The following is a 57,671-nucleotide window of genomic DNA, read 5'->3' as shown; positions in this document are numbered from 1 at the left end:
GCCCGGACCGAGCCGGAACCGCCCCGCCGACGACCGCACCGCCGACAGCCGCCCCGCCGACGACCGCACCGCCGAGAGCGGCCCCGCCGACGACCGTCCCGACGAGAGCCTCCGGCTGCAGTTCCCGAGCGAACGCCGGATCCACACCCAGCGGCCGATGTCGGTGGCCGCCATGAGCCGCCGGCTGCCCCAACTCGTCCGCCGGGCCTTCGCCCTGGCCTGGCGGGTCGACCGCACCTCCACCGTCCTGCTGCTCCTCCTCCAGGCCCTGTCCGGCGTCCTCGGGGCCGTCGCCCTGATCGCCACCACCGCGACCATCGGTCTGGTCGCCACCGGCCGGATCGCCGACCACTTCGGCCGGGCCGTGCCCTCCCTCGCCGTGCTCGGCCTGGCCACCGGCCTGCGGGCGCTGGCCGGGATCGCGATCACCGGACTGTCCGAGCGGCTGGCCCCCCGGATCGGCCGCGAGGGCGAACTGACCCTGCTGGAGGCCGCCACCTCCGCCGAACTGGCCGCCTACGACACCCCCGGCTACAACGACAAGTGGGACGCCGCCGACCGCGGCGCCGACGTCTCCAAGGAACTGATCGGGGACGCCCAGAACCTGATCGCCTCCGCCGTGTCGCTGCTCGCCGCCGCCTCCGTGCTGACCGTGCTGCACCCCCTGCTGCTGCCCTTCCTGGTGGCCGCCTCGGTGCCCTCCGGCCTGGCCGCCGTCCGCTCCGCCCGGGTGCACTACCTCGGCATGCTCGCCACCTTGGAGGACCGCCGGCTGCTCGGACTGCTCCGCTGGTTCCTGGTCGACAAGACCACCGCCGACCAGGTCCGGTCCGACACCGTCGCGGACTTCCTGATCGGCCGCTACCGCGAGGCCGGCGCCCGGATCGACCGGACCACCGACGAGGCCGCCTGGCGGGCCGCCCGGATCACCCTGGTCGGCGCCCTGGCCGCCGGACTCGCCTCGCTGACCGTCTGGGCCGTCCTGGTGTGGCTGCTCACCACCGGCCGGATGGGCGTCGCCGCGGCCGGCACCGCCGTCATCGGCCTGCGCACCGCCGCCACCGGGCTGCAGGGCATCGTCGGCTTCGGCGCCCGGCTCTACCGGCTCGGCCTGTACCTGGACGACTGGGCCGAGTTCGTCGAGCTCGCGGGCGGCCACCGGATCGACCGCGGCACGGTCCGTCCGGACGGCCCCGCGCAGGTCGAGGTCCGGGACGTCTCCTACACCTACCCGGGCGCGGACCGGCCCGCACTGGACGGCGTGTCACTGCGGCTGGCCCGCGGCGAGATCGTCGCCCTGATCGGCGAGAACGGCTCCGGCAAGACCACCCTGATGAAGTGCCTGGCCGCCCTCAACCTGCCGCACGGCGGCGAGGTGCTCTGGGACGGGGTGCCCACCCGCGCGCTGGACGCCCGGGCCGCCTGGCGGCGCACCGCCGTCGTCCCGCAGGAGTTCGCCCGCTGGCCGCTCACCGCACGGGACAACATCCAGCTCGGTCAGTCGCTGCGCGGCGGCGACGAGGCCGTGCTGCGCGCCGCCGCCCTGTGCGGGGCGGACGAGGTGATCGGCGGGCTGCGGTCCGGGCTGGACACCCTGCTGGCCAGGGAGTGGTGGGGCGGCGTCGAGCTGAGCAGCGGTCAGTGGCAGCGGATCGCGGTCGCCCGGGCGCTGCACCGCGAGGCCGGCCTGCTGGTCCTGGACGAGCCCACCTCCGACCTCGACGCCCGGGTCGAGCACCGGATCTTCCACAGCCTGCGCGCCCTCGCCCGGGACCGGGCGATCATCCTGGTCACCCACAACCTGATCAACGCCGCGGTGGCCGACCGGATCGTGGTGATGCGCGCCGGCCGGATCGTCCAGACCGGCAGCTACCCCCAACTCACCTCCGAGCCGGGCCTGTTCCGCGAGCTGTGGCTGCTCCAGCGCGACCGGGGCCGGCTCCCCGTCCAGCGGACCACCGGCGAGGACTGACCCCGCCCCGGGGCCGTCGCCCCGGGACGGTCCGGCCCGGGGCGCCGGCGGCACCGCTCCCACCCCGTCAGACGTTCGAGCGCACTGGCCTAGGCTGTCCCGCATGGTGATGCAATCCGCTAGACGCCGTCGACTGCTGGTCGCCCTCGTCGCCTTCGTCGTTTCCGCGGGCGCGACGATCATGGCTGCCGATTCCTCACCCACGACACCCTCGGACGTGCCGGAGTCCGCACCGCTGGTCGCCGTCTCCAACGCCCCGCAACAGGGCACGGAGAAGCTGCACATCGGCGTCGCCTACGGGGACACCCTCACCTGGAAGTCGGACCTCGGGCTGGCGTCCGGGCTGGACGACGCGGTCGCCCTGGGCGCCAAGTGGGTCCGGGTGGACCTCTCCTGGCGGGACATCCAGCCGGACAACCCGAAGAACTTCAACTGGCCGCGGTTCGACCGGGTCGTCAAGGCCGCCCACGAGCGCGGGCTGGCGGTCCTCCCGACGATCGGCTTCACGCCCGCCTGGGCGCAGCGCAGCGGCTGCGCGCGGGACGACTCCTCCTGCGCCCCGGCCGACGTCGACAAGTTCGCAGCCTTCGCCAAGGACGCGGCCAAGCGGTACGCCCCGCTCGGCATCCACACCTGGGAGATCTGGAACGAGCCGAACATCCCGTTCTGGGCCCCCAAGCCCGACCCCGCCGCGTACACCGAACTGCTGAAGGCCACCAGCAAGGCGATCCGCGGCGCCGACCCGCAGGCGTACCTGCTGATGGGCGGCCTCGCCGCGGTCGGCACCGACCCGGCCAAGGGCTACGTCTCGCACACCGAGTTCCTGACCGAGGTCGCCAAACTGGGCGGCAACCGCCTGGTGGACGCGGTGGCGTACCACCCGTACACGTACCCGTACCTGCCCAGCGCGAAGACCGACTTCGGGACGGCCTTCGAGGACATCAGCAGTGCCAAGGACAACCTGATGGCCGTGCTGGAGAAGTACGGCACCCCCGGCATGCCGATCTGGCTCACCGAGACCGGCGCGGCCACCAACGGCCCGGGCCAGGCCAGCGACGGCAAGACCATCCCGCCGAACACCACCCACGTCACCGAGGGCTTCCAGGCCGAGATCGCCACCGACACGGTGCCGGCCGCGGCGGCCAACCCGCACGTGGCCGCGGTGTTCTGGTTCGAGGACCAGGACAGCGGCACCGACAAGGACAAGGGCCAGCGCTCCAAGTTCTACGGGCTGCGCCGCTACGACGGCACGCCGAAGCCGGCGTTCGCCGCGCTCAGGACCTCCATCGCGGCCTACGCGCGCCAGCAGCAGCACTGAGCCGCGCTCAGCGGCCCGGCAGCGACCTGAGCACCGTGAGGTAGCGCTCCATCAGGCCGTCCCAGGCGTAGCGCTCCTCGACCCGGCGGCGGCCGGCGGCGCCGATCCGGTCGGCCAGTTCACCGTCCGTCAGGACGCTCCGGCAGGCGGCGGCCAGCGCGTCGTGGTCCCCCGGCGGCACCAGCAGGCCCGACTCGCCGTCGGCTCCCAGCACGTACGGGATCCCGCCGACCGCGGAGCCGACCACGGGCGTGCCGCAGGCCATCGCCTCGACCAGCGCCATGCCGAAGGACTCGGCCTCGGTACGGGAAGGCAGCACCAGGAGGGCCGCCGTGCGCACCGCCTCGACCAGCGCGGCGCCGGTCAGTTCGCCGGCCGCCTCGACCCGGTCCGCGATGCCGAGCTCCGTCGCCAGCCCGAGCAGGTCGGGCAGCGCGTCCCCGCCACCCACCAGCCGCAGCCGGGCGCCGGGCAGGTCGGCCAGCCCGGCGAACGCCCGGACCAGGACGTCCACGCCCTTCCAGGCGGAGGAACGGTCCAGCCGCCCGACGTACAGCACGGTCCGCGGGCGCCCGGAGGGCGGTGCGCCGGGGGTGAACCGCGCGGTGTCGACGCCGGGGGTGATCTCCGTCGTGTGCCGGTGGCCGGTGGCCAGCGACACCGGGGAGACCGCGACCAGGGCCCGGGCCCGGGCGAACACCCGGGGCAGGACGTGCCGCTCGTACCCCCCGATCAGCCGGTCGGCCGCACCGCTCCCGGGCGCACCCTTGTGCATCGATCCGGCGTGGTAGGTCAGCACGGCGGGCCGGCGCCCCGAGAACGCGACCGCGAGGTCGGCCAGCCCCGGCACCGGCGCGTGCGCGTTCACCAGCTCCGCCCCGGTCCGGCGCAGCCAGCGGCGCAGCTGGAACGGCCAGAGCGGGCTGAGCGGCGTGTTCGACAACCGCAGCCAGACACCCAGCCGGACGACCTGCACGCCGTCCTCGGTGGTCACCGTGGTGCGCAGGCCGGAGGGGGCCGTGGTGATGACGACCGGTCGCAGGTCGGGGGCGTCGGCCAGCGCCCGCGCCACCCGCGCCGCGTAGTTCTCCACCCCGCCGACCTTCGGCGGGTAGTAGGGCGCGACCACCGCCACGGTGCGCCGCGCCGCGCGGTCCGCACTCATGCCGCCGCCTTCAGCAGTTCGCTGAAGCGCTCGGCGTCCCGGACGTACCCGGGCATCCGGTCGCGGAGCACGGCGCGGTACTCCGGCGGGTCGGCGCGCAGGGCCGACACCAGGTCCCACAGCCGCTCGTCGGTCACCTGATCGATCGGCAGCACCCACCGGGCCAGGCCGAGGTCGGCCATGATGCCGCGGGTCTTGTGCTCGTACTCGATCGCGACGCAGGGCACGCCACTGGTCAGCGAGAAGATCACCGAGTGGAAGCGGGTGCCGATCAGCATCGAGCACTCGTTGTAGAGGCCCTTGAGGTCCCGGTAGTCGACGCGCTCCTCGATCCGCAGCGGCGAGCTCCGGCAGTACCCGGCGATCCGCCGTTCGACGATCCGGTCGTCGTCGCCCAGGTAGTCCGTGGTCACCTGGGGGATCAGCACCACCCGCGCACCGTCCGACCGGAGCCGGTCGATGGTGGCGGCCAGCGCCCGCTCGTAGCGTTCCTGGGCCGCCGGGGCCAGCCAGCGGCGCGCGGTGATCCCGACCAGCGGCTGCTCCGCGCCGACCCCGAGCCGCGCGCGCCAACCCTGCTCGACCACCGGGTCGAAGGCGAAGCCGGCGTCGACGGCCCGCTCCACCCGGCCGGCCGGCACGCCGCACTCCGCCAGCAGCCCGACGCTGACGTCCTCCCGCGCGAGCACCAGGGCCGCCCGGCGCAGCACCCGGCCGACCAGCCATCGCTGGGCCCGGCCGGGGAACGGCCCGAAGGACTGCGGGGCGAACACCACCGGCACCCCGGCCTGCTGGGCGAGCAGCGCGGGCAGCAGGACGAAGAAGACGTTCTGGTAGCCGTCCAGGCCGGGCCTGGCCAGCAGGTAGCCGCCGCCCATCGAGACCACCAGGTCGGCCTGCGCGACCGCCTCGGCCTCCCGGCGCGCCTCGGCCGGCAGCAGCCGCAGCAGCGGCCGGGCGAGCGCCCGGGGCAGCAGCAGGGCGACCACCGTCAGGACGGCGACCACCAGCCGCCGCAGCAGCCGGCGCGGCAGCGGGACGCCGCCGTCGGCGACGTGGCGGCGGATCGAGCCCAGGTTGGCCACGCCCTCGAACGACGGGTGGACGGCCGCGTCCTCCATGCCGGCGATGCTCACCGCGGCATCCGGGAAGGCCTCCCCGACTTGCCGCAGGCAGACCGAGAGCAGGGCGGCGTCGCCCGCGTTCTCGCGCACGTACGCGTTGATGACCACGATCTTCATCAGTGGGGTCCCTCGGCTCGGATCGGTCCTGGTTCACGGTGGACGGGGTACGGCGCCGCACCCGGCGGCGGGGTGCCCCACGGCGGGCCGGGCGGCGCCTGCGCCGGTGGGGCCGTCCGCGGCCCGGGCGGGGTGTGCGTCGCCGGCCAGGCCTGCGGGACGGGTCCGGCCAGTGGGACGGATCCGGCCGGCGGGACCGGCGGGGGCCGGAACGTGGGCGGCGGCGCGGCGGCGGTCCGACGGCCGATCAGGGCCACCGCGGCGTAGAGCCCCGAGGCCAGGTTGCCCGCGCCCCAGGCCCAGCCCAGCCAGACCAGCCCGCGCGGCGCCCACAGCGCCGCCAGGCCGATGGTGACCACCGCGTAGACGACGTTGCTGAGGATCAGGTGCTTCATCCGCCGGGCCAGCTTGAGCGCGAAGCTCGCCCAGGTGTTCAGGGCGACCGCGAGGGCGCCGCAGGCCAGCACCACCAGCAGGCCGTGCGCACGCGTCGCGTACCCGCCGCCGAACATCCGCAGCAGCAGCCCGCTGCCCAGCGCGACCACCACGACGGCCGGCAGCTGCACCGCGGCGATGATCCGGGCCGAGCGCCTGAGCAGCTCCGCGAACCGCGACTCGTCGAAGGAGACCTCGGCGAACAGCGCCTCCCCCACGGCCGTGGAGACGGCGTTGAGCAGCCCGGCTATCTGGAAGGCCACGAAGTAGTAGCCGGCCGAGGCCGCGCCCAGCTCGTGCAGGACGATCAGCGGGGTGGCCATCAGCGGGACCAGGTTGAGCAGGCTGGAGACGTAACTGGCCACCGAGAACCGCAGCTGCTCCCGCAGCCGGGTGCCGCGGGTCCGGAAGTCGAACCGGAAGCCGAGCCTGCGCCGCATCAGGAACAGCGAGGCCAGGACGGCGACCAGGTAGCCGCCGCCGGTGGCGCCCACGATGCCGACCGAACCGAAGGCGACCAGACCGACCGGGAGCGCGAGCTTGACGAGGCCCTGGAGCAGCCCGTCCACGATCACGTTGTACTGCGGCATCCGGGCGCTGATGAAGACCGAGTCGGTCAGCAGGTTGACGGCGGCGCAGGCGCAGCAGAGCACGAAGCCGACCGCCGCCACCGGGTGGTCCCGGACGAAGAGCAGCTTCTCCCCGTAGAGCGGCAGCCCGAGCAGGTAGACCGTGCCGGCCGCGCAGGCGACGGCGCCCACCAGTGCGATCGACTGGGTGACCTGGGCGTTGCGGGCGAAGGCCGGTGCCGGGAACCGGATCAGGGTGCTGTTCAGCCCGAACAGGCTCAGGTAGGCGAGCAGTGAGGTGGCCGAGATCAGCGAGGTCGCCATGCCGACCTGCTCCGGCGTGTAGAACCGGGCGACGACGACCCAGAAGAGGAAGCCGAGCGCCGCCGTGACCACGGTGGAGGCCAGCAGGAAGAAGGAGCTGCGGTACACCTGGTCCGGCGGGCGGGCGTGCCTGGCGCCACGGGCGTCGGCCTGGGCGGCGGCCGGTCTACCGGTGGCGGGTCTGCCGCCGGGCGCGCCCCGGTGCCTAGCCACGGCGTCGGCGGACGCGAACGCCGGTGCGGGCGGGCGGGTTCATCCCGCCTCCGCCGGCCGCGCCTGACGGTAGTACTCCACCAGCGCGCTCACGTGTTCCTCCCAGGCGAACGCGGTCGTCGCGTGCTCGCGGGCGGTGCGGCCCATCCGCTCGCGCAGCGGCCGGTCCGCCGCCAGGCGGGCCAGCGCCCCGCGCAGGGCGTCGGGCCGCCGCGGCACCAGCATGGCCCGGGAGTCGTCCAGCCGGTAGGGCGCGTAGCCGGGATCGTCGGTGGTGACCACGGGCAGGCCCGAGGCCATCGCCTCCTGGACGGTCAGCGGGAACCCCTCGGCCGTCGACGGGAGGGCGAACACGTCACAGGCACGGTAGAGCTCGGCGACCTCCGCGGCCGGCAGCGCGCCGAGGTGGTGCACGCCCGGCCGTCCGGCGAGGGCCTGCGCGTCGCCGTCCCCCGCGAGGACCAGGTCGTACCCGTCCGCCGGGTCGTGGGCGGCGAGCAGCAGGTCGTAGCCCTTCTTCGGCACCAGCCGACCGACGAACAGCACCAGGTTCCGGTCCGCGGGCAGGCCGAACCGGGCCCGCGCCCTCGCGCGCTCCGCCGCGCCGGCCGGGCGGAACAGCTCGCAGTCCACGCCGTTCGCCAGGTGCACGGCCCGCTCGGGACGCGCGCCGTGACCCCGGACGAAGTCCGCGACCGAGGCGTTCAGGGTGATCACCCGGCGGGCGCGCCGCAGCAGGGCCCGGCCCGCCACCGCATACACGGCCCGCTGCACGCCGCGGACCAGGGCGGACGGGTGCTGCACCATGGCGACGTGCTGCGTCAGCAGGTGCGGGGTGCGGGTCAGCACGGCGGCCAGGCCGGCCGTCCACGAGGTCAGGTAGAGGCAGTCGTGCAGGTGGACCACGTCGGCCCAGCGGGCCCAGCGCAGGGCGGTCGGGAGCACCGTGGGCGCGAGCACCGGGAACGGTACGCCGGCCCGCTCCGCGCCGTTCCAGGCGGCGACCCGCACCACCCGCACGCCGTCCTCCTCGTGCACCCCGCCGCGCTCGCCGCTGGTCAGGACGGTCACCTCGACACCGCGCGCGGCCAGGTGCCGGGCCTCCTCGCGGACGACGTTCTCGATCCCCCCGACGTGCGGCGGGTAGTAGTGGCTGACGAGCAGGACCCTCAGGCGTCGCTCGGGTGCGCTCATCGGTAGATCCCCGCTCCCTCGCTGCTGTAGATCTGGTTCTTGGTGGCGTCCAGCAGCGGTACCGGATAACGGTAGGTGACCAGGTCGCCGCGGTAGAAGATGGTCACCTGGTCCTTCTGCACGGTGGTGGTGCCGAGCAGGACGTAGGAGTTGCTGCGGACGAGCGTCGGGAAGATGTCGCCCTGCGCCGGACCGGTGATCAGGGTCTGGAGCCGGCTGAAACTGTAGCGGTCGGTCTGCAGCAGCTGGCTCTTGTCGGAGGCGATCTGCCGTTCGAGCCAGAGCGTCGCCTGCCGCTCCTCCGGGTGCGGGTAGTAGATGTCGTAGTACTGGCCCGAGTTGCTGAGCTGCAGCTGCGCCGGATAGCCGCCGAGCACCTTCGGCACGACACCGGTGAGGTCGAGGAAGAGCGACGTCGTCAGGACGCAGGCGAGCGGCACCGTCCGGCGCCCGGCCCAGCGCAGCGCCCAGAGGGTGCCGGCGGCGACGAACGGGGCGAAGAAGAACAGCCCCTGCTGGAAGGCCCGGAGCACGCTGTAGTCCACCGACAGCTGCGGCAGGAGGGTGAAGAGGCCGATCATGCCGAGTGCGCCGACGGTCAGGGTGACCTGGTCGCGCAGCGGCCGGAAGGCCTTGCGGCGTCCGCGGACCACCACCACGAAGCCGACCAGCACGAGCAGTTGGAGCAGCAGCGCGGCGCCCTGCCGCAGCATCCCGTTCAGGCCCGGCACGCTCAGCCCGGTGGCGTCCAGCGCCCGGCCGGCCGCGGTGAGCGGCAGGTTCTGCTGGGTCGTCACCGGCGTCTTGTACGGGTCGACCGACTTCAGCGGGAGGTAGTCCCCCGCCGCCCGGCGCTCCGCGGTGTGGTCCACGCTCTCCCGGCGGTACTCGTCCAGCCGCTCGGACGGGCTCGCCTTCGCCCCGCCGAAGAGGCTGTACGAGGTGTCCGAGGAGCCGCCCTTGGCCTGCCCGGGGTGGAGCAGGTTCTGCGCCACCGTGCCCAGCGTGCTGCGCAGCTGCCCGCCGGTGTGCGTCACCGGACCGGCCCACACCAGGGCCACCACCGCCGGCACGACCACCATCCACCAGGTCAGGAAGGTCGGCGCGGAGGCCTGGTGGCTGCGCCGGCGGGCGCCGCGGCGACCGGTGCGCGAGACCAGCCGCCAGACCAGGTCGGTGGCGAACGCCAGCCCGAGCGTGCCCACCACCACGTACGTGGTCGAGTAGTGCGAGAGCACGCAGCCGAGCAGCAGGACGCAGAACGCCAGCCGCCGGCCGAGCCGGGGCCGGCCGGAGTCGGTCAGCACCACCATCGCGCAGCCGAGCAGCAGGAACGCGATCTCCTGCCGGCCGAGGAAGGTCATGTCCGTGAAGAAGGTCGGGAAGACCATGAAGAAGACCGCCGACAGCAGCGCCACGAACTGCGGCGCGACGTTGCGCACCGCCCGGTGCACCAGCACCGGCGTGAGCGCGAAGAGCAGCGGCAGCACCAGCTTGAACACGTAGATGTCGGGGATCGCGGTCAGCCGGACCACGCTGACGGGCAGCAGGGTGATGCTCAGACAGGCGTTGTAGGCGTCGGTGTAGGTCGACACGTCCCACAGCGAGCCGCCCAGCGTCAGCCGGAAGTACTCGTACTCGCGCTGGACGTCGTGGCCGTTGATGTACCAGCCGCGCAGCGAGTTCAGCAGCAGCAGCGCGGCGGACGCGACGTACAGCCCGGTCTCCAGGACCGGCACCGGGAACCGTCGCCGGCGCAGGACCAGCAGGGCCAGCAGGGCCGCGACGGCGATCAGCGCGAGCGTGCTGACCGTCCCGCCCAGGCCGTTGTTGAGCCGGACGGGCCCGGCCACCGACAGCACCAGGGCGAGCACCCCGAGGGCGGCCGCCGGCCCGACCCCGGGCGGCATCCGCCGGGGGCGGGGAGCCTCCCGTTCCTCCTCGGGGACGAACGCACCGATCACGAGGAGCGTCATGGCGGTGGCCCCCGCGAGCACCGTCCGGACGAGCGGGTGCGCGACCCCGAGCAGCGGCAGCACCGTGTTGACGGCGAGCGCCACCACGATGTCGGTGATGACCGCCAGGCCCACCGCGAGCATCAGGCTGCCGTCCCGGGTCGAGACCACCCGGGAGGCCACCCCGCGCCAGATCGCGACCGGCGCGCCGAACAGCAGCCACAGGCCGGCCGCGGTGGACACCACCCCGGGCAGGCCCGGGACCGCCTCCACCACGCAGGCGAGCGCGATGCTCAGCAGGATGCCGGGACGGCCCCGGAACACCTCCGGCAGGTTCATGCCCCGACCTCCGCGTAGACGCGCTCGACCCGTTCGCACACGGCTTCCCAGGAGTAGCCGGGCGCCGCCTCGGCGCTGCGCCGGGCGAGCCGGAGCCGCAGCGCGGGATCGCCGGCCAGGTCGTCGATCGCGGCGGCCAGCCGGGCCGGGTCGGGCTCGGCCAGCAGGCCGACCCCGTCGAGCAGTTCGATGTTGCCGGGCACGGCGGTGGCGACCACCGGCAGCGCCGCCGCCATCGCCTCCAACGCCGCCAGCGGCATGCCCTCCTTGTCCGAGGGCAGCACGAAGGCGTCGGCCTCGGCGTAGGCGCGCACCAGGTCGTCCCCGAGCAGTCCCCCGGAGAACTCCACGTCGGTGAGGCCCAGTCGGACGGCCGTCGCCTCCAGTTCCGCGCGCAGCTCGCCGTCGCCGACCACCCGCAGGTGCACCGGCTGCCGCAGCAGGCTCATCGCCGCCAACAGCCGCCCGACGTTCTTCTGCGGGCTGAGCCGGCCCACGAACAGCAGCCGCAGCGGGTGGTCCGCGCTCGCCCGGACCGGCATGAAGTAGCGCTCGCCGACACCGTTGGGCACGACGAACAGCCGCTCCGGACGGACCCGGTAGGTGTCCCGGACGAAGTCCGCCTGGGCCCGGGTCAGCACGATGACCGCGGCGGCCCGGCGCAGCACCCGGCCGAGGACGTGCTTCTTGTAGGCGGGCAGCAGCCGTCCGAGGCGGCCGGAGGCGTCCACGTCGAGATGGAAGTGCAGGACGTACGGCTGTCGCCGCAGCCCGGCCGTGAGGGCGACCAGCTCGGGCATCAGGGCGTGCGCGCAGTGCAGGTGGAGCACGGCGTCGCGCGGCGCGCGCAGCAGCGAGAGCGGCAGCCCCGGGGCGATCGCGGTGTGCGCCACCTCCACGGCCCGGTGGCGGCGGACCGACACGGAGCCCTCGACGGAGTGCCGGGGTGCGCCGCCGGCGCCGAGACCGGTCGTGACGACCCTGACCCGGTGCCGCCGTCCGAGCTGGTGCGAGAGCTGTTCCACGACGCGTTCGAGCCCGCCCAGATGGGGCGGGTAGTACGGGGTGACCTGCAGGACGGTGCGCATCAGACTTCCAGGGCGGTGGCTTCGCGGTCGGAACTCATTCGTGTGCCCCGGTGCCCGGGGCCTGCGGCTTTCCGAAGCGGAAGTGCAGCTTCTGCGGATGACCGACCAGCGACACCCGCACCATGCCGACCTCGGCCTTGGTCTGCACCCGGGCGACGGCCGGCACCGGCGCGCCCTCGTGGGGCTCCAGGGTCAGCACCGTGCTGGCGACGGCCTCGCCGCGCGGCGACTCCAGCACCACCCGGACCTGGTAGCTCTTGGTCCCGGTGCCCCGGTCGTTGAGGGCGACGGGCACGATCACGGTGCCCCCGTCGAAGCTGGGCGCGCTGGTGAAGTACAGCTCGGCGAAGCCGCTCGGCTGCTCGGTGAACGACTGCAGCAGCACCTCGCGGGTGGACGGCACCGACCAGAGGCCGGCCCCCAGGACGGCCGTCGCCGCGACCACCGCGGCGACGATCCGGGCACGCCGATCGGGCCCCCTTCGCCGCCTGCTGCGCTGCGCGGAGCCCGACCGGGCCGGAGCGGCCGGAGGCGTCCCGGAGCCCGGGTCGGCCTCGTCGAGCACCTCGCTCATGCGACCTCGTACTGGCCGGTGCGCGCGCCCTGCGTCGGCTGCTGCGACGCCGCGGGCGCCGCGGGCGGCGCGTACTGGCCGGGGATCGCCGTGCCGGCACCGCCCGCCGGGGCCTTGCGGAACCGGTGCTCGAAGAGCTGGCGCAGGTTGCCCATGCCGTCGGGCAGCGCCCGCAGCTTCACCTCGCCGCCGCGCTGCCGGTACTCGATGGGGACCTCCAGGAACCTGAAGCCCGCCAGCGTCGCCGCGTTCTTGATCTCCTGGGAGAAGGCCATCCCGGCGGACCGGACGTCCAGGCCGTGCCAGACGTAGCGCCGGAAGATCCACATTCCGGACTGGGAGTCGCGCAGACCGTTGCGGAAGAGCGTCCGGCTCAGGGTGGAGAGCGCGTGGTTCGCGACGAAGTGCGAGGGCTTCATCGCCGAGCGGTTCTCCCGGTGGAGTCGATCGGTCGTCATGAACTCGACGTCCCGGTCCACCAGGGTTCCGATCAGCTCCGGCAGCGCGTCGAACGGGTAGGTGCAGTCCGCGTCACCGGTGGCGATGACGTCACCGGTCGCCGCGTCGAACCCGGCCTGGTAGGCGTTGCCGTACCCGCGCTCCGGCTGGGACACCACCCGCGCTCCCAGGCTGCGCGCGACCTCCGCGGTGTCGTCCGTCGATGCGTTGTCGACCACCACCACCTCGGTGCGCCAGCCCGCCGCGGCGAGTTCGGCCACCGGCACCGAGTCCATCACCGCCGGCAGGTTTGATGCCTCGTTGAGCGCGGGAATGACGATCGACAGAGTATTCACGTGATTCCCCCAGGAGTGTGGCGGCTGCGGTTGGAGCCTGAGCTCTTCCCGCCCCCACCCGATCGGCGAGCGCGCGCCGAACGGCAAGACAGCCACAGCCCAAGGGGGGGCTGCGGCTCGGCGGGCAGAGCTCGGGCGGCGATTGTCAGCCGCTCACCCGTCAGATGATTGATCTGCGCGTTCGATTATGACGTATGGCGTGAGGTATCGCTGCAACATCACCCGCGACCCTAGTCGACCCCCGCGCCGCGCCACGGCGGCCGTAATCATCTCGTGACCACGGCCGCCGGGGCCTCAGCCGACCAGCCAGGAACCGGTCGGCTTGGCGTCCTGACCCGTGCCGCCACCCTTCAGGCTGGCCACCTGAGCGGGGGTCAGCGCCTGGTCCCAGACCAGGATGTGACCCAGCACACCGGCCCACGGATTGCCCCAGATGCCGTGGTGGCGGCTCCGGCCGAGCTGCAGCGGACCGGGCCCGGCCCAGATCGGCGCCGTCTTCGCGGTGGCGGCCAGCGTCTCGTTGACGTACAGCGAGATGGTCTGCTGGTCCTTGTCGTAGACACCGGTGAGCAGAGCCCACTGACGGACCGTGTTGGCGTTCTCCGCGAACACCTGGACGGTGGTGGCATCGGCGCCGCCGTCCGCGGTCTGCACCCGGAAGACCCACGACTTCTTGCCGTTGGAGTCGTCCCGGCCCAGCTCGAACGAGTGCGAGATGCCGTCACCCTCGCTCATCGCGACCCGGGAACCGTCCGGCGCCTCGTTGTACACCCACGCCGAGACGGTGAAGCTCTTGGTCACGTCGACGACCCGGTCCGCGGACTGCGCGAAGGAGTTGCCGTTGCTCCGCAGCCGGAGCACGTAACCGTCCTGCACCTTGCTCACCAGCGCGTCCGGGCCCAGCGCCAGGTGCGCCTGGCCGGAACGGTCGGCGAGCAGGTTCGGCTGGCCCGCCACCGTGGGCGAGTTCTGGTCGCCCGGTGCCCCGGAGCCCGACGCGGACACCGGAGCACTCGGCGACTCGGAGGCCACCGGCTTCGCCCCGCCGTCGCGCCGCTCGATGATCACCGTCCCGGCCACGACGCCGAGCACGCAGGCGACCACAACGATCCCGATCGTCAGCATCCGGCGCCGGCGACGGGTCTGGGCCTCACCGCGGTCCGCGAGCGCCTCCCAGTCCGGCGCGGCGACCGGCGGCGCGAACTGCTGCTGCGGGCCGGGCGGGAACGCCCCCTGCTGCGGGAACGGCGCCGCCGGCTGCTGGAACTGGGGCGGGAACTGACCCTGCGGCTGCGGATAGCCGTACCCGCTCTGCGGGTGCGGGTAGCCGTAACCCTCCTGCGGCTGCGGCTGCGGCTGCGGCTGCGGGTACCCGTACCCACCGCCCTGCCCGGCGGCACCCGCGGGCGCCGCCGCCCCCGGAGCCGCGTCCTGGCCCGGAACCTGACCCGCAACCCTCGGGTCGGGCATCGTGGGCTGGGTGTGCCGAGAGTCCTGCTCGGGGGCTGGGGCCCCGCCCGGGTGTTCCGTGCCGTCAGTCATAGACGGGATGCTAGAACATCGCACCCCGCACCCCCAGGGCGGATTCCGATAACGACATCAGATCGGAAGAATCCCAGCCGCGTTCTCCCGGACCGCCACCGACCAGCGCACTCCCTGACGCCCCGGCACCACCGACCACCCCCGCGCCCCACCCCGCCGCAGCCACCGGCCGCATTCCCACCACCGGCGCCCACCGGCCGGACGGAATTCCCGGTCAGGAAATACCGGCGGAATTCAGACCGCCACCCCGGGAACGTTCCGCAACCACCCTCAGGCACCGCGCACCGACCCACCCCACCCCACCGGCACCACCCGCCCCCCCGGGCGCCCGGCACACTTCCCCGCAGACCACCCACGACGCCCCCACCCGGCCCGCCCGGAACGCCAGCCCGACCACCATCGCGCTCCACCCGGTGAGCCCGGCCTGCTCCAGCCGACCGGTGCCACGGCCGCCCGCGACCGGCGCGGCGCCGTTCATCACCCAGGAACCCACCGAAGCCCGGACCGCCAAACACAAAGAACCCAGACCGGATGCCATCCAGCCTGGGTTCCACGCTGAGCCGCCTGCGGGATTCGAACCCGCGACCTACGCATTACGAGTGCGTTGCTCTGGCCAACTGAGCTAAGGCGGCACCGTCACCGGTCCTGTTCCCAGCCCCGGGGGGATGAGCGTCGCACCAACAACGCGGGTCAGTCTACACAGTTTCCGACGGTGATCCGTACCGGCCCCGGGTGCCCCGGCCTGGGCGGCCGGGGCCGTGGCCTCAGGCGGAGGCGACCGCGAGCTTGGCGGCGAACCCGGCGAACAGGACGGCGACGCCGCCGGTCAGCCCGGCGGAGAGCCGCTTGCGGCGGTGGAAGGCGGCGGCGACCTTGGTGCCGGTGAATATCAGCACGGACAGGTAGAGCAGGCTGAAGCCCTGGAGGATCCCGCCCAGCAGGGTGAAGGAGAGCACCGGCTGCCCGTACGAGGGGTCGACGAACTGGGTGAAGAAGGAGAGCAGGAAAATCAGTGCCTTGGGGTTCAGCAGGCTGATCGCCAGCGCCCGGCGGAAGGGCCGCTCGGTGTCGGTTCCGGCCGGGGCCGGTCCGCCGGCCGCCGCGTCGGCGGCCTCGGCCCCGCCGGCGGCGTTCGCCGCCACCGCCCGGCGCTCGCGCCAGAGGTCGCGGGCCGACCGGCACAGGTTGAAGCCGATCCACAGCAGGTAGCCGGCGCCGGCGAACTTCACCACCGCGAAGACCGCGGGGTTGGCCTTCACCAGCGAGGCGGCTCCCAGCGAGGTGAGGGCGATCAGCGTGAAGTCGCCGACGAAGACACCGGCAGCGGCCCGGTAGCCGGTGCGGACGCCCTTGCGGGCGGCCACGGAGAGGACGTACAGGGAGTTCGGGCCGGGCAGCAGGATGATCACCAGGGCGCCGAGGGTGTACGTCGCGAGGTCGTTGACTCCGAGCACGGATGCGCTCCTACGGCAGACGCGAGAACGAGGGGGCGCACCATGCTAACCAGAAGCACCGTCAAGCAGAAACGGTCATGACAGCACCGACCGGCCCCGGTTCCGCGGGCTCACTTGCTGCAGCGGGTCCCGTTCGCCGGGGCCTCGCCACCCAGCAGGTAACGGTTGACCGCCTCGTCGATGCAGTCGCTGCGCCGGCCGTACGCCGTGTGCCCGTCGCCCTCGTAGGTGAGCAGCCGCCCGGACTCCAGCTGCCCGGACAGCGACTGGGCCCACGCGTACGGCGTCGCCGGGTCACGGGTGGTGCCGACCACGACGATCGGGACGGACCCGGCGGCCCGGACGGTGTGCGGCGCACCGGTCGGCCGGACCGGCCAGTACGCGCAGCCCAGCGCCATCCACGCCATGTCCCGGCCGAACCGCGGCGCCACCTTCTCGAAGTCCGGCACCGCGGCCTGCGCCGCCGCCGGGTCGGCGAAGGCGGCCGGCAGGTCGAGGCAGTTGACCGCCATGTTGGCGAACATCAGGTTCGGGTACGAGCCGTCCGGCTCGCGTTCGAAGTAGCTGTCGGAGAGCTTGAGCAGCGCCGTCCCGTCGCCGGCCTCGGCGTCGCTGAGGGCGCTGCGCAGCTGGGACCAGAGGAACTCGGCGTACATGGCCTGGATCGTGCCGGTGGTGGCCTGCGACTCGGTGAGCGGCCGGCCCGAGTCGGTGGGCAGCGGCCGGCCGTCGATCTGCTGGAAGAGGGCCGCGAGCTGCCGGCCGGCCTCCTCCTCGGTGCGGCCGAGCGGGCAGTCCTCCCGCTTGACGCAGTCCTTGGCGAAGGCCGCCCAGGCGGTCTCGAAGCCCGCCGCCTGCCCCTTGTTCCCCCCGACGGCGTCCAGCGACGGGTCCATCGCGCCGTCCAGCACCATCCGGCCGACCCGGGCGGGGTAGAGCCCGGCGTAGGTGGCGCCGAGGAAGGTGCCGTAGGACTTGCCGAGGTAGCTGAGCCGCTCGTCGCCGAGCAGCCCGCGCAGCACGTCCATGTCGCGGGCCGCCTCGACGGTGCTCACGTGGCCGAGCACGGCGCCGGACCGCTGCCGGCAGCCGTCCGCGAACTCCTTGTCGGCGGCGACCAGGGCGTCGATCTCGGCCTGGTCGTCGGGGGTGATGTCGACGGCGGTGAAGGCGTCCATCCGCTCGCCGCTCAGACAGGTGACGGGGCTGGAGCGGCCGACCCCGCGCGGGTCCAGCCCGACCAGGTCGTACCTGGCCCGCAGGCCGGGGTCGAGGCTGCGGGCCGAGCCCTCCATGTACTCGACGGCCGAGCCGCCGGGCCCGCCGGGGTTGACCAGCAGCGAGCCGAGGTGGTCGGCGCCGCCGGTGCTCCGCAGCCGGGCGGCGGTGAGGGTGACGTCGCCGGCGGCCGGGTCCGCGTAGTCGAGCGGGACCTTGAAGGTGGTGCACTCGAACTCGCCGTCGCAGCTCTGCCAGCCGAGCTTCTGGGCGTAGTACCCGGCCAGGTTCTGCGGGATCTGCGCGGGGAGCGGCTCCAGTGGCGTCGCCGTGGTCGCGCCGGGAGCCACCGCGGCGGGGACGCGGCCGTCCGAGGAGGAGCTCGCGCCGTCGGCGGGCCCGGGCACGCCGCCGGTGGTGCATCCGGCCGCGAGCAGCAGGCTCACGGCGGCGGCCACGGGGGCGGACCTTCGCAGGGACGGCCTGGCAGCTCGCATGGTGGTGTCCCTCTCCTCGACCTCGCCGGCCCCGGTCGGCCTGCCGGGATCGCCGTCGGCCCCGGTCGGCCGCTGTCGACCTGACCGCTGTCGACGCCCCGACCGCTGTCGGCCTCATCCGGGCTGGTCACCCGCCGGCTGCCCCGAGCGTAGCGGGCGGGCCGGGTACCCGCCGGGTCACCGGCGGCCGGGCGGGGAACAGCACCCGGTCGCCGCACATCCGGTGGAAGCCCCGTTGGTCACCGGCTCGTACGCGGGCGGCTCAGGTGGGCTTGGACAGGGTCTCCGTCAGGTACTGCACCGCCACCCGCACCAGCCGCAGCCGCTCCCCCGCGGGCGCGAAGTCCTGAACGATGTCGGAGATCCGCACGTCGGCCCGGGCCGCCGGCCCCTTGCCCGCCCGCAGGGCGCTCTGCAGCTTGCGCGCGCTGGCCACGCCGTCGCCGTCGGCCTTGGCGGCGGCCAGCAGCAGGCGGGCGGCGGTGTTCTGCGGGGCCTCGGCCCCGGCCTGGGTGAGGGCGGGGGCGTCGTACCGGCCGGAGACCGCGGCGGCGGCACCGTACAGGTCCGGCCTGGTCAGACCGGCCGCGGCGGCGCACGGGGCGCCGCCGTCGAGGCCGAGCACGGCCCAGCCGGCGGGCCCGGCCGGCAGGGTGCGGAAGGCTCCGGTGACGGCGGTGCGCAGGGGCGCGTCGTCGGCGACCGCCTGCGGCGCGGCGGTGACCAGGTCGCAGGGGTGGCCGGTGCCGTTGGGCGCCTCGGGGGCCACCACCACGAACGGCTTGGCCTTGCCGAGCTGTACCGCGGACGCCACCCCCTCGAACACCTCGGGCCGCTCGACGTCGGCGGTCCGGCCCGCGGTGCCGGAGTGCAGCACGATCACCGGGAACGTCGCCGTCGGCTGCTCCTGGTACTGGGCCGGCAGCCAGACCCGTACCGTGCGGGGACGGCCGTCGGGCGCGGCCACCACCGCCTGGAGGAGTTCCCCGCCGGCCGGGTGGCCGACCGACTCGAAGCGGGTGACCACCGGCGGCAGCTCGGTGGTGGTCGGCCGGGCGCCGTCCGGCGCCGGCGGTGCCGCGGGGCGCGGCCCGGCGTCGGGCCCCGACTCCTCGGCCACGCTCCGGCTCGGCCGCCCGCCGAGGGCCACGGCGACGGCCAGCGCGGTCACGCAGATCACGCAGACCACGGCTGCACCCGCCCGCAGCAGCACCGGCCGCTGTTCGGCGGTGAGCTCGTACGTCTGCGCGGCCCTCAGGTCTCGCCAGCGCAGCAGGGCGGCCCGGGCCAGCCAGCCGGCGGCCAACGCCGAGATCACCAGGGGCACCATGAGGAGCGGACGGGGCATGGGCGCACCACCTCGGAGGGGGACCGGCCGCCGGTACCGCGGCGGACTCAGCCCTCAGGGTGCCCAACGCGCCGCCCCGGCGGGCCCGGGCCGTACGGGCGTCAGGCGACGTTCACTCGAACGAGCGAGCCCGGGAGGCGGGCGGCGGCAGCACCGGCACGGGCACCGCGACCCCCGCAGGAACCGCCGGAACGGCGGGCCGGAGCCGGCTCAGCCCGCCCGGAGCGCCACCGTCATCGCCTCGACGGCGAGCAGCGGGTCGACGTTGCGGTCGAGCGCGCGCCGGCACTGCAGGACGGCCTCGATCCGGCGCAGGGTCTGTTCGGGTGCCCCCGCCGCGGCGATCCTGCCGACGGCCGGGCGCTGGTCCTCGTTGGCCAGCGGCCCGGTGGCGCCGAACTGCACGGCGAGGACGTCGCGGTAGAAGCCGAGCAGGTCGTTCAGGGCGGTGCCGAGGGTCTCCCGGCGGGTCCGGGTGGCCCGGCTCTTCTGCCGCTTCTCCAGGTCCTTGACCGCGCCGGCCATCCCGCGGGGGGCGCGGCTGCCCTCGGCCGCGCCGTACGCGGCCTTGAGGTCACCGGTCTCCTTGGCGTCCTGGGTCTCGGCGAGCGCGTCGGCGTCGGCCTTGGCCGTGTCCACCAGCCGCTGCGCGGCGGTCAGGCATCCGCCCAGGTCGGCGACGTCCAGCGGGATCCGCAGGACGTCCGCGCGCCGGGCTCTGGCCTGGTCGTCCACGGCCAGTCGGCGGGACCGGTCGATGTCGCCCTGACCGGCCAGCGCCGCGATCCGCGCCGTCTCGGGTTCGACGCCGTCGCGGCGGACCAGCATGTCGGCCACCGCCTCGGCCGCCGGGGTGCGCAGCACCAGCAGGCGGCTGCGCGAGCGGATCGTCGGCAGCACGTCCTGGACGGAGGGGGCGCAGAGCATCCAGACCGTCCGGGGCGAGGGCTCCTCGACGCCCTTGAGCAGGGCGTTGGCCGCGGCCTCGGTGAGGCGGTGCGCGGCGTCGATCAGGATCACCGACCAGCGGCCGCCGGTCGGGTAGCTGGAGGCGCGCAGAACCAGGTCGCGCATGTCGCCGACGCCGATCGACAGCCCGTCGGTGCGGACGTACTTCACGTCGGCGTGGCTGCCGGCGAGGACGGTGTGGCAGCCGTCGCAGAACCCGCAGCCGGGAATGCCGCCGAGCTCCAGATCGGGGCTGGTGCACTGGAGCGATGCGGCGAAGGCCCTGGCCGCGGTGGTCTGTCCGGCCCCGGGTGGGCCGGTGAACAGCCAGGCGTGCGTCATCAGCGAGGCGTTCACCGCCGGATCGGCCGCGCCGCCGCGACCGGCCACCACCGTCGCCCGGGCGGCCCGGGCGGCCGCCTGCAACTGCTCCACCACCCGGTCCTGGCCGACCAGGTCGTCCCACACACTCACGCCGCGCTCCCTGCCGCCGACCCCGTCTGCCACCGAGCCTAACGTCCGCCCAGGACACCCCTCCCCCACCGGGCGCCGCCGGGAACGGGTCCGGCCCCGGGGCGGGTGCCCCGGGGCCGGACCTCGGCACTGTCCGTCGGACCGCTCGGCCCCCGGGACGCTCAGTCCTTGCGGCGCTTGCGGAACAGGCCGCGCTGCGCCTCGGGCTCGGACTGCTCGCCCGCGGGCTCCCACTGCGCCCACTCGTCGCGGGAGCCGAGGAGGGTGTCGGTGAGGCTCGGCAGGTCGTCCATCGGCGTCTCCTCGGCCCAGTCCGGGCGCGGGCGGGACTCGACGGCCGGGAGCTCCCGGGTGGTCTCCGGCTCCTCCGCGGGTGTCCGCGCGGGCTCGTCCCGCCACAGGCCCGGCGGCACCCGGTCCGACGCCGGACGGGCACCGGACGAGCCGGACGAAGCGGCCGACGGGCCCGCGGCGGCGGTCGGGGGCACCGGCGGCAGCACGGCCGTCTCGTCGGCGGCGGGCACCTTCGGCAGCACGGCGGTGGCGTCCGCCGCGGGCACCTTCGGCAGCACCGCGGTCTCGGCGACCGCCGGGGCGGACCTGCGGGCGGCCTCGGCGGCGGCCAGGACCGCCGCGCGGCGGGCCTCCTCCGAGATCTCCTGGGTGACGTCGGCCTCGTCGGCGGGCTCGGCCGCGGGCTCGGTCACCGGCTTGGTCACCGGCTTGGTCACCGGCTTGGTCGCGGGCTCGGCCGACACCTGCGGCAGCTCCGCCGTCACGGCCTCCGTCCTGGTCGCGGCGGCACGCTCGGCCTCGGCGACAGCGGCGGCACGCTCGGCGGCGGCTGCCGTGGCGGCTGCGGCCGCGGCCTCGGCCTCCGACTTCAGCCGGGCCTCCTCCGCGCGCTGCAGGGCCTCCTCGGCCCGGCGGCGCTGCTCGGCCCGCTGCAGCTCGCGCTGCCGCTGGATCTCGGCCTGGGCCGCGGCCTCCGCCTCCCGGCGCCTGCGCTCCTCGGCCTCGACGGCCAGCCGGGCCTGCTCGGCGGCCTCGCGCGCGGCCTGGGCCTCGGCGCGCAGCCGGGCCTCCTCCGCCTCCTTGAGCCGGGCCTCCTCGGCGGCCTTGCGGGCGGCCTCGGCGGCGACCCGCTCGGCCTCCAGCTCGGCGAGCCGGTCCTTCTCGGCCTGCTCGGCGCGCAGCTGCTCCAGCAGTTCCTGCCGCTTGCGCTCGGCCTCGGCCAGCTCGGCCTGCTTGCGCGTCTCCTCGGCGGCGCGCCGGGCGGCCTCCTCGCGGGCGAGACGCTCCTGCTCGGCCTTGGCGGCGCGCTCCTGGTCGGAGAGCGGCAGCTCCCGGTCGAGCCGGTGGCGGATCGCGGTGGTCACCAGGGCGGGCTGCTGGCTGCCGTCGACGACCAGGTAGCGGGACGGGTCGGCCGCGGCCAGGGCCAGGAACCCGGCCCGGACCCGCTGGTGGAACTCGGTGGGCTCGGACTCCAGCCGGTCCAGCGCCTCGGTGAAGCGCTCGCGCGCCGCGCCCGGGTCGACGTCCAGCACCACGGTGAGGTCGGGGACGAGTCCGCCGGTCGCCCAGCGCGAGATCCGGGCGACCTCGGTCGCGGCCAGGTCCCGGCCGGCGCCCTGGTAGGCGATCGAGGAGTCCATGTACCGGTCGGTGATCACCACGGCACCGCGGGCGAGCGCCGGGCGGATCACGTTCTCGACGTGCTCGGCGCGGTCGGCGGCGTAGATCAGCGCCTCGGCGCGGTGCGAGAGCCCGGTGTTGCCGACGTCCAGGACGAGCGCGCGCAGCCGCTGGCCGATCGGGCTGCCGCCGGGCTCGCGGGTCAGCACCACCTCGTGGCCCTTGCTGCGGATCCACTCCGCCAGGGCCTGCGACTGGGTGGACTTGCCGGCTCCGTCGCCGCCCTCCAGGGCGATGAAGAAGCCGGTGCCGGTGGTGCGGTGCGGGGCGACCGAGGTGGAGCCGCGCAGTGCCTGCACCAGCTCGCGGCCGAGCGGCACGCTGCCGCGCCGGTCGTCGGTCTTGAGCAGCACCACGGCGGCCAGCACCAGGGTGAGCAGGCCGGCGGTGGAGACGGCGAGCGCGGCGCCGCCGTGGATGAAGGTGAAGCTACCCGGGGTGACCCGGCCGTACTCGACCGCCCCGTAGGCGGCGGCGATCAGCGGCAGGCCGACCAGAGCGGCGGCCACCACGGCCCGCAGCACTGCGTACAGGTGCTCGGTGACCTTGGGCAGCCGCGACTCCTCGATCTCCTGGGCGAGCAGCGTACGGCCGGTGGCGATGACCACCCCGGCCGCCAACCCGGCCACCACGGTGAGCAGCAGCACCAGGACGAAGTCCAGCACCAGCCCGGCCAGGATCAGCGTGACGCCCTCGGTCAGCAGCGCCAGCGCGAGCAGCCGCCGCCGGGAGAGCGCGGGCAGGGTGGCCCGGGTCAGCCGGATGCCGAGGGCGGGCGCGCCGGCCGCGGCGAGCACCAGCAGGCCGTACCCGATCGGGCCGGCCCGGTGGTCGCCGGCGGTGAGCAGACCGAGGGCGCCGACGCCGGCCATCGTGGCGTAGGCGGCCGCGACCGCGAAGGTGAAGTAGGGGGCGGAGCCGGTACGGCCCTTACGCAGCGCGGAGCCGCCGGGGGCGGCGTCGACGGGCGCGCGCAGGCCCTGCAACGGGGAGTGCGGGGCGACCGGGCCGGCGGACGGCAGCTGCTGGAGGTAGATCAGCACGGCGGAGCCGGCGAACAGCAGCGCGGCGCCGAGGGCGGCCGCGGTCAGCTGGTTGGCCCGGAGCCAGTCGGAGCCGACGGCCGCGAAGACGTTGTTGAGCAGCGTGAACGCGACCAGCGCGGTCGCGGCGAGCGGGATGGTGGCCCAGCCGGTGCGGCCGTCCAGGGTCCGCACCGCGTCCAGGCTGGCGGGCGAGGGCCGCCGTTCGGCGGCCGGGGCGTACGGGTCGGCAGCGGGCAGCAGGCCGGGGACGGCCGCGGCCTTGCCGATCGTCCAGACCCGCTCGGCCGCGCCGGTCACGAAGACGGTGGCGAGCAGCGCCCAGACCGCGGAGTCGGCCGTCCAGGTGATCCACCAGGGGGCGAGGCCGATCAGCACGGCCCTCAGTGCATCGGCGCCGAACAGCGTCCAGCGGCCGTCCAGCCGGGCGACCAGCTTGTGCACCGGGCCCAGCAGCGCGGCACCGAAGAGCAGGGTGGCGAGCAACCGGGCGGCGAACACGGCGGCCAGCGCGAGCGCGAGCCGGCGGTAGCCCGTCCCGGAACCGAACTGGCCGCCCAGCGTCGCGGCGATCACCGTCAGCGGCGCCAGCACCAGCAGACCGAGCCGGTCCGCCGTCCCGCCGACCAGCTGCGCCGTCCACAGCCGGCGGTACGGGCGCAGCCGCAGCAGGGCGCGGGCCCGCTCGCCGGGTGTGCCGGCCGGGGCCACGGGTGGCAGGGCGTGCACGCCGGTGCGGTGGGTGGGCTGCTCCTCGCTCGTCATACCGTCAGGGTAGCGGTCGGGGCAGGCGCCAGTAGGGGGAGCGGCCTCCGTGGAACGCCTCATGACAGGGTTGTGACGCACCGCGGGCCCGCACCGTCGGTGCGGGCCCGCGATTCGAACGGGATCAGCTCTCCTCGGACTCCGAGGAGGCCCCGGCGGCAGCGGCTCCGGTGGCCGTGGCGGTCTTCTTGGCCGCCGTCTTCTTCGCGGCGGCGGTCTTGGCCGTCGTGGTCTTGGCGGTGGTCGTCTTCTTCGCCGCGGTCTTCTTCGCGGTGGTCTTCTTGGCCGCCGTCTTGGTGGCCGCCGCCTTCTTCGCGGGGGCCTTCTTGGCGGCCTTCTTCACCGGCCCGCGGGCCCGCTTCTCGGCCAGCAGTTCGTAGCCGCGCTCCGGCGTGATGGTCTCCACCTCGTCGTCCTTGCGGAGCGTCGCGTTGGTCTCGCCGTCCGTCACGTACGGGCCGAAGCGACCGTCCTTGACGACCACCGGCCGCTCGCTGACCGGGTCGTTGCCGAGCTCCTTGAGCGGCGGCGCGGCGGCGGCGCGGCCGCGCTGCTTGGGCTGGGCGTAGATCGCCAGCGCCTCGTCGAGGGTGACGGTGAGCAGCTGGTCCTCGCTGGTCAGCGAGCGGGAGTCGGTGCCGCGCTTGAGGTACGGGCCGTAGCGGCCGTTCTGTGCGGTGATCTCCTGGCCCTCGGCGTCGACGCCGACCACGCGCGGCAGCGAGAGCAGCTTCAGCGCGTCGTCGAGGGTGACGGTGTCCAGCGTCATCGTCTTGAAGAGCGAGGCCGTCCGCGGCTTGACCGCGTTCTTGCCGGTCTTCGGGGTGCCCTCGGGCAGGATCTCGGTCACGTACGGGCCGTAGCGGCCGTCCTTGGCGACCAGCATGTTGCCGCTGACCGGGTCGGCGCCCAGCTCGAAGTCGCCGCTGGGCTTGGCCAGCAGCTCCTCGGCCAGCTCGACGGTGAGCTCGTCCGGTGGCATCTCGTCCGGGATGTCGGCGCGCTGGCCCGGCTCGCCCTCCACCGGGGAGGCCTTCTCCACGTACGGGCCGTAGCGGCCGACCCGCAGGGTGATCTCCTCGCTCAGCGGGAACGAGCTGATCTCCCGGGCGTCGATCGCGCCGAGGTCGGTGACGAGCTCCTTCAGGCCGCCGAGGTGGTCGCCGTCACCGTTGCCGGCGTCGGCGGCGCCGCCGGCCGGCAGCCCCTCGCCCTCGCCGAAGTAGAAGCGCTTCAGCCACGGGACGGACTGGGCCTCGCCCGCCGCGATCCGGTCGAGGTCGTCCTCCATCCGGGCGGTGAAGTCGTAGTCGACCAGCCGGCCGAAGTGCTTCTCCAGCAGGTTCACCACGGCGAACGAGAGGAAGGAGGGGACGAGCGCCGTGCCCTTCTTGAAGACGTACTTGCGGTTGATGATCGTGTCGATGATCGAGGCGTACGTCGACGGGCGGCCGATCTCGCGGTCTTCCAGCTCCTTGACCAGCGAGGCCTCGGTGTAGCGGGCCGGCGGCTTGGTCGCGTGGCCCTCCGGGTTGAGCCGGTCGGCGGCCAGCGGGTCGCCCTCGGCCACCTGCGGCAGCCGGCGCTCGCGGTCGTCCAGCTCGGCGTTCGGGTCGTCGGCGCCCTCGACGTAGGCCTTCAGGAAGCCGTGGAAGGTGATGATCTTGCCGGAGGCGGAGAACTCGGCGTCCCGGCCGTCCGATGCCCGGCCGCCCACCTTGACGGTGACGGACTGGCCGACCGCGTCCTTCATCTGGGAGGCGACCGTGCGCATCCAGATCAGCTCGTACAGCCGGAAGTCGTCGCCGCCCAGGCCGGTCTCGGCCGGGGTGCGGAAGCGGTCGCCGGAGGGGCGGATCGCCTCGTGCGCCTCCTGGGCGTTCTTGACCTTGCTGGCGTAGGTGCGCGGCGCGTCCGGCAGGTAGTCGGCCCCGTAGAGCTGGGTGACCTGGGCCCGGGCGGCGGCGACGGCCGTCTCCGAGAGCGTGGTGGAGTCGGTACGCATATAGGTGATGAAGCCGTTCTCGTACAGCTTCTGGGCCACCTGCATGGTCCGCTTCGCGCCGAAGCCCAGCTTGCGGCTGGCCTCCTGCTGGAGCGTGGTGGTGCGGAACGGCGCGTACGGCGAACGGCGGTACGGCTTGGACTCGACGCTGCGGACGGCGAAGGCCGTCTGCTCCAGGGCGGCGGCCAGCCCACGAGCGGCCTGCTCGTCCAGGTGCATGGTGTTCGCGGTCCGGAGCCGGCCGTCCTGGCCGAAGTCCCGGCCGGTGGCGACCCGCTTGCCGTCGACGGAGACCAGCCGGGCGCCGAAGGTCTCGGGGTTGGCCGCGTCCACGGCGGTCCGGCCGGTGCCGAAGGTGCCGACCAGGTCCCAGTACGAGGCGGACCGGAACGCGATCCGCTCCCGCTCACGCTCGACCACCAGGCGGGTCGCGACGGACTGCACCCGGCCGGCCGAGAGCTTCGGCATGACCTTCTTCCACAGCACCGGCGAGACCTCGTAGCCGTAGAGGCGGTCGAGGATGCGGCGGGTCTCCTGGGCGTCGACCAGGCGCTGGTTCAGCTCGCGCGGGTTGCGCACGGCCTCCTGGATCGCGTCCTTGGTGATCTCGTGGAAGACCATCCGGTGCACCGGCACCTTGGGCTTGAGCACCTCCTGCAGGTGCCAGGCGATCGCCTCGCCCTCGCGGTCCTCATCGGTGGCGAGGAAGAGCTCGTCGGACTCGGCGAGCAGCGACTTCAACTTGGTGACCTGGGACTTCTTGTCCGCGTTCACCACGTAGATGGGTGCGAAGTCGTGGTCGACGTCGACCCCGAGGCGGCGCACCTCACCGGTGTACTTGTCCGGAACCTCGGCGGCCGTGCCGGGCAGGTCCCGGATGTGCCCGACGCTGGCCTCGACGATGTAGCCGGGGCCAAGGTAGCCCTTGATCGTCTTCGCCTTGGCCGGCGACTCGACGATGACGAGTCGCTTGCCGTGCGCGGTCTCGCTGCTCGGGGACACCTTCGCTCTTCTCTCCCGGTCGTGATCTCTGCTGGCGGCGCGGCCGACCCGAGGGGAGGGACTACGCCCGACCCTCCCCTCCTTTCCCGTCAGAGACAGGAGGGGCACATCGCCCGGAGGCAGCCGCTGCGCGACGGCCCCACCAGCGGAGTGTGACCGTACCCTGGCCACCCTTGTCAAACGGACGGATCCAGCTTTTTCACTTGCTAGGCCGACCGACGCCACTCGAACGGTAACCCGATGCCGAGCCTTTGCGCTGCGCAGATGGGGCTTTCCCCCTCCACGGAGGCCACCCAACACACCTCGGCGGCCGGATTTCGGCACAGCGGTGGCTGACGGACGCTCAGCCCGGTGCCCGCCCGACGGAGCGCGGCGGGAGGTCCCGGAGGCGCTCGTGCGAGCAGTCCCGGAGGCGGTCGTGCGGGCGGTCCCGGGGGCGTTCGCGAGGGCGGCCCCGGAGGCCGTCCCGAGGGCGTTCATGGGGTGCTCCCGGAGGCGTTCGTGGGTCCCGGAGGCCCTCCCGGGGGCGGGCCGGGCCGACCGGGGTGGGGGCGGCGACGCGCCGGGCCGGCGCGGGTCAGTGCAGGACGGCGGCGCCGAGCAGGCTGAGGCCGCCGGCCAGGGCGCTGGTGCCCAGCAGCGTCCAGAACAGGTCGCTGAGCAGCGCGGGCGCCGCGTCCGCACCGGCCAGCACCACCCGGTCGGGCCGCCGAGCGTCGTAGGCGACCTGGACGTTCGTCCCGGGCCGCAGCCGTGCCGGGCGGCGCAGCGGCGTGTGCCCGCGCGGCCGGGCCAAGGCGGTGCCCGGCGGTGGCGCGGTACCGGCTGCGGCGGTACCCGCCGTGGCGGTCCGCGTCACCGGGGCACCGCTCGCGGCGCCGGCGGGCGGCCCTGTGTCGGGGACGGCCCGCAGCGGCGCGCCGTCGGTGCGGCCCGCCACCGGGTAGGCCAGCAGCGGTGCGCTGTCCAACTCGCCGAAGGCGTCGCCGTACGGTTCCAGGCGCGGGCCGCCGCCGCGGTCGTCATCCGCCACGACCCGCGCGGTGACCCGGACGCCGTGCCGGCGGAGGCGGTGGCGAAGGCGCAGTTCCACGGCGCACCAGAGCAGGAGTGCGCTGCCGAACAGCGTGAGCACGACCCCGGCCGCCGATGCCGTCGGAACCTCCACCCCTGCCCCCTCGCCCGTTGTCCACAAGCCTGTGGACAGACAGTCGCAGGCCACGGACAACCCCGGACCGACGTTCGACGTACGGTGGGGAACGCCGAAGCCACCAGGAGGTGAACAGCCGACCGGCCGCGGGGCCTCCCTCGCTCGCGCGGAGCGAGCGTCAGGCCGTCACCGGCTCGATGAAGCCCTGCTCCGTCAGCATCCGCAGCGACTCCGGCACCCGGTCCCGCAGCACCACCCGCTCCTCGCCGAGCAGTTGCGCGATCGCGTCGACGATGTCGCCCGCTGCCAGGGTCCCGTCGCAGACGCCCACGAAACCGGCCCCGACCGTGTCCACCTTGGTCGCCCGGCGCATGCCCCGGTTGTGACGGAGGATCACGTGCTCGGGATCGTCCGCCCCCGGTGCGCCCACCTGCTCCTGGACCACCTCGTCGGCCAGCACGTACCTGGCCGCCAGCAGCGCCGCGTCGTCGTGCGACCGCAGGAAGTCCTGCCGGGCGAACCAGCGGTCGATGTGCGGGCCGAGCGGCTGCTCGACCGGGTGCGGCCACTCCTCGACCCGTACGGTCGGCTCGGCCGCCCCGCCGGCCCGCAGGGTGATCCAGCCGAAGCCGACGCCCTCGACCCCGGCCGCCTCGAACGCGTCCAGCCACTGCGCGTAGCGGTCCTGGTAGTCGGAGCCGGGCCCGCGGTGGTCACCGCCGTCGCGCAGCCAGAGCTCCGCGTACTCGGCGACGTCCTGGACCTGGCGCTGCACGACCCAGGCGTCCAGCCCCGTCCCGGCCACCCAGCCGGCCAGCCGGTCGTGCCAGTCCTCGCCCTTGACGTGCTGCCAGTTGGCCAGCAGGTGACAGTAACCGCCGGGCTCCAGATGGCTCGCGGCGTTGCGGACCAGTGTGCGGCAGAGGTCGTCCCCGGCCATGCCGCCGTCCCGGTAGACGAACCGGCTCCCGGGCGAGATCACGAACGGCGGGTTGGAGACGATCAGGTCGAACCTCCGCCCGGCCACCGGCTCGAACAGGCTGCCCTCGACGACCTCGACGTCCGCGAAGCCGGAGAGCGCCAGCGTCAGCCGGGTGAAGTGCAGGGCGCGCGGGTTGAGGTCGGTGGCGGTGACTCGCTGGGCGTGGCGGGCCGCGTGCAGCGTCTGCACTCCGGAGCCGGAACCGAGGTCCAGCGCCGACCCGACCGGCCGACGGACGGTCAGGTTGGCCAGCGTGGTGGAGGCGCCGCCCACCCCGAGCACCAGGTCCTTGCGCACCACCCCGGCGGCGGTCTCCCCCGAACCGATCCCGCCGGCCCCGCCGACGGCGCAGCCCAGGTCGGACACCACCCAGGCGTCCGCGCTGTCCAGCCCGTCCACCTCGTTCGCGTAGGGGCGCACGTCGACGGTGGCCCGCAGCTCGTCGCCGTCGCGCCGCAGCCAGCCGTCGGCCAGGCAGTTCTCCACCGGCAGCGCCGCGGCACCGGCGGCGTACGGCACGGGCTGCTGCAGCAGGAACAGCCGCACCAGCGTCTCCAGCGGTGTCCCGCCACGGGTCGCCCGGAGCGCGGGCACCGCCTCGCTGCGGGCCAGGGCCGCGTAGCCGGTGGGCCCGAGCAGGTCCAGGCAGCCGTCGGCGGTGAAGGAAGCGGCGAGCAGCGCCTCGCGGAGTTCGGCGAGGCGGGCAGGGTCGAGTGCGGGGCTACTGGTCACCCCGCCATTGTCCCCCGCCGCCGTCCGCAGGCCGTCCCGGCGACCGCCCGGCGCGGGCGCGGGTGGCTCAGCCGGTCGGGGAGGCGGCCGAGGACGCGGCCGGAGTGGCGGCTGCCGACCCGGCGGGGGCGGGCGCGGACTCGCCGCCCTGCGGCGCGGGCGCGCCGGAGCCGGAGACCGCCGGCGAGGCACCGGGCGCCCCGGGGGCGGTCGTGCCGGCGCCGGGTGCGCCGGTGTCGGCCGTACCGGCGCCCGGGGCGGCGGCGGGGGTCGCGGCCTTGCACCCCTGCTGCTTCTTGAGCGCGTCACCCAGCTCGCCGCTCTGCAGCCGGTTCATCGCCTGGCTGGAGAGCCGGGACAGCCGCTGCACCTGGTCCCCGACGCTGCGCAGACCGTCGGCGAACTTCGCCTGGTCGGCGACGGTCAGGGCGTCGAGCTTCTTCTGGGCGTCCTGGTAGCCCTGGGCGGCCTGCTTCAGCTCGCTGACGGCGTCCTGCTGGACGTTCACGCCGTCGTCGACCTTCGGCGCGCCGGCCTTGTCGATGGCGTCCGCGAGGTCCTGGTTGGTCTTCCCGAGGGCGGCGAGGTCTGCGGAGAGCCGCTTCTGGAGGTCGGCCGGCGCCTCCTCGGGCTGCACCTTGGCGGTGTCCGCGAGGGCGGTCCGGGACTGCGCGATCGGCGTCTGGGCCGCATCGCACAGGCCCTTGGCCCACGTGCCGAGCTGGGCGGTGTTGTCCTCGTCGCACGCGGTCACGCCGAACACGAGGGCCACTCCGAGCGCGGACGCGGCCAGCTGTCGCTTGTTCACCAGTGGGGCCCTTTCGGCGGTCCGGGTCATCGACCTGCGAACCTACACGGCCGCCCGGCCCCGCCGCACCGGCCGGTCCCGGGGCAGCGGCGGCCCCGGGGACGGGAGCGGGGCGGGCCCGGGACCGAACGCGGCCACGGGAGCGCACAACGCCGCAGCTCAGGCCCGCTCGGCGCGGATGGGGTCATCGTCGCGGACGGTCCCGAGGACCTCGGCATCCCCCTCCAACTCCCCGAGGACGGTGCGGAGGACGTTGGTGAGGACATTGGGGAGGACGTCGGTGAGGACGTTGCAGGGGGAGGCCGGCCGGCATCCGCCGTCGCCCGAGAGATCGGTGTGGGCCCGTACGGAAGCGCCGGGCTGACCCGCGTCGGTCCGGAACGCCACCGTGCCCGGCCCAACGACCTGACGGGCGCCCGCCTCGGCGGGCACGCTGACGGGGGCGCCGAAGTAGGCCTCCTCACCCCAGGTGTTCGCCGAGGAACTCATCGGCAGGGCAGCTCGGACGGCCTCCGAGGTAGGGGTGGCGCGCAGCAGCGCGGTCGCCTGCCCGGCAGGCCAGAGACCTCATACCCGAGGGGGCGAGCCGGGGCGGGGAGCCGAATGGACGGCAGGGGCCCGGGCGGGCCGGTCTGGACACACGTCAGAACGGACCCGTGCCAGGTCGGGCCGGCGTTCGGGCCGCGCCCGGCGCTTCGCGTCCTCGCGCCCGGTCTCAGACCTCGACCGAGACATTGGCGATCGGCCAACTCATCCGGATCAGGCCTCCCTCGGCGCCGTTGCCCACCTCGACGTCCTCGACGAGCCCGGTGATCACCGCGAGGCCGAGGTCGTCCTCGCCCGCCTCCGCCTGCTCGCCGTCGGAGGTCGAACCGATCGGGCCGGCCTCGTCCTCGACCTCGATGAGGAAACGCTTCTCCAGCTCGGTCAACGCGACCCGGACCGTCCCGTCGGTACCACCCCGCTGCTGCAGACCGACCGCACGCGAGCATGCCTCGCCCACCGCGAGCCGGACCTCGTCCAGAACCGACTCGTCGACCCCGACGCGTCTCGCCACGGCAGCCGCCACCAGGCGGGCCGTGCGCACGTGCTCGGGGAGCGCGCTGAATCGAAGTTCGACGGTTGCCATCAATCCCCCTCCGGGGTTACTCCGCGTAACCGGGCCGGAGCACGACGGCTCCCGACCACCGCACGGGCAGTGTCGGCCTCCCGGGCCGGCGGGGACGCGAACGGCGCCCCCACCGACACACGAGAAGCGATCAGTCGGTCGCCGAGACAGCCTCGTCCACAGAGGTGTGGATCGGGAACACCTTGGTGAGACCGGTGATCCGGAAGATCTTCAGGATGCGCTCCTGGTTGCACACCAGACGGAGCGATCCCTCATGCGCCCGGACCCGCTTGAGGCCACCGACCAGCACACCGAGACCGGTCGAGTCCAGGAAGTCAACGCCCTCCATGTCGACGACCAGGTGGTAACTGCCGTCGTTGACGAGCTCGACCAGCTGCTCGCGCAGCTTCGGGGCGGTGTACACATCGATCTCGCCGCCAACCTCGACGACCGTGCGATCGCCGACTGTACGGGTCGACAGGGACAGGTCCACGGAACCTCCAGCACCTTGCCTTGCTACGTCATTGCGATCTTCGGCCAGGTGGCCGCCACCGCGTGGTCGCAGGCCAGGGGCGTAACAAGCCGTGGCTCTGCCTCGGCACTGCGACCCTCGGCCATGCGGCCGTCACGGCCTCATTCAACCACTTGTGACCATGCCCGCACGATGGCTTGGGGCGATTCTCCGTCACGCCGGTGACACACTGGGTCCTCATGCCGCCCCGTCAACACCAGCCCGAGGCTCTGCTCGCGACCCTGTCCACCGACCGGGGCCGGTCGGACCGCCTCACCCATACGGAGCATCTGCCCGCCCGTGCCGCCCGCTACGCACCCTGGCCCGAGGGAATCCGGGCGGAGGTGGTGGAGGCCGCCGCAGCGCTCGGAGTGACCGAGCCGTGGGCCCACCAGGCAGAAGCCATGCGACTCGCCGCGGCTGGGCGGACCGTGGTGATCGCCACGGGCACCGCCTCGGGCAAGTCGCTCGGCTACCTGGCCCCCGTGCTCAGCGATCTGCTGGACGGTACCGAGGCCCGCAACGGCCGCGGTGCGACGGCGCTCTACCTGGCCCCGACCAAGGCCCTGGCCGCGGACCAGCGCCGGCGGGCCGCCGAACTGGTGCCCGGCCGGGTGCGGGTCGCGCTCTACGACGGCGACACCCCCGGCGAGGAACGCGAGTGGGTCCGCCAGTACGCCTCGTACGTGCTGACCAACCCGGACATGCTGCACCGGAGCATCCTGCCCGCCCATCCCCGCTGGGCCTCCTTCCTCAAGGCGCTCTCGTACGTCGTCATCGACGAGTGCCACAGCTACCGCGGTGTCTTCGGCTCCCACGTCGCCCAGGTGCTCCGCCGGCTGAGGAGGCTGTGCGCCCGCTACGGCTCCGACCCGACCTTCCTGCTCGCCTCGGCCACCACCGCCGAACCCGCCGCCACCGCGGAACGGCTGACCGGCCTGCCCGCGGTCGCCGTCACCGACGACGCCTCGCCCCGCGGGCCGCTGGTCTTCGGCCTCTGGGAGCCCCCGCTGACCGAGAACGTCGGCGAGCACGGCGCCCCGGTCCGCCGCACCGCCACCGCGGAGGCCGGGTACCTGCTGACCGAGCTGGTCGAGAGCGGCACGAGGACGGTCGTCTTCGTGCGTTCCCGACGCGGCGCGGAGCTGGTCGCCCTGCAGGCCCAGGACCAGCTGGGCAGCCCCCTGGCCGGCCGGGTCGCCGCATACCGGGGCGGGTACCTGGCCGAGGAGCGCCGGGCCATCGAACGCGATCTGCAGTCCGGTCGACTGCTCGGGCTGGCGTCCACGTCCGCCCTGGAGCTCGGGGTGGACGTATCGGGCCTGGATGCCGTGCTGATGGCGGGCTACCCGGGCACACGGGCCTCGCTGTGGCAGCAGGCCGGCCGGGCGGGTCGCGAGGCGCAGGGCGCGCTGGCCGTACTGATCGCCCGGGACGACCCGCTGGACACGTACCTGGTGCACCACCCCGAGGCGCTGTTCGCGACCCCGGTCGAGGCCACCGTGCTGGACCCGGACAACCCGCACGTGCTGGCTCCGCACCTGTGCGCCGCAGCCGCCGAACTCCCGCTGACCGAACCGGACCTCGCATTGTTCGGCCCGTCCGCCGGCCCGCTGCTGCCCGTGCTGGAACGGCGCGGGCTGCTGCGGCGGCGCGGTGACGGCTCCTGGTACTGGACCCGCCGCGAACGCGCCGTCGACCGGGTGGACCTCCGGGGCAGCGGGGGCAGCCCGGTGCAGATCGTGGAGGCGCCGACCGGTCGGCTGCTCGGCACCGTGGACGCCGCCGCCGCGCACACCGCCGTCCACACCGGCGCCGTCCACCTCCACCAGGGCCGCACCTACCTCGTCCGCGACCTCGACCTGGAGACCTCCGTCGCCCTGGTCGACCAGGCCGACCCGCCCTACACCACGGCGGCCCGCGACATCACCTCCATCTCCGTGCTGTCCACCGACACCACCGTGCCCTGGGGAGAAGCCCGGCTCAGCTTCGGGTCGGTGGAGGTGGTCAACCAGGTCGTCGGGTACCTGCGCAAGCGGATCGCCACCGGGGAGATCATGGGCGAGAGCAAGCTCGACCTCCCGCCCAGGACACTGCGCACCCGGGCCGTCTGGTGGTCCGTCACCGAGGACCAGCTGCTCGACGCCGACATCCCGGTCGACCAGTTGCCCGGCGCCGCCCATGCGGCCGAGCACGCCTCGATCGGCCTGCTTCCGCTCTTCGCCACCTGCGACCGGTGGGACATCGGCGGAGTGTCCGTACCGCTGCACCCCGACACCGGCCTCCCGACCGTCTTCGTGTACGACGGCCACTCCGGCGGCGCCGGCTTCGCCGAGCGGGGATTCCGGCGTGCCGTGGAATGGCTGACCGCGACCCGGGACGCCATCGCCGCCTGCGAGTGCGACCGCGGCTGCCCGTCCTGCGTGCAGTCACCGAAGTGCGGCAACGGCAACGACCCGCTGGACAAGGCCGCAGCCGTCCGGCTGCTCGGGATCCTGCTGGCCGGAGCCCCGCATCCGCCCGCCGCGGAGCGCGGAGAGCGCTCGGACACCGTCCCCCCGGGTGTGGACCGACCCACGGGCTGATCCACACCCCTGGCCGCGAAGGGCGAGGTGGCCGGCTGAGTCGGCCCGGACGCCTCAGCCACCTCCTTCCCTTGCTCGGCCACCTCTTCCGCGGGCAGGGCCGGTGTCCACAACGGGCCGGCGCGGGAGCGCGCCTCGGCAGGTCCGATCGGCACGGACAGCCCCCGCACCGGGACCTGGACCGTCACCTCCACACTGTCCTCACCGGTCCCACCGGATCTGTCGGTCCCGGCCGTTCCGCCTGTTCCGGCGGTCCCGCCGAGCGACGGCGAGCAGGACACCAGCTCGGCCTGGTTCAGCGCGGCGATCGCGGCGGCTCTCGCACAGCCGCCGTCAGGGTCGATCAGCAGCCGGTCCGCCGCGGCGAGTGCTGCCAGGTCGGCCGCCGACTCGGCTCGGTGGCGTGCGGCCACAACCGCCCCGACCTCCAGGCTGACGGCGAAGACCGCACAGCCGAGCAGGGCCAGGCCCACCAGCCAGACCGAGGCCGAGCCGCGGTCGCCCGGGGCCATCGGCGGGCGGCGCACTCCCGGGAGGATCCGGCGTGTCGGTGACCTCAGGACGGCCATGGGCTGACTCCCCCGTCCGAGGTGGCCAACACATCCTCGCGAGCCGCCACCGCGGTTGCCCGCAGCCGGACCGAGAGCGCCGCACCGAGACGGCCTGGTCCAGGACACGGCGCCTCCACGGTCACGGTGACCGTCCGGCTGTCCTCGACGACCTCGACCGAGGCACCGTTGGGCGCCGCGGCGCGGGCCAGCGCGGCCACATCGGGTTCCCCTCGCGCAGCCGCGCGAGCGGCCACCCGGGCGGCGTCCACGCAGCGGATCTGGCCGGCTGCGGCCATCACGCCCCAGAGGAGCATCGCGGTGAGGAGGACCAGGGCCGGGAGGGCCACCGCGGTCTCCGCCGTCACGAACCCCGCGTCGCTCCTGCGGACCGGCCGCGGCATCCGCCACCTCCGTCTGCTCCGGTCACACCGCATGGAGCGCCCGGTCCAGGACTCCCGACAGGGCGTCGGTGACGGTCCCGCTGGTCACCACGCGGTAGAGGATCGCCGCGAAGGCACAGGCGGCGACCGTGCCGATGGCGTACTCGGCCGTCGTCATGCCGGCGTCCCGGCCGCCGCCCCGGAGCGTTCGCACCCTGGCACGCAGCCAGGTGGCGTGGTGGCCGACGAGACGGCGCAAGGAGTGGCAGCGGACGGAGTGGCGTCGGTTGTCCTGGGTCGGGTTCACGGGTGGACTCCTTCGTGGGTCAGGTGTGGGCAGAGCGGTCGAACGTCGGTGCCGGATGCTGGACGCTGGCTCCCAGGCACGCCCGGACTACCGACACGCGGTGCGAGCCCTCCGGTCACAGTCGTTGCGCGAAGTGCGCCGTCAGCCCGATCACCACGGGTACGACGCCGATGAGGACGAACGCGGGTAGGAAGCACGCGCCCAGCGGTGCGGTCGCCAGGACACCGGCCCGCCGGGCCCTGATGTGGGCCGCGCGGCCCGCCACCGCCCGGTGAGCGTGCGCGAGGCCGCTGAGGGCCTCGACGGGTGGGGCGCCGCTGAGGCTGGTCCGGACGAGACATCGGGCCAGCGGAGCGAGCGGCGGGCAGTCGGCGGCGAGCCGGCCCCAGCCGGACTCCGGGGACGCCCCGAGCGAGAGCTGGGCCACCACGGCCTCCAGCCGTGAGCTCATGGGCGCGTCCACGCTTCGGGCCACCGCTGCGACGGCCTGGCCCGGAGCGGTGCAGGAGCCGAGGCAGGCCGCCAGGAGATCTGCGGTCAACGGGAGTTGCCGGACCAGCTGATCCTGCTCCCGCGCGGCCCGACGGGCAGCCGGCGACCGCGCCCTGGGCGTCCACCTCCACAACACGGCACCGGCCAGAACGCCGACCGGGATCCCGATCAGGCCCCCGAACACCATCAACATGACGAACACGACGGGGACGGCGACCAGGAGGCCTGTCCCGTCGAGCGGCGGGATCCGCCGGATCCGCGCCGCCTCCGCCCACCGCAGCCCGGCAGAGCGCCAACGGGGCGCGCGGACCAGGCGCGGCAGACACCTCCCCAGACGGCACCTGGCCGCACGTCGCCTGACGGCGCATCGGAGCTTGGCCGCCGACCCGACCAACCCCGCCGCCACGACCAGCAGCACCGGGCCGTCCCACAGCGGCAGATCCATCACGCGCCCGCTCCGAGCGCCGCCGTACGGGTGCGGGAGAGCCCGCACGCGAGCGTCCCGTACGGCTGCCCGGTCTCCGAGCGCCGGCCACGCGTCTTCGAGGGTTCCAGCGCGTCTGTCGGAGCCTCCACGGCCCGCACGATGCGCGACGTCCACCACAGACCCGCCGCCTCGAGCAGCACCCCGCCCAGCAGACATCCCAGACCCACCGGGGTGTGCAGGAGGATCCGTACCGGCTGCGCGCCGAGCGCCAGCCCGAGCAGCGCCCCGACGAACGGCAGCACGGCCAGCATCACGGCCGTGGCCCGTGGGCCCGCGAGCTCACCCGCGATCTCCTCCGCCAGTGCCCGGTCGGCACGCAGAGCCTCCGCCACCTGGTCCAGCCCTACCGCAAGGCTCGTCCCGCTCACGGTGGTGACCTCCCAACAGGCGGCGACCGCGGCGGCGCCCCGTCCACCGGGCATCTCGGCCGCCAGTCGCAGGGCGGCCGGGACGTCCGCTCCGTACCGGGCCGCCGTGAGCCGCGCCGTGGGCTCTGCTCCGAGCGTGCTCCACAGTTCCGGTCCCGACCGGGTGATCACCGCGTTCAGTGCCTGCTCGGCGGTCGCACCGCTGCGCAGTTCGGCGGACAGCCCGGCGCACAGGTCGATCACTGCCGCGGACCGGCGGCGGGCCTCCACCCTTCTCCTGCGGCACCGGCGCCACCGGTACAGCGGCCGGATGCCCGCGGCGGCACCCAGCACCGGTACCACGGACTCGGCGAGCTCCCCGAGAGCCAGGCCAGCCGGCAGCAGAAGCAACTCCGGGACCAACCAGGGCGGCCGGGCAGGTCCCCGCCGACCGCGCAGCCACCGGCCCCGGATCCACCAGCGAACCCAGCGCCCGCCCTCACCGCAGCGCGGTGTGCCCAGCAGGGCACGAGTGCGGCGGCTCGCCCGTGTTCTTCGCCGCAGCCCCCGCTGGCCGAGCCAGAGGCCGGCCACGGCGCCGCTCAGCGTTGTGAGGGCCGGCAGCAGCTCAGCTGTGGTCATCTCGACTCCCAGGGCCTCGGTTCCCGTCACCGGTTCCTCCTGACCGCCGACTGGAGCAACCACCACGCCGCCCCCGCCGCCGCGCAGAGCAACAGCACGCAGACCAGGTCGACCTGGTGCGCAGTCATCACAGCCTCCTCGGGAGTTCGACACCCCGGGCCTCGCACCGCAGGCGCAACCCGTCCCAGCCGGGACCCGACCGGCAGCCACCGTCGGCGGCGAAGGACACCGCGGGGACGGCCCGGGCGAGTCCGTCACCGTCGCCGGTGAGGATGTGCAGGGCCGAGACCCGCCGTCGGCCCGTCGCCGCGTCACGGACCAGGTGGACGATGACGTCCAGCGCCGCGCGCAACTGGCTGTGCAGCGCGGGACGGTCCAGGCCGGCGAGCGAGCCGAGCGCCTCCAGCCGCACCGGCACGTCGTCCGCGGAGTTCGCGTGGACCGTGCCGGAGCCGCCCTCGTGTCCGGTGTTCAGCGCGGCGAGCAGGTCGACCACCTCCGCGCCGCGCACCTCCCCGACGACCACGCGGTCGGGACGCATCCGCAGTGCCTGCCTGACCAGGTCCCGCAGGGTGAGCTCGCCCCGCCCCTCCTGGTTCGGCGGACGGCCCTGGAGCCGGACGACGTGCGGGTGGTCGGGCCTGAGCTCGGAGGAGTCCTCGGCCAGGACGATCCGCTCGTCGGGGGCGACCAACCCGAGCAGGGCCGCGAGCAGCGTGGTCTTGTCGATCCCCCCTGAGTGCCACCACTAGAAGTCCCCCCGCTCTAGCGCATCACATGAGCGGAGATCAGAGCATGCGAGCACTCATCGCGGTCCGGCTGTCGAACGTCACCGACAACACGACAAGCCCGACACGGCAGCGCAAGAAGTCTCAGGGGTGGTGCGACGGCAACGGGGCCAGGGTAGTTGGCGAAGCGCTCGACCTGGACGTGTCAGCGTCGAAGGTCGCGCCCTTCAAACGCCCGGAGTTGGGTAAGTGGCTTGCCAAGCCAGACGAGTACGACGCAATCGTTTTCTGGCGGCTTGACCGTGCGGTTAGGTCTATGGCGGACATGGCGACGCTGGGCCAGTGGGCCAAGACTCACGGAAAGCTTCTCGTGTTCGCCGAAGGCCCAGGCGGCGCGCCCCTGGTACTAGATATGCGCGCTACCTCACTTGTTTCCGAACTCATCATCATGCTTCTCGCTTTCGCCGCACAGATGGAGGCAGAAGCAATCAAGGAACGAGTCCAGGGCTCGCGAGCCGAACTCCGATCGCAAGGGCGTTGGCATGGTGGCCGAATTCCCTACGGCTGGACTGTCATTGAAAACCCGAACGGCAAGGGATGGGTGCTGGTTGAATGCCCGGAAACCGGCCCCATAGTCCGGGAGATCATCCGGCGAGTAATCGACGGAGATTCAATCTACTCGATAGCAAACGACCTTGACAGGCGAGAGGTGCCGACGGCTACCGATCTCGAAACGAAGCGCAAGACCGGAGCGCTTCCCGAGACGCTCAAGAAATGGGACCACCAGCAGATATCGCAAATGCTGCGCTCCGAGCATCTGCGCGGCTACACGCTCCATGACCCCAAGGCAACCGCCAAGCGGGAACGCCGTGCAGAAGGCGCAGACTTTGAGGCATGGGAAGGGCGCCCCCTGCTGGACAGCGACGGACACCCGCGCATCGACCGGCCACCACTGATCAATGACGACGACTGGTACAAGCTCCAAGAGGTCATGAAGACTAAGGAGCGACCCGAAGCCAGGATTAACAGCGCCGGGTCGAGGCTAGTCCGCGTCGCCTACTGCGGTGGAATAAACAAGGATGGCACTGCTTGCGACGAGCCCATGTATGGAGGCTCAAAGAAGCGCCTTAAGAACCGCAAATGGACTGGCGAGCACGTGCGCATCTACCGGTGCAAGATTCGTGGTACCGGCCACTCTGTGACCGTGGATGCCGATATTGTCGACCAGTGGGCGGAAGACGAGTTCCTTAAGCGTATCGGGAATTGGTCGGTCATGATGCAACTGGCCGACCGGGGAGAGGATCACTCGGCCGAGATTGCTCGTGTCAACGAGAGCATCGCGCGTCTCCGCCGAGACCGAGAAGCCGGACTGTACGACGAAGATGACGAAGCCGAATACGGCAGCATGATAGGCAAGCTTCTTAAGGAGCGAAAGAAGGTAAAGGCCCTTCCGTCCCGTCCGGCATCAATCGTTTCTGTTCCCACCGGCAAGACCTACGCCGATTTGTGGCACGAAGCAGACGAAGAAGGAAAGCGCCGCATGATGATGCGCGCTGGCGCGCGACTAGTTGTCAGCACAGGCAAGAGCATCGGCCCCCGCTTCAACTACGACCGCCTCTCGTTCGCTATCGGCGAGCACGACGACCCCGAGGCCGCCGAGCTTGAGGCGCTTGTCCAGGCTGCCTGACGGCCTCTGTGTGCCCCCCAGGCGCCCCGGCACGGCTCCGAGCCTGCCGGGGCTTCTCATGCCCGCTCAGCCCCGCGCGAAGGTACACCGCGCCCACTGCTGGCGTGGCGACCGATCCAGCGAGCCAGGCCCTGTCCAGCGGAAATGGTGTTTTGGCGTTTTGCTTCAAAATCTCAATCCCCCTCCGAAACTCACGAGGTAAACCGAGCAGCACAGCAAATCGCCAAACCACCATCTCGGACGACCCGAGGCGATCAGGAAGTCGTTGCGCTCTAGTTCCGTCAGAAGAGCTATCCGACGTCGCAGTAGCGTCCGGCGCCGGATAGCTCTCTTCTAGGCGCATGGCAGTGCAGCCTCACCAAGTCCTAGCCCGGACTCCTGCCTAATCACCGCTGCCACGGTGAGCAGGGGTCCGGGCTTTTCTGATTTCTGTAACAGGGGGAACACATGACCCTTCGCGTTGACGAGCTATCCGCGTATCTCGCCGCACGTTCCAAGGCTCTCAGAGAGCTTGCCAAGCTCGAATCCAGGGGAATCCACTCAGATGCCGAGAAGGCCCGTGAAACGGATCTTCTCGCGGAGATCAAGCGGGCCGATGATGTGATGCGCACCGCCGTCACTGATGCCGTCATGATCGAGGATCAGCGGACCAATCAGGCCGTCTGGGCCCGCTCCACCGACAGCTATGCGAACCGCCCTCGGGGCTCCGTCAGGATCTTCGACACCTCACTGAGCCAGACACGCGATGGGGACTGGTTTGACGCAGTCACTTCCCAGTACGCGCCCGTCACCTTGTCCGCCGCCGGAAAGGGTTCGCGGTTGATTCAGAAGGTTGCCGCCTTTCCGTTCAGCCGGCAGCGCGGATTTCTGCCGATCGCCCCGAAAGCGACAGCCGTGCTCCAGGCTCGTAACGAGGCCGCCGCATTCATAGCCAACCAGGTAACCGCGCCGGCCTTCGAAGCCGTGAAGGTATCGGCAATGGTAAGTATCGACAAGGACACTCTGACCGATATTCCGCCTACCGAGGCGGCATTGAACACGACCCTTGCCGCTGCCATTGGGGCCCGCCTTGACCACGTGCTGATTCAGGGTGGCACTGATGGCGACGTAACTGTGACCGGCATGCTCGCCGACGGTAAGACTACCGCTGTTCCCGAAATCGGTTTCGATCAGCTGGCCGATGCGGTCGCACGCATTGAGGACTCCGGCGGAACGGCCGAAGCGATCATTGCCCGGCCCAGTGAGATCGCTGGCATTCGCAAGAAGGTGGATGGAAACAAGCTCGACAAGCTGCCGGAGCTGATCAGCATTCCGGATCTCGCGGACGGAACCCCTGGAATCCCGACGGGCACTGTGATCGTCGCTGACCTCGCATCGGTGGCTGTCGCAATCCGAAAGAGCCTTGAGATACTCAAGACTGAGAATTCACCCGAAGCGTTCAGGGTGGATCGCGTGTTCATCGCTGGCCGCTGCCGCGTTTCGTCTGTGGTGCTGGCGGACGCTGCCCGAGTGCAGATTCTCAAGGTCGGCTAATGGCCACTGAGACGTTGATCCAGCAGCCGTCCCACCTGTGCTACCCGGACCAACTGTGCGGCGAATGCCGGACGTACGAACGGCAGAAGCGGGAGACGAGAGAACGGGCCGCTACGGCAGCTCTGGACGAGTGGTCCGCTGCCAGGGGGTACGTCGGGCAATGGCCCTGCTTCCTGCGGTGGTGCAGCACCACCCCTGACGACCTAGCTTCCGTGATGCACGAAACGACGGCGGTCTCTCTGATCCTCGCTGAGCGAGCGGCGGTCTATCGAGTCCGGTTCGAGCGGACCGTCAAGGACACCGGACTTGTCCCGGTCTGCCGTGGCTGTGTGGAGGCGATGAGGTGGCGGGAGGTATCCAGTGACTAGGGGGCTCGCTTCACGCGCTGGGCTGGCCAGGAAGTGGGGAGTGCTCGTCGGCCGGCTCGGGGGCCGGAAGCCGGAGCGCGAGCCCCTGTTGATCGAGACCGCTGAACGACTCGCGGAAGCGGCAAGGCACGGCGCCCACATACGTTGCATGCGCTGCGACGGGTCGGGCCCTGCTGCAGCTGTTGTGCTCGCCTGGAGCACGCCCACCCGCGCGGGCGGCAAGCGCGAACGCGGCAACATCCACACGGCGTGTCGGGGCTGCTGGCGAGATACCGGCCGGAGCGACGGGCTTCCCGTACTCCGAGGCGCTGCCATCGCCCGCGCCGCCAAGCCAGCGGAGACCAAAGCGATCATCTGTCTTTGACGCGCATGAACGGCGGCGCTGGGCAGGGCAGGGCGCTGCGAAAGTTCCCGCCTTGGAGCGCTGGCGATCCCGGTCCCAGAAGAAGAATCACGTCCGTCCCGCCCAGGCGCTCACGGACTGTCCGGCATCTTGAGGGAGGTCCGATGAAACGACGATGCGCACACTCGCCTTGCGGGGTGGAACTACCGCCCGGCGCTGATCCGCGCATGAGGTACTGCGGGGACCCGCACCGGAAAGCGGCGGCACGGGCCCGCAAGGCGACTGCCGCAGTCAGCCAGGCCCGTCCGGCGCCTGCTGAGACGGCCGGGGAGCGGTACCCGGCACTACGGGCCATCTGGGACGCCGTGGCCGCTCAGATCGCCTGTGAGGGCGTCATGGTGGTCGGTTCCTCCGGTGTGCCGGTGGCGCACCCTCTGATCCGGTTCCTGGGGCAGCTCGACACCGCGCTCACGGCTCACGAGCGGGCCAGTGAAACGGCCGACGACGCCGACCCGGTTGCGGTGGCGCAGGCTGCCGCTCGTGCTGCAATGGAGGCGTATCGCCGTGACCGCACCGATTGATCAGCTCCGAGACTGGTCGCGCGAGTTGCCGCCACTAAGTTCTGAACTAGCTGAACTGGCTTGCCTGTTGGGTGATGATGACCGGCGCAAGATCGGCTCTCATCCGCTGTGGCCGGTCTTCGTCGCGCTATTCCGAGCCGAGACGGGTGCCGCCCCCCGACCGGACGGCCTGTCCGTGATCTGCGACTGTCCTGAGCACTACTGATCAAGAGCCCCCGTGCCTTCCTCCCTCAGCGGGTGGTCGATGCGGGGGCTCTTTACGTTGGCGGGCCAGCCGGTCAGGGTCACACGTCGCCGAACTCGCCTGCCTTCACTGCTGCCACGAAGGCTGCGAACGAGTCGCCGGAGATAACCAGGGCGGGCCCGCTGGGGTCCTTCGAGTCGCGAAGGGGGACAACCCCGGGGAAGCCGTCGGCGACCTCAATGCAGTCGCCGCCGTTGCCGCTGTAGGTGCTCTTGCGCCAGCTGGCGCCAGTCAGGTCAGGAAGCATGTTCAAAGTCCTCTCGTAGCCTTCGGATTATGGCCAGCGATGCAGCCGGGGACAGCGCTTCGGCTTGCAGTTGATCGTAGTCCTCAGCCCAGCTGGCCACGGTCTCACTATCCCGCTCCAGGTAGCCGCGCTGAAGCCCTTCCGTGTACCCGAGCATCACTCGGCCTGGCATCGTGAGCAGCGTCACGGGGTGGCTCAACGGGTGCGCCTCTGCCACGGAGTTGAGTGCGATCTGAATCGTGGTCTTCGGTTGCTGGGCGATCTCCTCAAGGTGCCGCAGTTGCCTGATCATCGCGTCGGCCCCGCCGATGGGTCGGTCAAGGCACGTCTCGTCCATGATGGTGCGAAGGGTCGGACGTGGCGTCTTGGCGAAGATCCGTTGCCTTTCGAGCAGGAACCTCACGCGCGCGTCGGCTTGACTCTGATTGATCTTGCCCCGCCGAACGTTGGCCAGCTCCATCGCGGTCGCGTACTCCGCCGTCTGCAACAGGCCCGGGATGATCCGAGGCTGAAAGATCCGAAGCGCCGTCGCGTTGGCTTCGTGAGCCACATACTCCGGGAACCCCGGGATCAGGGAACCGTTCTTCCAACTCCACCACAGCAGCTCAAGAGACCCCCCGGTGTTCAGGTGGTCGTCAGCTCGCTGTACGAAGGTCAAGCTCGGCGGCTCTTTCGCCGTCTCCGTGTTCGAGATGTAGGTGTTGGAGTAGCCAACCAGGAGTCCCAGTCCAACCTGTGTCAGACCTGCTGCCTCACGTGACCTGCGAAGTTGAACAGCCAGTGCTGCCAATGGTGATGACGTTGGATCAAGTGTTCTCCGGTTCATGATCCTCCCCAACTTGAGGTGAGTTCGACTCCAGAGTTGAAGTGCTTCCGATCGTAGGGCTTACTGCCGATTCTGGTAGTGGAGTCACTACGGAGAGGAGCGGCCCGGTGAGTGCGCGTAGACACCCCGCACAGGCGCTGTACGAGCCCAAGGTGGGCGAACTGGTCCGAGATGAGCGAAGCGGGCGGAATGGCGAGTACCAGTGCAAGGGCTTCGGGGAGTACCCCACCGTGCTCTTGCGGCCGAAGGGTGGCGGGTGCGAGTGGGAGGCTCCGGCCAGCGAGATCCGGAAGGTCGCCCTGGCCGACGAGGTGAAGCCGGTCGCCGAGAGTCGACCGCCCGGCCGGCCCCAGGGGAGCGAACGACCGTGAAGCCCCAACTTGGCTACACCGCACCTGTGTTGGATGCAACGGTCATCACTCTTCTGGTGAGTCTGGGGGGTGGCCTGTTGGCAACGCTGCCACACGACGCCAGCACGCCAATCTCAACCCTCGTGGCGCTCTTCAGCTTCACTGCCTGCCCGCTGGGCGTGGTCTGCGTGATCACCTCCGGGCCAATCATGCGCCGCGCCGCTCAGTGCCGAGCTAGGAGGGCAAAGCAGCGATGACCGTCGAGACTCTGTCCGCGCTGCCCGTGCCCTTCCCGCCGAAGCATCAATGGCGCTTCGGACGCTGTGTCTGCTGCGACCGGCAACACCTTGTGGCGCCCGGACCGCAGATCCTCACGGATGCCGGACTGGTGACGCTCCCGTTCTGCGTCGTCGGCTTCGAGCGGGCAGCGCGATACGTCCACCGCGTACGCCTTGCAGCTGCAATGCGTAGTGGCCGTGAGGGCACCGCGTGAGCTGGATCGAGACATGCGATGGCGCCGCCACACTGCCCGACGACGACGGCGGACCGGTCTACCAGGCTCTTTATGGCCCTGACGAGCCCCCCGACGAGCCTGAGCCCCCGGCCTGCTGACAGGCCCCACAAGCCCCCGTGCTGCCATTCCCGGGAAGGAGCGGCACGGGTCTGCTGCCCCAATCACCTTAAAGCGCGCTAGTTGATTGAGGCAGACCCTGCGCAACCCATTAACCAGATGAGGGGAAGTACGGCCATGCGACAGAAGATCACGGCGCACATCCTGGGGAACGGTAGCTGCCCGGCGGGTGGAGACCACCAGTACCAGATGTGGAGTGCGAAGATGCGCTGCGTCAAGTGCGGTGCCACGCAAGGCTGATCATGTGAGTTGGGGGAGGGGGTCCATCCGGGCCCCCTTCCCTTCGCCGAAGGGATCGAAGCATGGAACCTCACGTCGGCTGGGATGAACTTCCCTATGATGTAAAGGCGTTGATTGAGAAGCGCATTGGAACAGTGCTCTCTGCCAAGACCGTACCGGAGGGGCTCACCTGCCGCACGGCACTGATCCTTTCGACGCCGTCCGAGACGCTGTTTCTGAAAGGCGCGCTGATCGCCGACCGTAGCAGCCTGGAAGCACAGCGCATGGAAGCAGACATCAATGAAGCGGTTGGCAGGGTAAGTCCGGCACTGCGCTGGGAAGCCATTGTCGATGAGTGGCACCTGATCGCCTTCGACTTCGTGGACGGCCGGCACGCCGACCTCACCCCCCAGTCGCGAGATGCTGCGATCGTTGCCGACGCGCTCAGGCGTGCTGGCTCCTGCCGTGCGCCCACTGGCGGCCTTGTCCCGCTGCTGGCCGAACGGTACCGCCAGGTTCTTCGCCCCGGGGACTCTGAAGTGCTCGAAGGATCATCGCTGTTGCACACTGATACCAACCCGCACAACCTCTTGATCGCGTCCCAGCGTGGCTATCTGGTCGACTGGGCCATGCCCGCTATCGGCCCTGCGTGGGTGGACGCTGCACAGACAGCAGTCCGGCTCATGGGGTACGGCTGGGAACCTCGGGACGCCCGTATGTGGCTCAGTGGCTTCCCTGAATGGGGGCACGCCAACCCGGCCGCCAAGTCCGCTTTCGTGCGGGTGGTTTGTGATGACGCTACGGCCCGGTTCGGCCCGTACGCCAAGGAGGAGAACGACCGCTACCGCGCACTACTGGCCTGACAGGCGGCGCGCCTCGGCGCCTGAGCTGACGGCTAGACAGATCAGCAGTGCCAGCCTTACGGTTCGACCACAACAAAAAAGGTAGCCCCGGCGAGTGGTGGAACACTCCCGGGGCCATGGCCGACGCTTTCGAGGAGCGACGACGTGACCCACTTTAGCGCCTGGGCGTTCGCCTGGGCTATCTGCCTCATTGCCGCCTTCGTGGCTGCCTGGGGCATCGCGTGCGCCCCGGAGCGTCCCCGTGGGTGCCACCGCGCTACTGCCCCCATCCGGCTGGAGTTGATCGGGCAGCGCCGCGCTTCCTGGGATCGCGAGCGCCCCGAAGTTCATGAGCCCCGCACCCTGCCCCTGTGCTCCGGCGTTCGGCAGCCGATCCCCGCGCATCTGCTCGCCCGAACCATCATGCCGAAGGTCGAACCGGTCCGTGGTCGCGCCCACCTAGTGAACGTGCAGGAAGCCCCTGCTGTTGCCCTGCCGGTACCTGCAACCGTTCGGGTGGTGCCCCTGTGGGTGGCCCGCTGGGAAGAGCAGCAGCAAGCTGAGCGCCGTCGGGCCCTTGTAGCAGCGTCCACCGGTCGGCCCGATCCGGGCTACACCTACCCCGGTGCTCACTCACTCGCTAGCTAGCTAGCACCTCACAGCCCCGTCCGGCCTGATCCGGGCGGGGCTCTTCCGGGGGGATCTAGCGGCGGCACATACTCAGCGTGGTCTTCCCGGTGCCGGTGCCGCCGCTGACGAGCATGGAGAGCCGGGCCCGTACGACGTGGGTGAGCAGCTGCGCACCGGCCGGCGGCAAGGAGCCGCGCGCCACCAACTCGTCCAGGGTGAAGGGTTGGGGGCGGCTGGTGCGGAGCGAGATGTGCGTGCAGCCGGTGGCGATCGGCGGGATCACCGCATGCAGCCTGGTGCCGTCGGGCAGCCTGGCGTCGACCCACGGCCGGGCGTCGTCGAGTCGCCGGCCGGCCGCGGAAGCGAGCCGATGGGCGAGCCTGCGTACCGACTCGGCGTCCGGAAAACGGACGGCGGGCACCCGTTCCAGACCCGCACCGCGGTCGACCCAGACCTCGTCGGGCGCGTTCACCAGGACGTCCGTCACCTCGGCCTGTGAGAGCAGTGGATCGAGCGGCCCCGCGCCGACCATTTCCGCATGCAGCACCCGGACCGTGTCGAGGACATCGCCACCACCGAGCGGTGGCCGCTCCGAGCGGAGGGCTGCGGCCACCGAGCCGGCCGTCGGCGGGGATCCGGTCTCGGCGAGCCGCAGCCGTACGGCATCGATCAGAGCGGCCGCCCGTTCCGTCTCCGGCCCGAGGTCGCCGCCGTGGGCTGTGCGTGTCACCCCGGGGCGGATCACGACCGGACCGGAGGCGGCCCGGCCGGTGGGGCGCGGCGGCCCCGGATCCTGTCCGGTGCCCGACGGCGCGGCGGGAGGTTGCGGGCTCGGGCTCCGCAGGGCGGCCTCCGCCCCCGGAGGGTGGGGCACCGGGTCGCGGTCGGCCACGGCCATCTGCGCTGCTTCCTGCACCACGCTCTCCCCCTCCGCACGTCCACCCGCGGCTGCCCCGCCCGGGAAACCGCTGTCGGGCCTGTGCGTCCGATCCGGACCGTGCGGGCGGGCTCGGCCCCGGTGATCGGCGGGCCGCCCTCCGGCCACCACGACACCCCGCTCGGGGCCGCTCGGGCTCCGGCCCCGGTAGTTCTTGCGCAGGCCCGGCCTGCGCAGTCGATCGGTCACGGTGCACCTCCTCCGGCCGCCGCCACCGGCGGCATGGCCTCGTCCAGAAAACTGCTGCAGAAGCGAGCCAGCGGCCCGCGCTCCCGGAAGCCGGGCGGTGCGCCCCGCTCCACGTCGACGGACAGCCCCGGCTCGTGCGGGAGTTCACCCGCCAGCCGCAGGCCCAGCCCCCTGGCGATCTCGGAGCCGGCCAGGCCCGCGGGCCCTGGCACCCTGGCGACCGCCCGGAGGTCGGACAGCCGCATCCGTGCCGCGGCGGCCACCCGGTCCGCCGCCGCCATCGCGCGCAGTTCGGCGGGGACGACGAGCAGGCCGGTGTCGGTCTGTTCGAGGGCTTGGCCGGCTGCGGCGTCCAAGTGGCGCGGAAGGTCGAGGACGACCAGGCCGCCGCGTCTGCGGGCCGCAGCGAGGACGCTGCGCATCGCCTCCGGCGGGATGGTGAGCAGATCGCTCCGATCCCAGGAGAGCGTCGACAAACGATGAAGTGCCGGGAGCGCGCCCGCCAGTTCGGCCCCGCTGACCCGGCCGCGCGCCCCCGCGAGGTCGGGCCAGCGCAGCCCCTCGACCTGCTCGGCGCCGAGCATGACGTCCAGACCGCCGCCGAGCGGGTCGGCGTCGATCAGCATGGTCCGGTGACCGGTGCGGGCCGCGGTGACGGCCAGCGCGCAGGCGAGGGTCGATGCCCCGGCGCCACCGCGTCCACCGAGTACGGCCACGGTCAGTGCCGGCGGCCCGACACCCTCGACCGCGTCGGCGATCCGGTCCAGCAACCAGGTCTGCGCATCGGGCAGGAACAGGACGTGCTCGGCGCCGAGTTGGACGGCCCGGACCCAGACCTCGCCGTCGTCGAGGTCCAGCCCCAGCAGCAGGACGCCGGCCCGGCGGCCGAGGCCCGCACAGTGCTCGGAACGGTCGTCCCCCACCAGCACCAGTGACGCCTCCTCCCAGAGCTGGCGCGGCGGTGGGGCACCGGTGATCAGCTGGGGTTCCGTGCCGGCCGCGGCGCAGATGCGGACCAGTTGCTCGGTGAGCGCCTCGTCCGCGGTGACGATGAGCGGGCCGCCCGGGGTGGGGCGGTCGGCGACGGGTCGATCGGTGATGGGTGATGACATGGCGGTCTCCCCCTCTGAGGTGGGCTGTCACGTTCCGCAGACCGCGGATGCGATTCCGGAACCGGCTGGTAGGACATCGGCCGTTCTCCCTCGACGGGATCCACCGGCCTCTCCCCGAGCACCAAGGTGAGGCGTGGAACGGATTCCGTCATCCCCCTTCCGAATCCCTGTGGACAACTCGGGGTTGTGGATAACTCTGTTCACTCGACCGGGGGGTATTGGTGCGCGGAATTGACGCGCGAAGCAACTCGAAGATCGTTCACGCCGGGCGAGCGGCGACAACGCGGAGGCTCGAACGGACCACAATGAGACACCGACTTCGATCACTCACCGTGACCGATCGGCCGCGCTCGGCCGGAACGCAGAAGGCCCGCCGACACCGGCAGGCCCTGGAAGTTCCACCCCCACGACGTCCGCAACTGGCCCGGAAAACGGCCGTGGACGTGCGACGACCCCCGCCGGGGGGGAGAGCGGGGGTCGTCTATCCACGGTCCGACTCGGGGGGGAGGAGCCGGACCGGGTTAGCACGGTCGCGAACGATCCGTGACTTCAATGGTGTACCCGAGCGGCCAGAAACACAAACCCGCGCGCCGACGAGTACGCCGAATGGCGGGGTGCTCAGGCGGGCCCTCTATCCTCGGTTCCCGTGGACACCACCGAGAACGCCGACATCGCCGACCAGGGCGGGAACACCCCACCCCGCCCCGCGAACCGTTCCTCATCGGAAAGCACGGAGCCCGCCGCCTCCCCGCGGCGCCCATACCGTGCGCCGCGCACCGCGGCTTTCTTCGATCTCGACAAGACGATCATCGCCAAGTCGAGCGCCCTGGCCTTCAGCCGTCCCTTCTACCAGGGCGGGCTGATCAATCGCCGGGCCGTCCTGAAGAGCGCCTACGCACAGTTCGTCTTCCTCCTCGGCGGCGCCGATCATGACCAGATGGAGAAGCTTCGCGCCTATCTGTCGGCAATGACCAAGGGCTGGAACGTCCAACAGGTCCGCGAGATCGTCGCGGAGACCCTGCACGACCTGATCGACCCGATCATCTACGACGAGGCGGCCTCCCTCATCGAGGAGCACCACGCGGCCGGCCGCGACGTGGTGATCGTCAGCAGTTCGGGGGCCGAGGTGGTGGAGCCGATCGGTGCGCTGCTCGGCGCCGACCACGTGGTCGCGACCCGCCTGAAGATCGAGGACGGCCGGTACACCGGCGAGATCGAGTACTACGCCTACGCCGAGAACAAGGCCGTCTCGATCCGCGAGCTCGCCGAGTCCGAGGGGTACGACCTCCCCAACTGCTATGCGTACAGCGACTCGTCGACCGACCTGCCGATGCTGGAGGCGGTCGGCCACCCGTTCGCGGTCAACCCGGACCGCGCGCTGCGCAAGGAGGCGGTCGCCCGCGAGTGGCCCGTCCTGGTCTTCAGCCGCCCCGTCGAACTGCACCGACGGTTGCCCGAATTCCACACGCCCAGCCGGTCGGTGGTCGCGACGGTGGCGGTCGGAACGGCACTGCTCACGGCCGGACTGCTCTGGTACGCGGCGCGCAGGCGCCGGCCGGAGTGCTGAGCGGCACCGTGGACGGCGCGCCACGGAGCCCCCGACACGGCCCGCAGTCCGCCTAAACGGACAAAAAGTAAAAGCTTCTCGTTTCGGGTTCCGCTTTCACCCGAAGCGCGATACAAAGGACTTAACGGCCCGCGAGACCCGGTCAGGACCCTACGGGGTCGCTCCGACAACGCAATTCAGGCCCACGGACCGAGTACGGATGACTGAGCACCCACATGCAGCCGACCCGCTGTCGGGCCGCCGCACCAGGTGAACGGGCAGGATCCCCGCCTGATGGGCACTTTCCGGTGCATGCTTGGTAACCCGGCATCCGTACCAGCGGCGGCACCCGGTCCGATCAGGTGCCGCCGCAACCCTGTTCGAGCCCAGCCCGCGACTCAGACCATGCCTCGCTGCATCGCCTCGCAGACCGCCGTGCTCTCCCGAACACCGAGCCTCAACGCCGCGCCGCAGTGCGCGATCCAGCGGGCCATCCCGTCCGGCGTCCCACCCAGGTAGCCCAGCAGCGCCTCCCGGTAGGCCGCCGTACCGAGCTCCGCGAAACCGACCTCGGCCGGACAGATCGCCTTGGGATCGAGCCCCTCCGCGATCTGGACGATGCGCTGCGCGGCGCGCGCGATCACGCCGTTGTGCTCGCCGAACGGCCGGAGGGCCAGCAGCTCGCCGTGGACGACGGCGGCCACCACCAGTGTCGGGGTGCCGCCGGTGGCACCCTCGGCGCGCGCGGCCAGGAGCTGGGAAAGCTGGTCGAGCCGGGCCGCGCACTCCTCGGCGGAGGGCGCCGGAGGCAGTCCCACCGCGCCGGCGCCGGAAGCGGCCTGCGCGCCGACCCCTTCGACGGCTTCCAGCTCCACCGGGAACGGGGCCGCCGCGGGCTCACCGGGCCTGCGCGGGCGACCGGCCGACGGATCCGCGTCGCCCACGGCCAGCAGGTGCAACCTGGCCAGCACCTGCAGCGGAGAGTGCCGCCAGGTGGTCAGCAGCTGCCCCGCCTCGGCCGAGATGCGCAGCGCGCCGCCGACGGTGCGGGCCTGGGCGTCGGCACTGAAGTCGGTCCTGCGCCGGACCTCCTCCAGCGGCCAGTCGGCGCCGTCCAGCGCGGCGGAGGCCCGGGCGCCACGGAGGGCGGACTCCGAGGTCACCTCCGAGGCTCGGCGGCGCATCACCCGGTGCCCGTAGAGACGGTCCACGGCCTTGCGCACCTCGGCGACGGCCTCGGGTACCCCGGGGAGCTGGGCCAGCGGGGCGAGGGGATCAGTTCCAGTGCTCACCTACCCGAGAGTAATCACTCCCGGGGGCAAGCCCCCACAGCAACCCCGCCATCACCCGTTCGAGGCAATCCGTCGTTCCCGTATGTATCGCACACCGGACCCCGGCTAGCATGGCCACTATCGGTGACGATAACGATTTCCAACAGTCTTCCCAGTCCGCGGCCGGCAGTCGCGGCGCACTGGAGTAGGAGCCGGAGTCTCAGATGAAGATCGCCTTCGTCGGCAAGGGTGGCAGCGGGAAGACCACGCTGTCCGGACTGTTCATCCGCCACCTGGCCGCAGCGGGATGTCCGGTCATCGCCGTCGATGCCGACATCAACCAACACCTGGGCCCTGCACTCGGGTTGACCGACGATCAGGCCGCCACGGTGCCCTCGCTCGGCGCCCACCTGCCGCTGATCAAGGAGTACCTGCGCGGCACCAACCCGCTGATCAGCTCGGCCGACGAAATGATCAAAACCACGCCACCCGGCCGGGGTTCACGCCTGCTGCGGATCATCGACGAGAACCCGGTGTACGAGGCGTGCGCGCGCCCGATCGCCCTCGACGAGGGCTCGGTCCGACTGCTGGCAACCGGCGCGTTCACCGAGGAGGACCTCGGCGTCGCCTGCTACCACTCCAAGGTCGGCGCGGTCGAGCTCCTGCTCAACCACCTGGTCGACGGCCGGGACGAGTACGTGGTGACCGACATGACCGCCGGCTCCGACTCGTTCGCCTCCGGCCTGTTCACCCGCTTCGACCTGACGTTCCTGGTCGCCGAGCCGACCCGCAAGGGCGTCTCCGTCTACCGCCAGTACAAGGAGTACGCGCAGGACTTCGGGGTCCGACTGCGGGTGATCGGCAACAAGGTGCAGAGCCCCGAGGACCTGGCCTTCCTCCGTCGCGAGGTCGGCGACGACCTGCTCACCTCCTTCGGACAGTCCGACTGGGTCCGCCGGCTGGAGCGCGGGGACGCGCCGGCGCTGCGGACCCTCGAACCGGCCAACCGCGAGGTACTGGAACTGCTCAGGGGCGAGGCCGAAGGAGCCTTCGACCACCGCGACGCGGAGCGGTACACCGCCCAGGCCGTCCACTTCCACCTCCGCAACGCGGAGAGTTGGGGGAACGCGAAGGTCGGCGTCGACCTGTCCGCCCAGGTCGACAAGGGCTTCGTACCGAGCCCCTCCGGAGCCGCCACGGCGCACGCCTGACGGCGCGGCCGCGCCCGGCTCCGGCCGCAGGCGCGGCCGGAACAGGACATCCGGTCCGGCGACACCCCTACGACGGGTGCCGCCGGACTTCGCGTACGCGGAGTTCCCGATCGGTTCGCGCACCACTCATAGGAGTGAAAGCCAGGGCCCCACCTTCCGTTCAGTTGTGCGCTGTGCAAAGGTTTCATTACTCTCGGTTTACCGATTCTTGATGGTCGCGGGCTGCCCACGAAGACCCACCGCTGCGCCCGAGCCATCCCGCCGTACCGTCGCGACCCACGACAGCCACTCCGACCTCAAGCCTCATCGCCGGACCTGACTGCGTTCGTTCCCCGGACAGACGGGAAGACCATGACCCTTGACGTTTCCAGCGCTCCCACTCCCTCGGACACCACCGATCACGCGCCGCCCACCGCACCCGGCCGCCCACCGACGAACAGCGCCCGACGGCTGCTGCTGCGGGACGTGCCCGCCTCCCTCGCGGTCTTCCTGATCGCCGTCCCCTTCTCGCTCGGCATCGCGCTGGCCACCGGCGCCCCGCTCACCGCAGGCCTGGTGTCCGCCGCGGTCGGCGGCCTGGTCGTCGGCCTCTTCGGTGGCACACAGCTCCAGGTCAGCGGGCCCTCGGCCGCCCTCACCGTGGTCACCGCCGGTCTGCTCGCCCGGTACGGGTGGCAGGTCGCCTGCGCCGTGACCGTTGCGGCCGGCGTGCTCCAATTCCTCCTCGGCACCCTCCGGGTGGCCCGCGCCGCGCTCGCCGTCTCCCCCGCCATCGTGCACGGCATGCTCGCCGGGGTCGGGCTGACCATCGCGCTCACCCAGCTGCACGTCGTCCTCGGCGGCTCGCCGCAGAGCTCCGCCCTCGCCAACCTGGTCGCGCTGCCAGGGCAGTTGGCCGGGCCGCACCTGCCCGCCCTCGCCGTCGGCGCGGTCGCCATCACCGTCCTCTTCGGCTGGCCACGGCTCGGCCGGCTCCCCGGCCGGACCGGCAGGGTCGGCGCCCGGCTCACGAAGGTCCCGGCGGCCCTGGCCGCCGTCGCGGCGGCCACCGCGCTCTCCCTCCTGGCCGGCCTGCGCCTCGCCCGGGTCGAGCTGCCCGAGTGGGACCACCACGCCCTCGCCTCCTTCCCGTCCGGCACCCTCGTCGCCGAGCACTGGCCCGAACTGCTGGCCGCGGTCCTGACGGTCACCGCGGTGGCCACCGTGGAGTCCCTGCTCTCCGCCGTGGCGGTGGACCGCATGTCGCACAGCACCGGCGATCTCGACCGCGAGCTCCGCGGGCAGGGCGCCGCGAATCTGGTGTCGGGTCTGCTGGGCGGCCTCCCGGTGGCCGGCGGCGCGGTGCGCAGCACCGCCAACGTCCAGGCGGGGGCGGCCACTCGGATGTCCTCGGTCCTGCACGGCTGCTGGGTCCTGCTGGCGGCGCTCGTCCTGACCGGCGGGCTGCGGCGGATCCCGTTGGCCGCCCTGGCCGCCCTGGTCCTGGTGGTGGGCGTGCAGATGGTCAGCTTCGCGCACATCCGCAGGATCCACCGGCACCGGGAGTTCCCGGTCTACCTGGCCACCGTGCTCGGCGTCGTGCTGCTCGGGGTGCCGCTCGGAGTGACCATCGGCGGCTCGGTGGCCGTCCTGCTCGCGCTCTACCGGCTCACCCGGGCACACGTCGACGTGGTGACCGGGGCGGACGGGTCGTACACCGTGCACACACACGGGCCGCTGACGTTCGCGGCGGTCCCCAAGTTGAGCCGCGCGCTGACCCGCGTCCCCGCCGGCGCGGTGGTCACGGTCCGCCACGACGGTTCCTTCCTTGACCACGCCGCCTACGAGGCCGTACACACCTGGCGGGCCGGCCACCTGGCGACCGGCGGCCGGGTCTCGATGGTGACCAAGCGCCCGGACGACGAGGTCCTCGACCCGGACGGGACCATCCGCACGGGCAGCTCCCCCGGCCCGCACCGCTGCCGGGCCTGGACACCCTGGGTCGGCCACCACTGCATCGAGCAGGGAGCGGACGATCCGCACGGCCGGCTGCTCGACGGAGTCCGCGGGTTCCAGCAGCACACCGCTCCCCTGGTGCGCGAGGAGCTGGCCCGGCTCGCGCGCGACGGCCAGACGCCGTCCCAGCTCTTCCTGACCTGCGCCGACTCCCGCATGGTCACCAGCATGATCACCAACAGCGGTCCCGGTGACCTCTTCACCGTCCGCAACGTCGGCAACCTGGTGCCCGCGCCGCACGAGCCCGGCGCCGCCGACGACTCGGTGGCCGCTGCCGTCCAGTACGCCGTGGAGGTCCTGGAGGTCGGCAGCATCACCGTCTGCGGGCACTCGGGGTGCGGGGCCATGAAGGCCCTGCTCGACGGGGTGCACGAGCAGCCCGGTCCGCCCACCGCACTGACCCGGTGGCTGCGCAACGGCCGCGGCTCGCTCGCCCGGCTGCGCCGGGTGCCCGCCGAGTTCGAGGGCCGTCCGGTGGCCGACACGGTCGAGCAGCTCTGCATCACCAACGTGGTTCAGCAGTTGGACCAGTTGATGGCCAATCCGGCGGTCGAACGCGGGGTCGCCGCCGGGACGCTGCGGCTGGTCGGCATGTACTTCGACTTCGCGACGGCCCAGGCGTACGTCCTGGACCGGGCGAGCGGCCGCTTCGCGCCGGTGTCCGCGGAACGCACACCGCAGGGCACCGACCGCGCCGATCGCGGGGGTACGGAAGGCCCGGACGGCAGGAAGGAGCAGCAGTTGGCCGCGTAGGCCGCAGCATCCTCGCACCGCGCCCCGGCTGGAACGAACACATCGATAGCAGGCAGATGGACACCCGGCCGGGCAGGTTCGCCCGGCCGGGACCCGCGGAGCAGGGTCAGGAGGCTCGACCCAGCAGGCGGTTGGCCAGATCGGCCGGTGTCACGTAGCCGGGCCAGCGGCCGTCCGCGAACAGCCGGACCCCCGCGTCCTGGTAGCACTGGTCGACCAGTTGGGAGCAGATCATGTGCTTGGTCGAAGCCACATAGCTCTTGAGCAGCGGGCCGGCCGGCAGGTGGAACCGGTGAGCCGCCAGCGCCGCGAAGTCGGCGAAGCTGTAGGGCACACCGAGGTAGCCGTGAGCGGCGGCGACGATCGCCCGGCGCTGTTCGCCGCTCAACGGGACGTGTCCGGTGGACCACAGGATCGGGCGGTCCTGGTAGGCGGAGAGTGGCAGCAGCTCGGCGCCGCCGGGCTGTGCCTCGACCAGTTGGCCATCGTCGACGAGGACGAAGGCGTGCTCGTAGTCGGCGAATCCGTCGCCGTTGAGCCACTGGCCGATCCGGATCATTCGGCCGACTCCGCCGTCCATTCGGACCACGGCGAAGTCGCCGGGAAGGGGTGGGTGTGCAGGTGTTCCGGGCATGGCTCGACCCCCGAAGGAAGGAAGGGGTGCGCTGACATGCGAGCCACGCCCACGACGGCGGGCCCGCTCTGCTCCATGAAGGTCCTGACCACCTCTGGAGGTACTGTCTGGAGTACCCGGTAGAAGGGGTGTCAATACCAGCACCGGACGGTGCGTCAGACCGGATGTCGGGGGCGACGAGGGGCTCCCGCCGACCGCCTGGCCATCGGAGGGCGGGCGTCGGCAGGGGCAGGCCCGGGCTCGACGCGGGAACGCCCCGGCAGCGGTCGGTACCGGATCCGCGCGGAAGCGCGGCGGCATTCCAGCCAGAGGTCTACACCAATTTTCAAGCGCCTCTTGTCAACACGCCCGTTCGCCTGGTGAGCTGTGTGCTGGGACACCAGGGACAATCCCTCCGCACGGGAGCACCCTGGACGTAGAGAACTCGATGAGGAGCACGCGTTGAGCAACGAGAGTCTGGCGAACCTGCTCAAGGAGGACCGCCGTTTCGCGCCGCCGGCGGAGCTCGCCGCGGCCGCGAACGTGACCGCCGCCGCG

At 72.4% G+C, this 57,671-nt stretch carries 43 protein-coding genes, 1 tRNA gene and 2 pseudogenes (1 of these 46 running past the window's edge); 12 read left to right on the top strand and 34 right to left on the bottom strand.

All coding sequences use genetic code 11. The annotated features are described in order from the left end of the window. Positions 1-1,972, top strand: partial view of an ATP-binding cassette domain-containing protein gene (locus ACIOFR_RS13515; RefSeq protein WP_400995960.1) — the 3' portion only. The gene continues 29 nt to the left of window position 1, outside the view; 1,972 of the gene's 2,001 nt are visible here — the last part of the coding sequence; its start codon lies off the left edge, out of view; the stop codon is at positions 1,970-1,972. 103 nt (positions 1,973-2,075) lie between these two features. Further along, on the top strand, positions 2,076-3,290 hold the full coding sequence (locus ACIOFR_RS13510; protein ID WP_400995957.1) for a cellulase family glycosylhydrolase: 1,215 nt from the start codon (positions 2,076-2,078) through the stop codon (positions 3,288-3,290). A 7-nt stretch (positions 3,291-3,297) separates the two neighbouring features. On the opposite strand, the gene ACIOFR_RS13505 is transcribed toward ACIOFR_RS13510, so the two are convergent. The 22 genes from ACIOFR_RS13505 to bldG form a co-directional block, all read right to left on the bottom strand. Then, complete coding sequence (locus ACIOFR_RS13505) at positions 3,298-4,455, bottom strand: glycosyltransferase family 4 protein (RefSeq protein ID WP_400995955.1); 1,158 nt, start codon at positions 4,453-4,455, stop codon at positions 3,298-3,300. Next, a complete protein-coding gene (locus ACIOFR_RS13500) occupies positions 4,452-5,696 on the bottom strand; it encodes a polysaccharide pyruvyl transferase family protein (RefSeq protein ID WP_400995952.1) in 1,245 nt (414 codons plus the stop codon). Before ACIOFR_RS13500 ends, ACIOFR_RS13505 begins: the two co-directional genes overlap by 4 nt. Then, on the bottom strand, positions 5,696-7,237 hold the full coding sequence (locus ACIOFR_RS13495) for a lipopolysaccharide biosynthesis protein (RefSeq protein WP_400995949.1): 1,542 nt from the start codon (positions 7,235-7,237) through the stop codon (positions 5,696-5,698). Before ACIOFR_RS13495 ends, ACIOFR_RS13500 begins: the two co-directional genes overlap by 1 nt. A gap of 39 nt (positions 7,238-7,276) precedes the next feature. Then, the gene (locus tag ACIOFR_RS13490; RefSeq protein WP_400995946.1) at positions 7,277-8,431 is read right to left on the bottom strand and encodes a glycosyltransferase family 4 protein; all 1,155 of its coding nucleotides are present in this window, start codon (positions 8,429-8,431) and stop codon (positions 7,277-7,279) included. Then, complete coding sequence (locus tag ACIOFR_RS13485) at positions 8,428-10,725, bottom strand: hypothetical protein (protein ID WP_400995943.1); 2,298 nt, start codon at positions 10,723-10,725, stop codon at positions 8,428-8,430. Before ACIOFR_RS13485 ends, ACIOFR_RS13490 begins: the two co-directional genes overlap by 4 nt. Continuing rightward, positions 10,722-11,813 (bottom strand): glycosyltransferase family 4 protein, encoded by a 1,092-nt coding sequence (locus ACIOFR_RS13480; protein WP_400995940.1) that lies wholly within the window; start codon positions 11,811-11,813, stop codon positions 10,722-10,724. Before ACIOFR_RS13480 ends, ACIOFR_RS13485 begins: the two co-directional genes overlap by 4 nt. Positions 11,814-11,847: 34 nt before the next feature. Further along, positions 11,848-12,387, bottom strand: a complete 540-nt coding sequence (locus ACIOFR_RS13475) for a hypothetical protein (RefSeq protein ID WP_400995938.1) — start codon at positions 12,385-12,387, stop codon at positions 11,848-11,850. Beyond that, entirely contained in the window at positions 12,384-13,181 is a 798-nt protein-coding gene (locus ACIOFR_RS13470) for a glycosyltransferase family 2 protein (protein WP_400995936.1), read from the bottom strand. Before ACIOFR_RS13470 ends, ACIOFR_RS13475 begins: the two co-directional genes overlap by 4 nt. A gap of 294 nt (positions 13,182-13,475) precedes the next feature. Next, on the bottom strand, positions 13,476-14,723 hold the full coding sequence (locus tag ACIOFR_RS13465; protein WP_400995934.1) for a LamG domain-containing protein: 1,248 nt from the start codon (positions 14,721-14,723) through the stop codon (positions 13,476-13,478). Between the two features lie 558 nt (positions 14,724-15,281). Next, positions 15,282-15,355, bottom strand: a tRNA-Thr gene (locus ACIOFR_RS13460). A gap of 132 nt (positions 15,356-15,487) precedes the next feature. Next, entirely contained in the window at positions 15,488-16,177 is a 690-nt protein-coding gene (gene leuE, locus ACIOFR_RS13455; RefSeq protein WP_400995931.1) for a leucine efflux protein LeuE, read from the bottom strand. A gap of 110 nt (positions 16,178-16,287) precedes the next feature. Next, positions 16,288-17,892 (bottom strand): alpha/beta hydrolase, encoded by a 1,605-nt coding sequence (locus tag ACIOFR_RS13450; protein WP_400995929.1) that lies wholly within the window; start codon positions 17,890-17,892, stop codon positions 16,288-16,290. A 262-nt stretch (positions 17,893-18,154) separates the two neighbouring features. Continuing rightward, positions 18,155-19,240 carry a hypothetical protein gene (locus ACIOFR_RS13445; protein WP_400995926.1) on the bottom strand — a complete coding sequence of 362 codons (1,086 nt, stop codon included), beginning with the start codon at positions 19,238-19,240 and terminating at the stop codon, positions 18,155-18,157. 210 nt (positions 19,241-19,450) lie between these two features. Then, entirely contained in the window at positions 19,451-20,662 is a 1,212-nt protein-coding gene (locus tag ACIOFR_RS13440; protein ID WP_400995924.1) for a DNA polymerase III subunit delta', read from the bottom strand. 161 nt (positions 20,663-20,823) lie between these two features. Beyond that, positions 20,824-24,168 (bottom strand): dTMP kinase, encoded by a 3,345-nt coding sequence (gene tmk, locus ACIOFR_RS13435; protein ID WP_400995922.1) that lies wholly within the window; start codon positions 24,166-24,168, stop codon positions 20,824-20,826. 124 nt (positions 24,169-24,292) lie between these two features. Beyond that, the gene (topA, locus tag ACIOFR_RS13430) at positions 24,293-27,175 is read right to left on the bottom strand and encodes a type I DNA topoisomerase (protein WP_400995919.1); all 2,883 of its coding nucleotides are present in this window, start codon (positions 27,173-27,175) and stop codon (positions 24,293-24,295) included. A gap of 577 nt (positions 27,176-27,752) precedes the next feature. Continuing rightward, on the bottom strand, positions 27,753-28,343 hold the full coding sequence (locus ACIOFR_RS13425) for a DUF3592 domain-containing protein (protein WP_400995917.1): 591 nt from the start codon (positions 28,341-28,343) through the stop codon (positions 27,753-27,755). A gap of 160 nt (positions 28,344-28,503) precedes the next feature. Then, the gene (locus tag ACIOFR_RS13420; protein WP_400995915.1) at positions 28,504-30,039 is read right to left on the bottom strand and encodes a methyltransferase; all 1,536 of its coding nucleotides are present in this window, start codon (positions 30,037-30,039) and stop codon (positions 28,504-28,506) included. Between the two features lie 67 nt (positions 30,040-30,106). After that, positions 30,107-30,847: a hypothetical protein gene (locus ACIOFR_RS13415; protein WP_400995913.1), complete on the bottom strand. Its 741-nt coding sequence runs from the start codon at positions 30,845-30,847 to the stop codon at positions 30,107-30,109. 159 nt (positions 30,848-31,006) lie between these two features. Further along, the gene (locus tag ACIOFR_RS13410) at positions 31,007-31,381 is read right to left on the bottom strand and encodes a cyclophilin-like family protein (protein WP_400996410.1); all 375 of its coding nucleotides are present in this window, start codon (positions 31,379-31,381) and stop codon (positions 31,007-31,009) included. A 181-nt stretch (positions 31,382-31,562) separates the two neighbouring features. Continuing rightward, complete coding sequence (locus tag ACIOFR_RS13405; RefSeq protein ID WP_400995911.1) at positions 31,563-31,976, bottom strand: ATP-binding protein; 414 nt, start codon at positions 31,974-31,976, stop codon at positions 31,563-31,565. A 130-nt stretch (positions 31,977-32,106) separates the two neighbouring features. Beyond that, positions 32,107-32,448 carry an anti-sigma factor antagonist BldG gene (gene bldG, locus ACIOFR_RS13400; RefSeq protein ID WP_109448826.1) on the bottom strand — a complete coding sequence of 114 codons (342 nt, stop codon included), beginning with the start codon at positions 32,446-32,448 and terminating at the stop codon, positions 32,107-32,109. 218 nt (positions 32,449-32,666) lie between these two features. On the opposite strand from bldG, the gene ACIOFR_RS13395 reads away from it, so the two are divergent. Further along, a complete protein-coding gene (locus ACIOFR_RS13395; protein ID WP_400995907.1) occupies positions 32,667-35,051 on the top strand; it encodes a DEAD/DEAH box helicase in 2,385 nt (794 codons plus the stop codon). 281 nt (positions 35,052-35,332) lie between these two features. Here the strand turns inward: ACIOFR_RS13395 and ACIOFR_RS13390 are convergent. The 6 genes and pseudogenes from ACIOFR_RS13390 to ACIOFR_RS13365 all read right to left on the bottom strand — a co-directional run. Next, positions 35,333-35,563: pseudogene (locus ACIOFR_RS13390) on the bottom strand (Rv3654c family TadE-like protein); the annotation flags it as partial. A gap of 44 nt (positions 35,564-35,607) precedes the next feature. After that, a complete protein-coding gene (locus ACIOFR_RS13385; RefSeq protein WP_400995905.1) occupies positions 35,608-35,967 on the bottom strand; it encodes a TadE family type IV pilus minor pilin in 360 nt (119 codons plus the stop codon). 58 nt (positions 35,968-36,025) lie between these two features. Then, positions 36,026-36,241: a DUF4244 domain-containing protein gene (locus ACIOFR_RS13380; protein ID WP_400996407.1), complete on the bottom strand. Its 216-nt coding sequence runs from the start codon at positions 36,239-36,241 to the stop codon at positions 36,026-36,028. A 163-nt stretch (positions 36,242-36,404) separates the two neighbouring features. Further along, the gene (locus tag ACIOFR_RS13375) at positions 36,405-36,968 is read right to left on the bottom strand and encodes a type II secretion system F family protein (RefSeq protein ID WP_400996405.1); all 564 of its coding nucleotides are present in this window, start codon (positions 36,966-36,968) and stop codon (positions 36,405-36,407) included. A gap of 257 nt (positions 36,969-37,225) precedes the next feature. Continuing rightward, complete coding sequence (locus ACIOFR_RS13370; RefSeq protein ID WP_400995902.1) at positions 37,226-37,906, bottom strand: type II secretion system F family protein; 681 nt, start codon at positions 37,904-37,906, stop codon at positions 37,226-37,228. Between the two features lie 478 nt (positions 37,907-38,384). Further along, positions 38,385-38,990 (bottom strand): annotated as a pseudogene (locus tag ACIOFR_RS13365) (ATPase, T2SS/T4P/T4SS family); the annotation flags it as partial. 62 nt (positions 38,991-39,052) lie between these two features. Here ACIOFR_RS13365 and ACIOFR_RS13360 point away from each other — a divergent pair. From ACIOFR_RS13360 to ACIOFR_RS13345, 4 genes are all read left to right on the top strand, one after another. After that, positions 39,053-40,672, top strand: a complete 1,620-nt coding sequence (locus ACIOFR_RS13360; protein ID WP_400995898.1) for a recombinase family protein — start codon at positions 39,053-39,055, stop codon at positions 40,670-40,672. A gap of 447 nt (positions 40,673-41,119) precedes the next feature. After that, positions 41,120-42,205 carry a phage major capsid protein gene (locus tag ACIOFR_RS13355; protein WP_400995895.1) on the top strand — a complete coding sequence of 362 codons (1,086 nt, stop codon included), beginning with the start codon at positions 41,120-41,122 and terminating at the stop codon, positions 42,203-42,205. Between the two features lie 1,076 nt (positions 42,206-43,281). Beyond that, a complete protein-coding gene (locus tag ACIOFR_RS13350; RefSeq protein ID WP_400995893.1) occupies positions 43,282-43,497 on the top strand; it encodes a hypothetical protein in 216 nt (71 codons plus the stop codon). Beyond that, positions 43,481-43,702 (top strand): hypothetical protein, encoded by a 222-nt coding sequence (locus tag ACIOFR_RS13345; protein WP_400995890.1) that lies wholly within the window; start codon positions 43,481-43,483, stop codon positions 43,700-43,702. Before ACIOFR_RS13350 ends, ACIOFR_RS13345 begins: the two co-directional genes overlap by 17 nt. A gap of 79 nt (positions 43,703-43,781) precedes the next feature. On the opposite strand, the gene ACIOFR_RS13340 is transcribed toward ACIOFR_RS13345, so the two are convergent. Then, positions 43,782-43,988 (bottom strand): DUF397 domain-containing protein, encoded by a 207-nt coding sequence (locus ACIOFR_RS13340; RefSeq protein WP_400995887.1) that lies wholly within the window; start codon positions 43,986-43,988, stop codon positions 43,782-43,784. After that, positions 43,978-44,814 carry a helix-turn-helix domain-containing protein gene (locus tag ACIOFR_RS13335; protein ID WP_400995885.1) on the bottom strand — a complete coding sequence of 279 codons (837 nt, stop codon included), beginning with the start codon at positions 44,812-44,814 and terminating at the stop codon, positions 43,978-43,980. The genes ACIOFR_RS13340 and ACIOFR_RS13335 overlap by 11 nt, the downstream gene beginning before the upstream one ends. 107 nt (positions 44,815-44,921) lie before the next feature. Between ACIOFR_RS13335 and ACIOFR_RS13330 the strand changes: the two genes are divergently transcribed. Together ACIOFR_RS13330 and ACIOFR_RS13325 are read left to right on the top strand one after the other, a co-directional pair. Next, positions 44,922-45,185, top strand: a complete 264-nt coding sequence (locus ACIOFR_RS13330; protein ID WP_400995882.1) for a hypothetical protein — start codon at positions 44,922-44,924, stop codon at positions 45,183-45,185. 912 nt (positions 45,186-46,097) lie between these two features. Continuing rightward, complete coding sequence (locus tag ACIOFR_RS13325; RefSeq protein ID WP_400995880.1) at positions 46,098-46,877, top strand: phosphotransferase; 780 nt, start codon at positions 46,098-46,100, stop codon at positions 46,875-46,877. Between the two features lie 682 nt (positions 46,878-47,559). On the opposite strand, the gene ACIOFR_RS13320 is transcribed toward ACIOFR_RS13325, so the two are convergent. Both ACIOFR_RS13320 and ssd read right to left on the bottom strand, forming a co-directional pair. Continuing rightward, a complete protein-coding gene (locus ACIOFR_RS13320; protein ID WP_400995878.1) occupies positions 47,560-48,216 on the bottom strand; it encodes an ATPase, T2SS/T4P/T4SS family in 657 nt (218 codons plus the stop codon). Positions 48,217-48,608: 392 nt separating this feature from the next. Further along, the gene (gene ssd / locus ACIOFR_RS13315; protein WP_400995876.1) at positions 48,609-49,724 is read right to left on the bottom strand and encodes a septum site-determining protein Ssd; all 1,116 of its coding nucleotides are present in this window, start codon (positions 49,722-49,724) and stop codon (positions 48,609-48,611) included. A gap of 646 nt (positions 49,725-50,370) precedes the next feature. On the opposite strand from ssd, the gene ACIOFR_RS13310 reads away from it, so the two are divergent. Further along, positions 50,371-51,291, top strand: a complete 921-nt coding sequence (locus tag ACIOFR_RS13310; RefSeq protein WP_400995874.1) for an HAD family hydrolase — start codon at positions 50,371-50,373, stop codon at positions 51,289-51,291. Between the two features lie 377 nt (positions 51,292-51,668). Here the strand turns inward: ACIOFR_RS13310 and ACIOFR_RS13305 are convergent, their stop codons facing one another. Beyond that, on the bottom strand, positions 51,669-52,562 hold the full coding sequence (locus tag ACIOFR_RS13305) for an oxidoreductase (protein WP_400995871.1): 894 nt from the start codon (positions 52,560-52,562) through the stop codon (positions 51,669-51,671). Between the two features lie 203 nt (positions 52,563-52,765). Here ACIOFR_RS13305 and ACIOFR_RS13300 point away from each other — a divergent pair, with 203 nt between their 5' ends. Further along, entirely contained in the window at positions 52,766-53,752 is a 987-nt protein-coding gene (locus ACIOFR_RS13300; RefSeq protein WP_400995869.1) for an ATP-binding protein, read from the top strand. A 351-nt stretch (positions 53,753-54,103) separates the two neighbouring features. Continuing rightward, positions 54,104-56,500: a SulP family inorganic anion transporter gene (locus ACIOFR_RS13295; protein WP_400995867.1), complete on the top strand. Its 2,397-nt coding sequence runs from the start codon at positions 54,104-54,106 to the stop codon at positions 56,498-56,500. Between the two features lie 106 nt (positions 56,501-56,606). Here the strand turns inward: ACIOFR_RS13295 and ACIOFR_RS13290 are convergent, their stop codons facing one another. Then, on the bottom strand, positions 56,607-57,059 hold the full coding sequence (locus tag ACIOFR_RS13290; protein WP_400995865.1) for a hypothetical protein: 453 nt from the start codon (positions 57,057-57,059) through the stop codon (positions 56,607-56,609). Between the last annotated feature and the right edge of the window lie 612 nt (positions 57,060-57,671).

Origin of the sequence: Kitasatospora sp. NPDC088346 (genome assembly GCF_044740765.1) — a bacterium.
In the GTDB taxonomy this organism is placed as follows: domain Bacteria; phylum Actinomycetota; class Actinomycetes; order Streptomycetales; family Streptomycetaceae; genus Kitasatospora.
Note: the sequence above shows the minus strand (reverse complement) of the source record. Positions and strands in the feature narration are given on the sequence as shown.

Excerpts from the sequence above, each read along its gene's own strand:
- ACIOFR_RS13510 (WP_400995957.1), top strand. The coding sequence starts at position 2,076 with ATGGTGATGCAATCCGCTAGACGCCGTCGACTGCTGGTCGCCCTCGTC.
- ACIOFR_RS13505 (WP_400995955.1), bottom strand. The coding sequence starts at position 4,455 with ATGAGTGCGGACCGCGCGGCGCGGCGCACCGTGGCGGTGGTCGCGCCC.
- ACIOFR_RS13500 (WP_400995952.1), bottom strand. The coding sequence starts at position 5,696 with ATGAAGATCGTGGTCATCAACGCGTACGTGCGCGAGAACGCGGGCGAC.
- ACIOFR_RS13490 (WP_400995946.1), bottom strand. The coding sequence starts at position 8,431 with ATGAGCGCACCCGAGCGACGCCTGAGGGTCCTGCTCGTCAGCCACTAC.
- ACIOFR_RS13485 (WP_400995943.1), bottom strand. The coding sequence starts at position 10,725 with ATGAACCTGCCGGAGGTGTTCCGGGGCCGTCCCGGCATCCTGCTGAGC.
- ACIOFR_RS13480 (WP_400995940.1), bottom strand. The coding sequence starts at position 11,813 with ATGCGCACCGTCCTGCAGGTCACCCCGTACTACCCGCCCCATCTGGGC.
- ACIOFR_RS13475 (WP_400995938.1), bottom strand. The coding sequence starts at position 12,387 with ATGAGCGAGGTGCTCGACGAGGCCGACCCGGGCTCCGGGACGCCTCCG.
- ACIOFR_RS13465 (WP_400995934.1), bottom strand. The coding sequence starts at position 14,723 with ATGACTGACGGCACGGAACACCCGGGCGGGGCCCCAGCCCCCGAGCAG.
- ACIOFR_RS13450 (WP_400995929.1), bottom strand. The coding sequence starts at position 17,892 with ATGCGAGCTGCCAGGCCGTCCCTGCGAAGGTCCGCCCCCGTGGCCGCC.
- ACIOFR_RS13445 (WP_400995926.1), bottom strand. The coding sequence starts at position 19,240 with ATGCCCCGTCCGCTCCTCATGGTGCCCCTGGTGATCTCGGCGTTGGCC.
- tmk (WP_400995922.1), bottom strand. The coding sequence starts at position 24,168 with ATGACGAGCGAGGAGCAGCCCACCCACCGCACCGGCGTGCACGCCCTG.
- ACIOFR_RS13405 (WP_400995911.1), bottom strand. The coding sequence starts at position 31,976 with ATGGCAACCGTCGAACTTCGATTCAGCGCGCTCCCCGAGCACGTGCGC.
- ACIOFR_RS13395 (WP_400995907.1), top strand. The coding sequence starts at position 32,667 with ATGCCGCCCCGTCAACACCAGCCCGAGGCTCTGCTCGCGACCCTGTCC.
- ACIOFR_RS13375 (WP_400996405.1), bottom strand. The coding sequence starts at position 36,968 with ATGGTGTTCGGGGGCCTGATCGGGATCCCGGTCGGCGTTCTGGCCGGT.
- ACIOFR_RS13360 (WP_400995898.1), top strand. The coding sequence starts at position 39,053 with ATGCGAGCACTCATCGCGGTCCGGCTGTCGAACGTCACCGACAACACG.
- ACIOFR_RS13355 (WP_400995895.1), top strand. The coding sequence starts at position 41,120 with ATGACCCTTCGCGTTGACGAGCTATCCGCGTATCTCGCCGCACGTTCC.
- ACIOFR_RS13340 (WP_400995887.1), bottom strand. The coding sequence starts at position 43,988 with ATGCTTCCTGACCTGACTGGCGCCAGCTGGCGCAAGAGCACCTACAGC.
- ACIOFR_RS13335 (WP_400995885.1), bottom strand. The coding sequence starts at position 44,814 with ATGAACCGGAGAACACTTGATCCAACGTCATCACCATTGGCAGCACTG.
- ACIOFR_RS13325 (WP_400995880.1), top strand. The coding sequence starts at position 46,098 with ATGGAACCTCACGTCGGCTGGGATGAACTTCCCTATGATGTAAAGGCG.
- ssd (WP_400995876.1), bottom strand. The coding sequence starts at position 49,724 with ATGTCATCACCCATCACCGATCGACCCGTCGCCGACCGCCCCACCCCG.
- ACIOFR_RS13300 (WP_400995869.1), top strand. The coding sequence starts at position 52,766 with ATGAAGATCGCCTTCGTCGGCAAGGGTGGCAGCGGGAAGACCACGCTG.
- ACIOFR_RS13295 (WP_400995867.1), top strand. The coding sequence starts at position 54,104 with ATGACCCTTGACGTTTCCAGCGCTCCCACTCCCTCGGACACCACCGAT.
- ACIOFR_RS13290 (WP_400995865.1), bottom strand. The coding sequence starts at position 57,059 with ATGATCCGGATCGGCCAGTGGCTCAACGGCGACGGATTCGCCGACTAC.